The following is a 54,869-nucleotide window of genomic DNA, read 5'->3' on the forward strand; positions in this document are numbered from 1 at the left end:
CGACCCCGTGCACATCGCCGCCGACCTCATCAGCCAGGCCGAGCACGACCCGATGGCCGCCTCGGTCCTCGTCACCGACTCCGAGGAGCTCGCCGAGGCCGTCGAGGCCGAGCTGAAGACCCAGGTCGCCGTCTCCAAGCACGTCGACGACCGGATCGTCCCCGCCCTCTCCGGCAGGCAGTCCGCGATCGTCCTCGTCGACGGCCCGGCCGAAGGCCTCAAGGTCGTCGACGCCTACGGCGCCGAGCACCTGGAGATCCAGACCGCCGACGCCGCCGCCGTCGCCGACCGGGTCCGCAACGCGGGCGCGATCTTCGTCGGCCCCTGGTCGCCGGTCTCGCTCGGCGACTACTGCGCGGGCTCCAACCACGTGCTGCCCACCGGCGGCTGCGCCTGCCACTCCTCCGGCCTGTCCGTGCAGTCCTTCCTGCGCGGTGTCCACATCGTGGACTACACGCGGGACGCGCTCGCCGAGGTCGCCCACCACGTGGTGACCCTCGCCGAGGCGGAGGACCTCCCCGCCCACGGCGCCGCCATCAAGGCCCGGTTCGGTTGGAAGGTGCCTGAAAGCAAGTGACCTCGAACCACTCCATCGGGATCGACGACCTTCCGATCCGTGACGAGCTGAAGGGCAAGTCGCCCTACGGCGCGCCCCAGCTCGACGTGCCCGTCCAGCTGAACACCAACGAGAACCCCTACCCGCTGCCCGAGCCGCTCGTGGCCCGGATCGCGGAGCGGGTCGCCGAGGCGGCCCGCGGGCTCAACCGCTACCCCGACCGGGACGCGGTCGAGCTGCGCACCGAGCTCGCCCGCTACCTCACCCGCACCGGGAAGCACCCGATCTCGGCCGCCAACGTGTGGGCCGCCAACGGCTCCAACGAGGTGCTCCAGCAGCTGCTGCAGACCTTCGGCGGCCCCGGCCGTACCGCGATCGGCTTCGAGCCCTCGTACTCGATGCACGCCCTGATCGCCCGCGGCACCGGCACCGGCTGGATCTCGGGGCCGCGCCGGGACGACTTCCGCATCGACGTCGCGGCGGCCGAGCAGGCCATCGCCGAGAACGCGCCGGACGTCGTCTTCATCACCTCCCCCAACAACCCCACCGGGACGGCGGTCGAGGCCGGCACCGTCCTCGCGCTGTACGAGGCCGCCCAGGCCGCCAAGCCCTCGCTGGTGGTCGTCGACGAGGCGTACGTGGAGTTCAGCCACCGGGACTCGCTGCTGCCCCTCATCGAGGGCCGGCCGAACCTGGTGGTCTCCCGGACCATGTCCAAGGCCTTCGGCGCCGCCGGACTGCGCCTGGGCTACCTGGCCGCCCACCCGGCCGTCGTCGACGCCGTGCAGCTGGTCCGCCTGCCGTACCACCTCTCCGCCGTCACCCAGGCCACCGCGCTCGCCGCCCTGGAGCACACCGACACCCTCCTCGGGTACGTCGAGCAGCTCAAGGCCGAGCGCGACCGCCTGGTCGCCGAGCTGCGCGCGATCGGCTACGAGGTCACCGAGTCCGACGCCAACTTCGTCCAGTTCGGACGCTTCGACGGAGCCCGCGGCTCCCACGAGGCCTGGCAGAAGATCCTCGACCGGGGCGTCCTGGTCCGGGACAACGGCGTACCCGGCTGGCTGCGGGTCACCGCCGGAACCCCCGAAGAGAACGACGCGTTCCTCGACGCGGTTCGTGAGCTGAAGAAGGAGCAGAACGCATGAGCCGCGTAGGCCGCGTTGAGCGCACCACCAAGGAGACCTCCGTCGTCGTCGAGATCGACCTCGACGGCACCGGAAAGGTCGACGTGTCGACCGGGGTCGGCTTCTACGACCACATGCTCGACCAGCTCGGCCGGCACGGTCTGTTCGACCTGACCGTGAAGACCGACGGTGACCTCCACATCGACTCGCACCACACCATCGAGGACACCGCCCTCGCCCTCGGCGCCGCCTTCAAGCAGGCCCTCGGCGACAAGGTCGGCATCTACCGCTTCGGCAACTGCACCGTCCCGCTGGACGAGTCGCTCGCCCAGGTCACCGTCGACCTCTCCGGCCGCCCCTACCTGGTGCACACCGAGCCCGAGAACATGGCGCCGATGATCGGCTCCTACGACACGACGATGACCCGGCACATACTGGAGTCCTTCGTCGCCCAGGCGCAGATCGCCCTGCACGTCCACGTGCCCTACGGGCGCAACGCGCACCACATCGTCGAGTGCCAGTTCAAGGCCCTCGCCCGCGCCCTGCGCTACGCCTCCGAGCGCGACCCGCGCGCCGCCGGCATCCTCCCGTCCACGAAGGGCGCGCTGTAACCGTGAACGGTCTCTCCACCGTCCTGATCGTCGTCGGGCTCTTCCTGCTCGGCGGCATCTACTCCTTCGTCAAGCAGCAGATGCCCAAGGGCCTGATCGTGCTGCTCTCCATCGGTGCCGCGATGTGCCTGTCGGCCGGCGTCCTGCGTCTGGACGTGTGGTCATGAGCGCGGCCGCACCGAAGAAGGTCGTCGTCTTCGACTACGGCTTCGGCAACGTGCGCTCCGCGGAGCGCGCCCTCGCCCGGGTCGGCGCCGACGTCGAGATCACCCGCGACTACGAGAAGGCGATGAACGCCGACGGGCTCCTCGTGCCCGGCGTCGGTGCCTTCTCCGCCTGCATGCAGGGCCTCAAGGACGCCCGCGGCGACTGGATCGTCGGCCGCCGGCTGTCCGGCGGCCGGCCCGTCATGGGCATCTGCGTCGGCATGCAGATCCTCTTCGCCCGGGGCATCGAGCACGGCGTGGAGACCGAGGGCCTCGACGAGTGGCCCGGCACGGTCGAGCCGCTGAAGGCCCCGGTCGTGCCCCACATGGGCTGGAACACGGTCGACGCGCCCGCCGACACCGAGCTGTTCGCGGGCCTCGACGCCGACGCCCGGTTCTACTTCGTGCACTCCTACGGGGTGCGCGAGTGGACGCTCGAGGTCGGCAACAAGAACATGCGCGCCCCCAAGGTCACCTGGGCCACCCACGGCGAGCCGTTCGTCGCCGCGGTCGAGAACGGCGCCCTGTGGGCGACCCAGTTCCACCCGGAGAAGTCCGGTGACGCCGGCGCCCAGCTCCTCACCAACTGGATCGGAACCCTGTGACTGTGTCGTCTAGTAGCGTGCTCGAACTCCTCCCCGCGGTCGACGTCCGCGCCGGCCAGGCGGTCCGTCTCGTGCACGGCGAGTCCGGTACCGAGACGTCCTACGGCTCCCCGCTGGACGCCGCCCTCGCCTGGCAGCGCTCGGGCGCCGAGTGGCTGCACCTGGTCGACCTGGACGCCGCCTTCGGCACCGGCGACAACCGGGAGCTGGTCCGCGAGGTCACCCGCGCCATGGACATCAAGGTCGAGCTGTCCGGCGGCATCCGCGACGACGCCTCGCTGGCCGCCGCCCTGGCCACCGGCTGCACCCGGGTCAACCTGGGCACCGCCGCCCTGGAGACCCCCGAGTGGGTCGCCAAGGTCATCGCCGAGCACGGCGACAAGATCGCCGTCGGCCTGGACGTGCGGGGCACGACGCTGAAGGGCCGCGGCTGGACCCGCGACGGCGGCGACCTCTACGAGACGCTCGCCCGCCTCGACTCCGAGGGCTGCGCGCGCTACGTCGTCACCGACATCGCCAAGGACGGCACGCTGCAGGGCCCGAACCTGGAGCTGCTGAGGAACGTGTGCGCGGCCACCGACAAGCCGGTCGTCGCCTCCGGCGGCGTGTCCTCCCTGGACGACCTGCGGGCCATCGCCGGGCTCGTCCCGCTGGGCGTCGAGGGCGCGATCGTCGGCAAGGCGCTGTACGCGAAGGCGTTCACCCTGGAAGAGGCCCTGGAGGCGGTGGCTTCCGCATGACCGATTCCGTACGCAGGGTGGTGACGGGCGCTCCCTGGGAGGAGCAGTTCGGCTACTCCCGCGCGGTCGAGCTGCCCAACGGGACCGTCCTGGTCTCCGGCTGCACCTCCGTGGTCGGCGGCCAGATCGCCGACGGCGGTCCGTACGAGCAGGCCGTCAACTCGTTCAACGTGGCCTTCGACGCCCTCAAGCAGCTGGGTCTGGGCGCGGAGCACGTCGTCCGCACGCGTATGTACATCACCCACGCGCGCGATGTGGACGAGGTGGGCCGCGCCCACAAGGAGCTGTTCGACGCCGTCCGTCCGGCCGCTTCGATGATCATCGTGTCCGGTTTCGTCGACCCCCGCCTGGTCGTGGAGGTCGAGGTCGAGGCCTACCGCCCCGAGGGCGAAGGAGGTGCCGCGGCATGAGCGTCGCCGTACGTGTGATCCCCTGCCTGGACGTGGACAACGGCCGGGTGGTCAAGGGCGTCAACTTCCAGAACCTGCGGGACGCGGGCGACCCGGTCGAGATGGCCAAGCTGTACGACGCCGAGGGCGCCGACGAGCTGACCTTCCTGGACATCACCGCCTCCTCCGGCAACCGGGAGACCACCTATGACGTGGTGCGCCGCACCGCCGAGCAGGTCTTCATCCCGCTCACCGTGGGCGGCGGCGTGCGGTCGGCGGACGACGTCGACCGGCTGCTGCGGGCCGGGGCCGACAAGGTGGGCGTGAACACGGCCGCCATCGCCCGTCCCGAGCTGATCCAGGAGATCGCCGAGCGCTTCGGCCGCCAGGTGCTGGTCCTGTCGGTGGACGCCCGCCGCACCGCGTCGGGCTCCTTCGAGGTGACGACGCACGGCGGCCGCAAGGGCACCGGCATCGACGCCGTCGAGTGGGCGCACCGGGCCGCCGAGCTGGGTGCGGGGGAGATCCTGCTCAACTCGATGGACGCGGACGGCACCAAGGACGGCTACGACACCGAGATGATCGCGGCCGTGCGCAAGCACGTGACCGTGCCGGTGATCGCCTCCGGCGGTGCGGGCAGGCTGGCCGACTTCCCGCCGGCGATCGAGGCGGGCGCGGACGCCGTGCTCGCGGCCTCGGTCTTCCACTTCGGTGATCTGCGGATCGGCGAGGTCAAGCAGACGCTGCGGGAAGCGGGCCACGAGGTCCGCTGAGGGTGAGGGCCCCCTTCGGGGGCCTTCTCCTCGGCCCGATGTGCAGGATTATTTGTGCAATTTCTGTTGCGCAAGTTTTCTTTCGTATCTACGGTCAGCGGCATGAGCTCGCCATCCCCCGAGAACGAGACCGGCAAGAACGAGACCCGCCGGATCACCGATCTCGGCACCCTCAAGGCCATCTCCCACCCGCTGCGGATGCGTCTCTACCGCGCCCTCTTCGTGGCCCGCACCGCCACCGCCTCCCAGCTCGCCGACCAGGTCGACGAGGCGGTCTCGCTCGTCAGCTACCACCTGCGCAAGCTCGCCGACGGCGGGCTCGTCGAGGAGGCGCCCGCCCAGTCCGCCGACGGCCGCGAGCGCTGGTGGCAGCCCAGCTCGTACGGCTTCAGCATCCACGAGGAGGACATCCGGGACACCCCCGAGCTCGTCGCCGCGAACGCCGCCTTCGGCCGCACCCTCGACGAGCAGCGCACCCAGATGCACCGCCGCTTCCTCGACGAGCGCCTCAGCTGGACCGACGAGTGGCGCTCCGCCGCCGTGAGCTCCGAGTGGCTGCCCCGCCTCACCGCCGCCGAACTCGCCGCCCTCGGCAAGGAGCTGGACGCCGTCGTCAGGAAGTACGACCGGGCCGCCCGCGCCGCCGAGGCCGCCGGCGACACCGAGGGCCGCGAGAACGTCGCCGTCCACCTCCACGGCTTCCCCTACCGCGCATGACCGCCACCCCGCCGACCGACGCGTCGGCTGCCGCCCCGGCCGCCACCGTCCCGCCCACCGGGGCCCCGGCCGCCGGGCGCCCCGCTCACCGCGACCCCGGCGTGCTGCGCTGGGCCGGCGCGTACACGGTCTCCACCCTCGGCGACAGCGTCTACCACCTCGCCCTCGCCTGGGCCGCCGTCAGCGGCGGCAGCCCCGCCCAGGCCGGGCTCGTCATGGCCGTCTCGGCCGTGCCCCGCGCGCTGCTCCTGCTCGGCGGCGGAGTGGTCGCCGACCGCCTCGGCCCGCGCCGGGTCGTCATCGGCTCCGACACCGTCCGCTGCCTCGTCGTCCTCGCCCTCGCCGCGTCCCTCCTCGTCGCCTCACCCGGCCTGTGGGCCCTCGCCGCCGTCGCCCTCGTCTTCGGCGCCGTCGACGCCCTCTTCCTGCCCGCCGTCGGCGCCCTGCCGCCCCGCATCGCGGCGCGCGACCAGCTCGCCCGCGTCCAGGGCATGCGCGGCCTCGCCCAGCGCCTCGGCGCCGTCCTCGGCGCCCCACTGGGCGGCCTCGCGGTCGCCCTCGGCGGCCCCGCCACCGCCTTCGGGCTCGCGGGACTGCTCTTCGCCCTCTCACTGCCGCTGCTGTGCGCGCTCCGGCTGCGCCCGCTGCCCGCCGGGCACCGGACCGGAACCGGCACCGCCCTCGGCGACCTCGCCGCCGGACTGCGCCACCTGCGGCGCCACCGACTCCTCGGCCCCCTGATGGTCATCGTGCTCCTCAGCGACCTCGGCTTCGTCGGGCCGCTCAATGTCGGCCTCGCAGTCCTCGCCGAGCAGCGCGGCTGGGGCGCGTCCGGCATCGGCTGGATCCTCGCCGGCTTCGGCACCGGCGCGGGCGCCGCCTCACTCGTCCTGACCCTCCGCGGCCGCGTCCCGCGCGCCGGCCTGGTCAGCGGCTGGACCATGATCCTCGGCGCCGCCGCGATCGCCGCCCTCGGTCACGCCACACGGCTGCCCGCGGCCGTCGGCCTCGCCCTGGCCATCGGCCTGCTCGCCGGACTGTCCGGAGCGCTGTGCACCGCGCTCCTCCAGACCGCCTGCGACCCCGCGTACCTCGGCCGCGTGACCGCCGTGGCCGGCCTGTGCTCCCTCGGCCTCGCCCCGCTCAGCTTCCCGCTCACGGGCACGGCGATCGGCCTGTGGGGCCTCGGCCCGGTCTACGGGGTGAGCGCGGCCGTCTGCGCCCTCTCCGGTGTGTACGGCCTCGTCGTCACCTCCGTACGCAAGGCCGAACTGCCCGGTTAGGCCGCGCACGAAAGCCCCGGGAGAAGCCCGCTGAGACCCGTCAGATCCCCAGCTGCTTCGCCGTGTGCAGCCGCTCCACCGCGTCCTGCTCGCCGTCGATCTCCACCTTCGCCGCGTCCTGCCGCCCGAAGAGGAACATGGTCAGCTCGCCCGGCTCCCCGGACACCGTCACCACCGGGGTGCCGCGGTGCGCCACCACCGTCTGGCCGTTCGGGCGGCGCAGCACCAGACCCACCGGCGCCTTGCGGCCGAGCAGACGGGCGGACTTCTCCAGACGCGACCACAGGGTGTCGGCGAAGACCGGGTCCAGCTCGCGCGGCGACCAGTCCGACTGGGCCCGGCGCACGTCCTCGGCGTGGACATAGAACTCGACGACGTTCGCCCCCTCGTCCACCTGCTTGATCGTGAACGGGGACAGCCGCGGCGGACCCGTACGGATGAGCTGGATCAACTCCTCGTACGGCTTCCCGGCGAACTCCTCCTGCACCCGGTCGAGCCGCGCCTTCAGCGCCGGCACCGGGACGACGGCACCGGCCGCCGCGTCGGGGCGGCGCTCCCGCACCACCACATGGGCCGCGAGGTCACGGGTCCGCCACCCCTCGCAGAGCGTCGGAGCGTCCGGACCGGCCGCCTCCAACAGATCGGCGAGCAGAAGCCGTTCACGCTTGGCATGGGTCGACATGCTCGCCAGCGTACGGCGATCTCCGCCGGTCCGCCCAGTGGACGCACCGCCGGACATCGCCCCCGCTCACGGCACAATGGCGCCATGAGCAGCACGCCCCGGACCCCCAGCGACCTCGACCCGGCCATCGCCGCCCGCCTCAGGCGCAGCCCCGACGGACTCGTCCCCGCCATCGCCCAGCAGTACGACACCGGCGAGGTGCTCATGCTCGGCTGGATGGACGACGAGGCGCTCCACCGCACCCTCACCACCGGCCGCTGCACCTACTGGTCCCGCAGCCGCCAGGAGTACTGGGTCAAGGGCGACACCTCCGGCCACGTCCAGCACGTCAGGTCGGTCGCCCTCGACTGCGACGCCGACACCGTGCTCGTCAAGGTCGACCAGGTCGGCGCCGCCTGCCACACCGGCGCCCGCACCTGCTTCGACGCCGACGTCCTCCTCGCGGCCGAGTAGGGTCAGGCGCCATGGATCTCGAGACCTTCCGCAAGCTGGCGGCCGACCGCCGCGTCATCCCCGTCAGCCGCAGGCTCCTCGCGGACGGCGACACCCCGGTCGGGCTCTACCGCAAGCTCGCCGCCGAACGCCCCGGCACCTTCCTCCTCGAATCCGCGGAGAACGGCCGCAGCTGGTCCCGCTACTCCTTCATCGGCGTCCGCAGCGACGCCACCCTGACGGTGCGGGACGGCGAGGCGCACTGGCTCGGCACCCCGCCGGTCGGCGTCCCCGTCGACGGCGACCCGCTCGCCGCCCTGCGCGCCACCGTCGAGACCCTGCACACCCCGCGCGACCTGGCGTCCGGCATGCCGCCCTTCACCGGCGGCATGGTCGGCTACCTCGGCTACGACATCGTCCGCCGCCTGGAGAAGATCGGCGAGCACGGCCGGGACGACCTGAAGCTGCCCGAGCTCACCATGCTGCTCACCAGCGACCTCGCCGTGCTCGACCACTGGGACGGCACGGTCCTGCTGATCGCCAACGCGATCAACCACAACGACCTGGACACCGGTGTCGACGAGGCGTACGCGGGAGCCGTCGCCCGCCTCGACGCGATGGAGGCGGACCTGGCCCGCCCGGTCGCGAGCACCCCCGCCGCGCTGCCCGCCTCCGAGCTCCCCGAGTTCTCGGCGCTGTGGGGCGGCCCGGCCTACCAGGACGCGGTCGAGGACATCAAGGAGCGCATCCGGGCCGGCGAGGCCTTCCAGGTCGTGCCCTCGCAGCGGTTCGAGACCCCCTGCACCGCCTCCGCCCTCGACGTCTACCGGGTGCTGCGGGCGACCAACCCCTCCCCGTACATGTACCTCTTCCGCTTCGAGAACGGCTTCGACGTCGTCGGCTCCTCGCCCGAGGCCCTGGTCAAGGTCGAGGACGGGCACGCGATGCTCCACCCGATCGCCGGCACCCGGCACCGCGGCGCGACCCCGCAGGAGGACCACGACCTCGCCGAGGAGCTGCTCGCCGACCCCAAGGAGCGCGCCGAGCACCTGATGCTCGTCGACCTCGGCCGCAACGACCTGGGCCGGGTCTGCGAACCGGGCTCCGTCGAGGTCGTCGACTTCATGTCGATCGAGCGCTATTCGCACGTCATGCACATCGTGTCCACCGTGACCGGCAAGGTCGCCGAGGGCAAGACCGCCTTCGACGTCCTCACCGCCTGCTTCCCGGCCGGCACCCTCTCCGGGGCGCCCAAGCCGCGCGCGATGCAGATCATCGAGGAGCTCGAACCCTCCCGTCGCGGCCTGTACGGCGGCTGCGTCGGCTACCTCGACTTCGCCGGCGACTCCGACACGGCCATCGCGATCCGCACGGCGCTGCTGCGCGACGGCACCGCGTACGTGCAGGCGGGCGCCGGTGTCGTCGCCGACTCGAGCCCGGTCGCCGAGGACAACGAGTGCCGCAACAAGGCGGCGGCCGTCCTGCGGGCCGTCCACACGGCCAACCGGATGACCGCGGCCGGATGACCGCGGCCGGATGACCACGGCCGGATGACCGCCGAGCCGATCACCGGTGATCACCGGTTGACCGCGTCGGGATCCACCGGATGACCGGCTCGTGAGCCGGTAGGGGATAGTGGGGTACGTGAGTGCCGTACCCGTACCCCAGCCCCGAGCCGCCCGACAGGGCGGCGTCGCCCCCTCCGGCGCCCGCCGCAGCCTGGCCGCGGCCCTGCTGCTCGGCGCCCTCGGAGCCACCGTCGTACTGCTCTCCGCCGGCCAGATCTGGGCCGAGGGCACCGCGTCCGTCGGCGGCGGCACCGTCCCGGTGGAAGCCGACGGCGGCGCCGTCACCGGCGTGCCGACCGCGCTCGCGATCGTCGGCCTCGCCGCGCTCGTCGCCGTCTTCGCCGTCCGCCGCGCCGGCCGCACCATGGTCGCCGCCCTGCTCGCCCTGAGCGGCGCGGGAGCGGCCGTCGCCGCGATCCTCGGCGCCTCCGACAGCGCCGCCCTGAACGCCGAGGCCGCCCGCATCAGCGGCAACACCGCCGCCGTGGTCGGCGGCCTCAGCCACACCGCCTGGCCGTACGTCACCGCCGCCGGCGCCGCCCTGATCCTCGCCGCCGGCCTCTTCGCACTCCGCTTCGGCAAGTCCTGGCCGGCCATGGGCGGCCGCTACGAGCGCTCCGGCGCCCCGCGCGCCGCCCGCCGCCCCGCGGCCGTCGACCCCGACCGCCCCGAGGACCTGTGGAAGGCCCTCGACCGCGGCGAGGACCCCACGCACGGGTAGCGTGCTCCCGCACCGGTCGCGACGCGTGACCGTTCGGGCACCCCGATTCATCGCCGCGCCCCCATGTGCGGAAGAATGAGTCGTCACCACCGAGCAACATCAACGAGGAGCAACTCATGGCGGGCAGCGCCCACGGACACACCCCGGCCGCCTGGACCGGTGTCATCATCTCCTTCATCGGCTTCTGCATCGCCGGAGTCTTCATGGTGGCCGCCAACGTGCCCGGCTTCTGGGCCGGTATGGGTGTCATCGTCCTCGGAGGTGTCGTCGGCGGTGCGATGAAGATCGCGGGCCTCGGCATGCCGAAGGAGTCGGCCGCCGTCGCCGCGGCCCGCGAGGCCGCCACCAGCAGCGCGCTCGAGAAGGCCCGCGCCTGACACCCCCGCGTCACCCCGAAGGCGCAGCCCCGCGACACGGGGCTGCGCCTTCGCGCGTCAGGGGCGAGAATCACCGGGTGGACCCGAACCCGACGGCGGGAGCCGTGACCGACCCGAGGGCCTCCGATACGCCCGTGACGCCCGAGGCCCCTGTGGCTCCCGCGGCCCCTCCGATGGCGCCCGCGGCGCCCTGGGGGGCATCCGGCGGCCCGTACGGGGCCCCGCAGCCCCCGCGCCCCCGACCGCTCGCCCGGCGGCTGCTCGCCCCGCTCGGCTCCCTCGCCGGCGTCGCCGCCGCCTTCGCGTACGTCGGGACCGTCGACCCCAACGAGCCCGGGCACTACCCCGTCTGCCCCCTCCTCCGCTTCACCGGCGTCTACTGCCCCGGCTGCGGCGGGCTGCGCAGCGCCCACGCCTTCGTCCACGGCGACCTCGGCGCCGCCCTCGGGTCCAACGCCCTCGCCGTCGTCGGCTACGGCGTCTTCGCGGTCGTCATGGTCCTCTGGCTGGTTCGTGCCGTCCGCGGCCTGCCCATGCGTTTCGTGATCCCCTCGGGCTGGTGGTGGGGAATCGGCGCCGTCCTGGCCCTTTTCACCCTCGTACGGAACCTTCCGTTCGGCTCCGCGCTCGCCCCCTGACCTGCCCTGACCTCTGCGGGAAGTCCCAGCAGATGGGACGCGGCTCCAACCGATGCGGGTTGGGAGCCCACCTGCGGATACCATCGACATGGCTGAACAACACCGTCACAAGACCGTCACCAGTCCCGGAAGGGGGCCTCTCGCGTGAGTGTGCTCGACGAGATCATCGAAGGCGTGCGCGCCGACCTCGCAGAGCGGCAGGCGCGGGTCTCCCTCGACGAGCTCAAGGAGCGCGCCGCCAAGGCCCCGCAGGCCAAGGACGGCGTCGCCGCACTGCGCGGCGACGGCGTCAAGGTGATCTGCGAGGTCAAGCGCTCCAGCCCGTCCAAGGGCGCGCTCGCCGCCATCGCCGACCCGGCCGGCCTCGCCGCCGACTACGAGGCGGGCGGCGCCGCCGTCATCTCCGTCCTCACCGAGCAGCGCCGCTTCGGCGGCTCGCTCGCCGACCTGGAGGCCGTACGGGCCCGGGTCGACATCCCGGTCCTGCGCAAGGACTTCATCGTCACCGCGTACCAGCTCTGGGAGGCGCGGGCGTACGGCGCGGACCTCGCGCTGCTCATCGTCGCCGCCCTGGAGCAGGAGGCCCTGGTCTCCCTCATCGAGCGGGCCGAGTCCATCGGTCTGACCCCGCTGGTCGAGGTCCACGACGAGGAAGAGGTCGAGCGGGCCGTCGAGGCGGGCGCCCGTGTCATCGGCGTCAACGCCCGTAACCTGAAGACCCTCAAGGTGGACCGCTCCACCTTCGAGCGCGTCGCCCCCGAGATCCCGGCCGGCATCGTCAAGATCGCCGAGTCCGGCATCCGCGGCCCGCACGACCTGATCGCCTACGCCAACGCCGGGGCCGACGCGGTCCTGGTCGGCGAGTCGCTGGTCACCGGCCGTGACCCCAAGGCCGCCGTCGCCGACCTCGTCGCCGCCGGTGCCCACCCGGCCCTCCGACACGGCCGGAGCTGACCGCACCATGCCCATCGCCGCCCGCCTCGCCCGTGGCTGCCGCCCCCGCGGCTGCCGCGCGCCGGCGCGCCGGGTGCACGGGCGTCGCGTGCGGTACGTGATCGGCGACGAGCCCGGTCAGGTCAACGGCATGCGATGGCGCCCGCGCCAAGCGCGCGTTTCCTGACGACTCCGTATCCCCCTGAGGTGGGCCTGCGCCCCACGCCCGCGTGGGCCTCCGGCCCGCCCGTGTGGGCCGCGCCCCGCGGGGGCGGTGCCCGTCCGCCGTCGCCACTCCGTTGTGGGCATTCGTTCCTCCCCCAGACTTCGTCCGGGGGTGCCCCCAGGCGGAACGGGTGGGCACAACGGAACGGCGCCCCCTGCCGGGCCTAGGCTCCCTGCGCCTTGACCCGCACCACGAGTGCGGGGCCGTCGTGGTGCGGCTAGGAACAGGTGCGGAACGCGCCCGCAAGGGCGCCGTCCCGTGTGCCCACCCGTCCCTCCCCCTAGGGCTTCGCCCTGGGGGGACCCCCAAGCGGGACGAATGCCCACACGGGCGCGGGGACCTACGGACGTACAGGCGACGCGCGCACGCCGTGAAGACAACCGCACGCGTAACCCGGGGCACCCGCCCCGCGAGGAGCAACCGCATGACGACCAGCGAGTTCTTCATTCCCGACCCGGAGGGTCAGGTCCCGTCGCCCGAGGGCTACTTCGGTGCCTACGGCGGCAAGTTCATCCCCGAGGCCCTCGTCGCCGCCGTCGACGAGGTCGCCGTCGAGTACGACAAGGCCAAGAGCGACCCCGAGTTCGCCCGCGAGCTCAACGACCTGATGGTCAACTACACCGGCCGCCCCAGCGCCCTCACCGAGGTGCCCCGGTTCGCCGAGCACGCCGGCGGCGCCCGCGTCTTCCTCAAGCGGGAGGACCTCAACCACACCGGCTCGCACAAGATCAACAACGTGCTGGGTCAGGCCCTGCTCACCAAGCGCATGGGCAAGACCCGCGTCATCGCCGAGACCGGCGCCGGCCAGCACGGTGTCGCCACCGCCACCGCCTGCGCCCTGTTCGGGCTCGACTGCACCATCTACATGGGCGAGATCGACACCCAGCGGCAGGCCCTCAACGTCGCCCGCATGCGCATGCTCGGCGCCGAGGTCGTCGCCGTGAAGTCCGGCAGCCGCACCCTCAAGGACGCCATCAACGAGGCCTTCCGCGACTGGGTGGCCAACGTCGACCGCACCCACTACCTCTTCGGCACCGTCGCGGGACCGCACCCCTTCCCCGCCATGGTGCGCGACTTCCACCGGGTCATCGGCGTCGAGGCCCGCCGGCAGATCCTGGAGCGCGCCGGCCGCCTCCCCGACGCGGCCGTCGCCTGCGTCGGCGGCGGATCCAACGCCATCGGCCTCTTCCACGCCTTCATCCCGGACGCCTCCGTCCGGCTGATCGGCTGCGAACCGGCCGGCCACGGCGTGGAGACCGGCGAGCACGCCGCCACCCTCACCGCCGGCGAACCCGGCATCCTCCACGGCTCCCGGAGCTACGTCCTCCAGGACGAGGAGGGCCAGATCACCGAGCCGTACTCGATCTCGGCCGGCCTGGACTACCCCGGCATCGGCCCCGAGCACGCCTACCTCAAGGACAGCGGCCGCGGCGAGTACCGGGCCGTCACCGACGACGCCGCCATGCAGGCCCTGCGCCTGCTGTCCCGCACCGAGGGCATCATCCCGGCCATCGAGTCGGCCCACGCCCTCGCCGGGGCCCTGGAGGTCGGCAAGGAGCTCGGCAAGGACGGGCTGATCGTCGTCAACCTCTCCGGGCGCGGCGACAAGGACATGGACACCGCCGCTCGCTATTTCGGGCTGTACGACACGGACGCCACGGTGGCCGCCGACCAGGCCGGCACCGCCGAGATCGAGGGGGACGCCAAGTGACCGGGAACATCCAGCTGCTCGGCGACACCCTCGCCAAGGCGAAGGCCGAGAACCGGGCCGCGCTCATCGCCTACCTCCCGGCCGGCTTCCCGACCGTGGACGGCGGCATCGCCGCCATCAAGGCGGTCTTCGACGGCGGCGCCGACATCGTCGAGGTCGGCCTGCCGCACAGCGACCCGGTCCTCGACGGGCCGGTCATCCAGACCGCCGACGACATCGCCCTGCGCGGCGGCGTCAAGATCGCCGACGTGATGCGCACGGTGAAGGAGGCCCACGAGGCCACCGGCAAGCCGGTCCTCGTCATGACCTACTGGAACCCCATCGACCGCTACGGCGTCGAGCGCTTCACCGAGGAACTCGCCGCGGCCGGCGGCGCCGGCTGCATCCTGCCCGACCTCCCGGTCCAGGAGTCGGCGCTGTGGCGGGAGCACGCCGACAAGCACGGTCTCGCCACCGTGTTCGTCGTCGCCCCCAGCAGCAGGGACGAGCGCCTCGCCACGATCACCGCGGTCGGCTCCGGCTTCGTCTACGCCGCCTCGCTCATGGGCGTCACCGGCACCCGCGAGTCCGTCGGCGAGCAGGCCGCCGACCTCGTCCGCCGCACCCGGGCGACCAGCGAGCTGCCCGTCTGCGTCGGCCTCGGCGTCTCCAACGCCGCCCAGGCCAAGGAGGTGGCCGGCTTCGCCGACGGCGTCATCGTCGGCTCCGCCTTCGTCCAGCGGATCCTGGACGCCGACGGGGACGAGAGCGCCGCGCTCGGCGCCCTAAGGGAACTGGCGGCCGAACTCGCCGAGGGCGTCCGCCGCACCCCGTAACCCATACGGGTGGATTTCGGACCGGGGAGGCGCGTACGTGCCTCCCCGGTTCGTTGCTGTGGGCGTGAGCGAGAAGAACCGTGACGGTAGTAGCAGGAGCGCGCGGGAGCGCCTCCAACAGCAGCGCGAGCGCGAGAAGGCCCGCGAGAAGCAGCGACGCGTCCTCATCGTGTCGGCCGCGGTCGTCGGCGTCCTCGGCCTGGCCGCGGTCGTCGGCGTGATCGCCGCCAACACCGGCGGCAAGGACAGCTCCGACAAGGCCGGCCCCGTCGTGCCCCCGGCGGGCGCCGTCGGCGGCGACAAGCCGGCCATCCAGACCGGCAAGGCGGACGCGCCGTCCACGCTCGCCGTCTGGGAGGACTTCCGCTGCCCGGCCTGCGCCTCCTTCGAGAACGCCTTCCGGGACACCATCCACGAGCTGGAGGCGGCCGGCGCGGTCAAGACCGAGTACCACCTCGCCACCCTCATCGACCGGAACATGGGCGGCAGCGGCTCCCTGCGCGCCGCCAACGCCGCCGCCTGCGCCCAGGACGCCGGGAAGTTCACCGCGTACCACGACGTGCTCTACATCAACCAGCCGCAGGAGACGGACGACGCGTTCGCCAAGAACGACAAGCTCGTCGAGCTGGCCGCGAAGGTCCCCGGGCTGGACACGCCCACCTTCCGCAGCTGCGTCGAGGACGGCACGCACGACAGCTGGGTCGACAAGTCGAACGAGGCGTTCCGCAAGAGCGACTTCCGCGGCACGCCGTCCGTCCTGCTCAACGGCGAATCGATCTTCCCGACGAAGGGGAACGAGCAGATCTCCCCGGAGAACCTGAAGAAGTGGGTCGCCGAGGCCAACAAGGGCAAGAAGCCGGGCACCGCCTCCCCGGCCGCGGGAGCCGGTCCGTCCCGTTAGCCGGTCCCTCCCGTCAGCCGGTCCCTCCCGGTGGCTTCCGCCCGGTCGCTTCCGTCCGGTAGTTACGGAGAAGTTGCCGGGCTGGCTGCCGTAGGGCCCGCCCGGCAAGGTAGCGTCGGTCCTGCCATGGACCTTGCCTACATTCCCAGCCCGTCGACCGGCGTGATCAACCTCGGACCGATCCCGCTGCGCGGCTATGCCTTCTGCATCATCATCGGTGTCTTCGTCGCCGTCTGGCTCGGCAACAAGCGCTGGATCGCCCGGGGCGGCACCGCCGGCACCGTCGCCGACATCGCCGTCTGGGCGGTGCCGTTCGGCCTCGTCGGCGGCCGGCTCTACCACGTGATCACCGACTACCAGCTGTACTTCAGCGAGGGTGAGAACTGGGTCGACGCCTTCAAGATCTGGGAGGGCGGCCTCGGTATCTGGGGCGCCATCGCGCTCGGCGCGGTCGGTGCCTGGATCGGCTGTCGCCGTCGCGGCATCCCGCTCCCGGCCTACGCGGACGCCATCGCGCCCGGCATCGCCCTCGCCCAGGCCATCGGCCGCTGGGGCAACTGGTTCAACCAGGAGCTGTACGGCAAGCCGACCGACCTGCCGTGGGGCCTGAAGATCAGCGCCGGCGCCAACCGCGTGGAGGGCGTCTACCACCCGACCTTCCTCTACGAGTCGCTGTGGTGCGTCGGCGTCGCGCTCCTGGTCATCTGGGCCGACCGCCGCTTCAAGCTGGGCCACGGCCGGGCCTTCGCGCTCTACGTCGCCGCGTACTGCGCCGGCCGCGGCTGGATCGAGTACATGCGGGTCGACGAGGCCCACCACATCCTCGGCCTGCGGCTGAACGTGTGGACCGCGATCATCGTGTTCCTGCTGGCCGTGACGTACATCGTGATCTCGGCGAAGGTGCGTCCGGGCCGCGAGGAGATCGTGGAGCCGAAGAAGGCGAACGGTTCCGACGAGAAGCCCGCGGAGGGCGCGGAGAGCGACGCCGACGGCGAGGCCGTCGAGGACGCGGTCCCCTCCGACAAGGTCTCCGTCGTCAAGGACGAGAAGGACGAGCACGAGGCCGAGGTCGAGGACGCCGCCAAGGCCGAGGCCGGGGCCAAGGACAAGGACGGTGCCGGCAACGGCGCCGGCGCGGGCGGGCGCTGATCCCGTACGAACGACACGCACGGCGGAGGGCCGCCGGGACCACGGGTCCCGGCGGCCCTCCGCCGTTTCTCGTGCTGCCCGTGACCTAGCCTCTGCGGGCGGCGAGGGCCAGGACGCGGCGGGCGCCGGTGACGACCGCCGGGTCCACGAAGCGGCCGTCGGGCAGGGCGAGGGCGCCCTCCCCGGCCTCCGCCGCCTTGACGACCTCCTCGGCCGCGGCGATCTCGTCGGCGGTGGGCAGGTAGGCCCGTTCGATGACCGGCAGCTGACGGGGATGGATCGCGGCCCGGCCCAGGAAGCCCATCGCCCGGCCCCGGGCGCAGCCCTCCGCGAGGGCGTCGAGGTCGTGGACGTCCGGGTGGACGGACTGGGCCGGGGGCGGCAGGCCGGCGGCCCGGGCGGCGACCACGACCCGGCCGCGCGGCCAGTCCAGGCCGCGGTCCTCCCGCACGCCCAGGTCGGCGCGCAGGTCCGCCTCGCCGAGGGCGAGGCCGTGGACGGAGGGGTGAGCGGTGGCGATGGCGTAGGCGTGCTCCACGGCCAGGGCGTTCTCCAGGAGCGGATAGAGCGGGAGACCCCGGGCGAGCTCGGCGATCCGGGCGATGTCAGTGGCGTGTGTCACCTTGGGAACACGGAGAGCGACGAGCCCGGGGAGGGAGGCCAGAGATGGGATGTCGCGCGGTGCGTGGATGCGGACGTGGACCGGCACGGGCTGGGGGTCGGCGAGCAGTTCGGCGGTGGCGGCCAGGGCGTAGGCCCTGCGGTCCGGGGCCACCGCGTCCTCCAGGTCGACGATGACGACGTCGGCTCCGGAGACGAGCGCCTTCTGCACGACGGCGGGGCGGTCACCGGGGGCGTAGAGCCAGGTCAGGGGAGGTGCGGCCGGGTTCATACGGCTCCTTCGGCGCGCAGGGCGTCGACCTCGGCGGCGGTGAGGCCGAGTTCGGCGAGGAGTTCGGCGGTGTCGGCGCCGTGGGGGCGGCCGGCCCAGCGGATGGCGCCCGGGGTGTCGGAGAGCCGGAAGAGCACGTTCTGCATCCGGAGCGGGCCGAGTTCGGGGTCCGGGACCTCGGTGACGGTGCCGAGGGCCTGGAACTGGGGGTCGTCGAGGACGTCCCGGACGTCGTAGACCGGGGCGACGGCGGCCTCCGCCTTCTCGAAGGCGGCCATGACCTCGTCGCGGGTGCGGCGGGCGATCCAGGAGCCGACCGCCTCGTCGAGGACGTCCGCGTGCGCGGCCCGGCCGGTGCCGTCGGCGAACCAGGGTTCGTCGATCAGCTCCGGGCGGCCGACCAGCCGCAGCACGCGTTCGGCGATCGACTGGGCGGAGGTGGAGACGGCGACCCAGGAGCCGTCGGCCGTCCGGTAGGTGTTGCGCGGCGCGTTGTTGCGGGAGCGGTTGCCGGTGCGGGGCTGGACGTAGCCGAGCTGGTCGTACCAGAGGAGGTGGGGGCCGATGACGGAGAGCATCGGTTCGATGATGGCCATGTCGACGACCTGGCCCTGGCCGGTGGTGTGCCTGGCGGTGAGCGCGGTCATCACGGCGTACGCGGTGGCGAGGGCGGCGACAGAGTCGGCGAGGCCGAAGGGCGGCAGGGTCGGCGGGCCGTCCGGTTCCCCGGTGATCGCGGCGAAGCCGCTCATCGCCTCGGCGAGGGTGCCGAAGCCGGGGCGGTGGGAGTACGGGCCGAACTGGCCGAAGCCGGTGACCCGGGCCAGGACCAGGCGCGGGTTGACGGTGGAGAGCTCCTCCCAGCCCAGGCCCCAGCGTTCCAGGGTGCCCGGGCGGAAGTTCTCCACGATCACGTCGGCGTCGGCGGCGAGCCGCAGCAGGGTGTCGCGGCCGCCGGGGGTGGACAGGTCGAGGGTCATGGTCCGCTTGTTGCGGCCCAGGACCTTCCACCACAGGCCGACGCCGTCCTTGGCGGGGCCGTGGCCGCGCGAGGGGTCGGGCTTGCGGGGGTGCTCGATCTTGACGACGTCGGCGCCGAAGTCGCCGAGCATCATCGCCGCGAGGGGGCCCGCGAAGAGGGTGGCGAGGTCGAGGACGCGCAGTCCGTGCAGGGGAGGGGTGGGGGTGCCGGCAGGGGTGTCGGCGGCGGCTCGGGTGGCGGTGCTCATACGCGGTGGCCCTCCAGTTCCGCGGCGGCGGTGTCGATCTCGGTGCGGTACGGCATGGAGGTGGACGCTCCCTCGCGCTGGACCGACAGCGCGGCGGCGGCCGACGCCCAGGCGAGGGCCTCCGGGGCGGGCCGGCCCTCGGTGAGGGCCACGGCGAGGGCGCCCACGAAGGTGTCGCCTGCGGCGGTGGTGTCCACGGCCCGCACGCGAGGCGCCGGCACGGTCACCGGTTCGGCGCCGCGGGTGGCGTAGAGGCAGCCGGCGGCCCCGAGGGTGACGACCACCTCGGGCACGTCGTCGAGCAGCGCGCGGGCGGCGGCGTGCGGGTCAGTGTGGCCGGTGAGGGCGGCGGCCTCGTGCTCGTTGGGCACCAGGAGATCGGTGACGGAGAGGAGTTCGGTCGGCAGGGCGCGCGCGGGGGCCGGGGTGAGGACGGTGCGCACGCCCCGCTCGCGGGCGGCGCGGGCGCCTTCGACGACCACGGAGAGGGGGAGTTCGAGCTGGAGGAGCAGGGCGTCGGCGGTCGCGATCAGGGCCTCGTCGCCATGGGTGAGGGAGGTGACGGTGCCGTTGGCGCCGGGGATGACGACGATCGCGTTGCCGCCCTCGTCGTCGACGACGATGTGGGCGGTGCCGGAGGGGCCTTCGACGGTGCGCAGCAGATCGGTGTCGACGCCGCTGTGTTCGAGGGCGGCGCGGAGCCGCAGGCCGAAGTCGTCGGCGCCGACCGCCCCGATCATCGACACCTCGGCGCCCGCGCGGGCGGCGGCGACGGCCTGGTTGGCGCCCTTCCCGCCGGGCACGGTGCGGAACTCTCGGCCGGTGACGGTCTCTCCGCGCGTGGGGGCCTTGGTCACATAGGCCACGAGGTCCATGTTCGTGCTGCCGAGCACGACGATGCTGGTCATGGGCGTACTGCCTCCGAGTGCGTCAGTGCGGCCAGGGTGTCGAAGCCGATGCCGTCGAAGGACGGCACCGAGGTCGAGAGGCGGTTCTTGAGGGGGGTGGTCCAGCGTGCGGGCAGCCGGTCGGGCCGGCCGGCGAGCAGGCCCGCGACGGAGCCGGCGGTGGCGCCGTTGGAGTCGGTGTCCCAGCCGCCGGAGACGGCCGCGCCGATGGAGCGCGTGAAGTCACCGTCGGCGTGGGTGAGCGCGGCGGCGAGGAGGGCGGCGTTGGGCACGGCATGGACCCAGTGATACCCGCCGAGCCGGGAGTGGAGCCGGTCGACGACGGTGTCGAAGTCGGCGGTCGCGCGGGCGGCGGCGATGCCTTCCCGGACGGCGCGGGCGAGGCGTGACTCCGGGGGCACGACGGACAGTCCGGCGGCCAGGGCGCGGTGGACGTCGGCGGTGCCGCCGGCGGCGGAGGCGACGGTGGCGGCGACGAACATGGCGCCGTACACCCCGTTGCCGGTGTGGGTCAGCACGGCGTCCCGGTGCGCCTGCCGGGCGGCGGCTGCCGGGTCGCCGGGATGGGTCCAGCCGTGGACGTCGGCGCGGATCTGGGCGCCGATCCACTCGCGGAACGGGTTGCGTCGGGAGGCGGTGAGGGGTGGTTCGACGCCGTCGAGGAGATTGCGGTAGGCGATCCGCTCGGCGGTGAAGGTACGGCCCGCGGGCAGCTCGTCGAGCCAGAGCCGGGCGACGTCGGCGGTGGTGAAGCCACGGCCGTGGCGCTGGAGGAGCAGGAGGTTCAGGAGGGGGTAGTTGAGGTCGTCGTCCTCGGGCATCCCGTCGATGTTCTCGGCGAGGGAGGTGGTGGCGGAACGGCGGTTCCAGGGGTGTGCGGCGAGGAGTTCGCGGGGCACGCCGCGGGCCGTGAACCAGTCGGCGAGGGGCCAGTTGCCGGTGGCGCGGGCGAGGGCGCGGATGGCGGGCAGGGGGAGTTTCTCGACGGGCTTGCCGAGGAGGCAGCCGGCGGCGCGGCCGAGCCAGGCGGCGTGCAGGCGGTCCCGCAGGGCGTCGCCTTCCGCCGCGGGGCGGGTCGGTGAGGGCGGTTCGTCCGGCCAGTCGGGGCAGGCGGCGATGAGGGCGGCGAGGTCGGTGGGTTCCCGGGAGGCCAGCGGCGCGGGGAGTGCGGCGAGGGCGTCGAGGATCTCCTCGGCCAGGGGCCGCAGCTCCGGGCGCGGGACGGGGGAGGCGCCGGCGGCCGGGGGCGCGGGGTGCCCGCCGGCCGCGTACCAGCGGGCGGCGAGGGCCCGGGCGTCCCGGCCGTCCTCCTCGGCCTGCCGCAGCTCGTGCCCCACCAGGTCCTCGGGCTGGACCCAGGTGAGCCGCAGGGCACACGCGGCGGCGGGGCTCATCGGGAGGCGCCCGTCAGGACGGCGTAGGCCGATTCGTGGGCGCGGCGGCGGTCGGTGTCACGGGTGAAGATCTCGTGGGCCACCTCGGCGAGGGCGGCCGCCGGGGCGTGGAGGTCGAGGCGGCTGGCCTCGGAGACCTGCTTCGCCCACTCCGCGGGGACGGCGGACTCGCCGTGCAGGGCACCGCTGATCGCGCCCGCCATGGTGGCGATGGAGTCGCAGTCGCGGCCGTAGTTGACCGCGCCGAGGACCGTGCGGCGGTAGTCGCCCTCGCCGACCAGGAGCATGCCGAGGGCGATCGGCAGTTCCTCGATGGCGTGGAGGCGGGAGGGGCGACGGGCGTCGAGGGAGGGGGCGCGGTAGTCGGGACCGACCGAGTCGAAGGGCGCGACGGCCTGCCGCAGCGGGGCGAGTGCCGTCTCGAAGTCGCGGTGGGCGGCGGCGACTTCGGTGACCGCCTCGATCGCCGCGCGGGTACCGTCCTTGGCCAGGGAGAGAGCCGTGTCCACGACCGAGCGCGGGGTCGCGCCCGGCATGCAGGCCGCCGCCACGGCCGCCGCGAAGACGCCCGCGGCCTCCCGCCCGTACGAGGACTGGTGGGCGCCGGCGAGGTCGATCGCCTCGGTGTAGGCGGCGACCGGGTTCGCCGCGTTGACCAGCCCGACCGGGGCCATGTACATGGCGGCGCCGCAGTTCACGATGTTCCCGGTGCCGGCCTCGCGCGGGTCGGCGTGGCCGTAGTGGAGCCGGGTCACGATCCACTTCTCGGCGAGGAAGATCCGCTGGAGGGGGAGGGCCTCGGCCTCCAGTTCGGGGATCCAGACGGTGCGGCCCATGAGTTCGGGGACCAGGTGCTCGGCGACCGCGTACGCGTCGAGGTGGTCGCGGACCTTCTCGTACACCCTGATCAGGGCGTGGGTCATCAGGGTGTCGTCGGTGACGTGTCCGTCGCCCTTGTGGTACGGCGCGATGGGGCGGGCGGTGCGCCAGGCGTCGCCGTTCCAGGGGCCGACGACGCCGGTGACGCGGCCGCCGTGGCGTTCGACGATCTGCTCGGGGGTGTAGCCCTCGACGGGGCCGCCGAGGGCGTCGCCCACGGCGGCCCCGAGGAGACTGCCGGTGAACCGGTCATCCAGAGAGGGGATGTTTTGGTGCGTCATGCCGGAATTGTCCACCCGGAGTGGTGGGTTCCGTGGCTGCGAGGAGTTCGGCGAGTTCGACCAGGTCCGTGCCCGCGAGCCGGGGCAGAGCACAGCCCGCGAGCGTGCGGCACGCCGTGCGCCAGGTCGCCGGGACGGCGCCGCCGCCCTCCAGGGCGCCGGTGAGCGCACCGGCGAGGGCGGGTGCGGAGTCGGCGACCCGGGAGAGACAGGCCGCGGCCGGTACCGCGGCGGCGACCCGGCCGCGGGCGGCGAGCGCCAGGGCGAGGGCGACCGGGACCGTCTCGGCGGCGGCGATGCCGTAGCTGTAGACGTGGTCGACGATCTGGTGCTCCAGGAGCGGTACGAGCTCGAAGGCGGAGCCGGCGGTGTGGGCCAGCCGCACCGCGTACCGGCCGTTGCGGCCGATCTCGGTGGAGGGCGGCAGCTGGTCGAGCGCCGCCCCCACCGCCTCCTCGGGCGAGGCCCCGCCGACGGCGGCGGCGACCGCCGCCGCCATCGCGCGGGCGCCGTGCACGCCGTCGCCGTCCTGGGTGTAGCGGGCGTCGAAGTCGGCGAGTCCGGCGGCGGCGTCCGGATCGCCGGGGTGGGCGAGCGCCAGTACGGCGGCGCGCACACAGGCGGCGTCGTCGAAGTAGTGCGGGTTGTCGTGGCCGGTCGCGGGCGGGCGCAGACCGGTGGCGAGGTTGCCGAGCCCGGCCCGTACCGAGATCCGGGCGCGCAGCGGCAGCACGGCGGCCTCGACCTCGGGCGCGTGCTCGGCCGCGGCGGCGACCTGGCCGGCGAGGGAGTTCCAGGAGAGGTCGACGGCGGCGCGCAGGCGGTGCTCGGGGGCGAGGGTGCGGAACAGGGGGCCGTTCGCGGCGAGCAGCGCCTCGGCGGTGAACACCGCCCACTCGGCGTCGTCGGAGGGGCCGAGGCGCAGGGGCTCGGGCGGCTGGTTGAGGGCGATGGGGACGGGCAGGGTGGTCGTCGCGTTCTGCTCGGCGAAGGTGTCGAGCTCGCGGGTGAGGCGGCGGGTCCACTCGGGCATGCGGGCGGCACGGTGCCTGGCCGCGGGCCACCCCGCGGCGTCGCCTGCGGCGAGGCCGAGCAGCACCCCCTCGACCTTGTCCCGGCTCACCCCGGCCGCCCGCTCCCGCCCGGCACCCGGCCCCGACACCCGGCGCGTGCGGGTCCCCAGGGCGGGGGCGGGGCCTTGGTGGGTGCCCTCCGCGTGCCGGGTGCCCAGGGCCGGGGCGGGGCCCTGGTGGGTGCCCTCCGCGTGCCGGGTGCCCCGCACCGGGGCGGGTCCCTGCGGGCCGCCTTCCAGCCGGCGCGCGCCCCGCACCGGGGCCCGCTCCTCGTGGGCCCCCGCCGACGGACCGTCCCCCACCGTCGTGGGCTGTGCCCACCCGTTCCGCCCAGCGGAACGACTGCCCACAGCGGTGGCGGTGCCGTTGCGCGGCGCGGCGGTGTCGTCGGCGCCGGCGTCGGTGGGCTGCGTCCACCCGGCCTGCCCGGTCGGGCGGAGGTCCGGGGTCGGGGCGTCGGTGCCCGGCGTCGGGGCGGTCTCGGTGGTCTGCCCGGTCGGGCGGGGGTCCGTGGTGGTGGCGTTCGCGTTCGCCGTCGTGGGGGGCGGCCACCCCTTCCGCGCGGCCGGGTGCAGGCCCCGGGGAGTGGCGTCCGGGCCCGCCTCCGCGTCGGTCGGGAGGAGGGCGCCGTCCACCGTCGTCGTGTCCGCGCTCATGCGGTGTCCTCCTCCGGGGTCAGCAGGTCCGCGATGTCCAGGACGTGGTAGCCGCGCATCGAGGGGAGGCAGCTGCCGGTGACGGGGGCGATGGCCGAGGACCATTCCTCCGGGATCGCGGCGGCGCCGCCCAGCGCGCCCGCGAGGGCGCCGGCGACGGCCGCCGTCGTGTCGGCGTCGCGGCCCATGTTGACGGCGGTGAGGACCGAGGTGCGGAAGTCGCCGCGGGCCGCGGCGAAGGCGCCGAAGGCGAGGGCGACGGCCTCGGGGGCCAGATCGGTCCAGGGGTAGCCGCCGATGACGACGGCCGAGCGGACGGTGCGCTCGCGGGTCAGCGGGTCCGGCTGGATCCGCTGCGCCGCCACCACCGCGCGGCGCAGGGAGCGCGCGGTCCAGGAGTCCATCGGGACCACGGAGAGGGCTGCGGCGACGACGGAGGTGACCGAGGCGCCGCCCATCGCGGCCGCGACGCCCGCCGCGACGGCCTGGCCGCCGTAGATGCCCTCGCCCTCGTGGCTGACGGTGCCGTCGATGGCGACCAGCCGGGCCGCCTCGTTCGGCCGGCCGGCGGCGAAGACGCCGAAGGGGGCGGCCCGCATGGCGAGGCCGTCGCTCCAGGCGTGCCGGTGCTGGGCGGAGATCGGCGCGGCCAGGCCCCGGCGGAGGTTCTCCAGGGTGCCGCGCTCGGAGAAGCCCGCGCCGCGGAACGGGCCTTCGTCGAGGTCGGCGATCCAGTGGTGCCAGGCCCGTTCGACATGGGCCACGGTGAGGGCGGAGCCGTGCCGGGCGAGGAGCAGCCCGGAGAAGATGGCGTACTCGGTGTCGTCCGTGCCCGCCGGACGGTCCGTCACGAAGCCCTCGATGCGGCCCCATCGGCGGCGGATCTCCGAGGGGCGCAGGTTCTCGGCGGGCGCGCCGAGCGCGTCGCCGACCGCGAGTCCGAGCAACGCGCCCCGGGCGCGTTCGCGCACGCCCAGGACCGTCGTGCCAGCCACCATCTCTCTCCCCTTTCGCGCTCCTCCCATCTGTGCCACGCGGGGCGCCCGACCCTTCACGGAAACGTTTCTGTCACCCGGGTGACAGCACGTCAGTGAGGTGAGCCATACGAAGGCGGGCCTTACTAAGTACGGCCTGCCTTGCTGGCGCGCCCCTTACATCGGGCGTATTTTCGAGTGCGTCGGAAGGGGGCGGGCACGCCGAACCCGCAGCGAGGACAGGGGAGAAGCATGTCCATCATCGAAGCCGTCGCACCACTGCACGAGGCCCACCGCGACAACCACACCCACCGCGACGTCAACGGCGGCTGGCTGCGCCCCGCGGTCTTCGGCGCGATGGACGGACTCGTCTCCAACCTGGCGCTCATGACCGGTGTCGCCGGCGGCGCGGTCTCCTCGCAGACGATCGTGATCACCGGCCTCGCCGGACTCGCGGCCGGAGCCTTCTCCATGGCGGCCGGCGAATACACCTCGGTCGCCTCGCAGCGCGAGCTCGTCCAGGCGGAACTGGACGTGGAGCGCCGCCAGTTGCGCAAGCACCCCATCGACGAGATGGAGGAGCTCGCCGCGCTCTACGTCTCCCGGGGCGTCGAGCCCGCGCTCGCCCGCGAGGTCGCCATGCAGCTGTCCCGCGACCCGGAGCAGGCCCTGGAGATCCACGCCCGCGAGGAGCTGGGCATCGACCCCGACGACCTCCCGTCGCCGACGGTCGCCGCGGTGTCGTCCTTCGCGTCGTTCGCGCTGGGCGCCCTGCTCCCCGTACTGCCGTATCTGCTCGGGGCGACCGCGCTGTGGCCGGCCGTGCTGCTGGCGCTGGTCGGGCTCTTCGCCTGCGGCGCGCTGGTGGCCCGGGTGACCGCGCGCAGCTGGTGGTTCAGCGGCATGCGCCAGCTCGTTCTCGGTGGCGCCGCGGCGGCCGTCACGTACGGGCTCGGCATGCTCTTCGGCGCGGCGCTCTAGGAGGTGTCCGCTCGCCACGTCGTCGCCCCCCGGCGCCGCGCGAGCGCTCCCGCCGCCCCCGTCACGCGACGTCACGTGGTGCGCCCCGGTGCGGGCGCACCACGCGTCGGTGCGCCGTCACCGGCGGGAAACCCGTGACACCCGGGGCGTATGGCCACCCGAGGGGTGGCAGGTGTGCATCCCCGAAGGGCGGGGATACGAATCGACATGTCGATAGGCAATCCGCGCGAGCCACGCGAGACGGACGGCGTGCCGGGTGGCGGGCTCAAGAAGACGCTGACCACGCCCCTGCTCTTCTTCTTCATCCTCGGGGACGTCCTGGGCGCCGGCGTCTACGTCCTGGTGGGACAGGTCGCCGCCGACGCGGGCGGGGCCGTATGGGTGCCTCTCGTCGTGGCCCTGCTGCTGGCTCTGCTCACCGCCGCCTCCTACGCCGAGCTGGCAACGAAGTACCCCCGGGCGGGAGGGGCGTCCCACTACGCCACGCGGGCCTTCGGCCCGTTCGTCGGCTTCGTCGCGGGGTTCTGCATGCTCACGGCCGGGATCGTCTCGGTCGCCGCACTCGCCCGTGGATTCGGCGGCGAGTACCTGTCCGCGTTCGTGACGCTGCCCGTCGGGCTCGTCGCCGTGCTGTTCCTGGTCGCGCTCGCCCTGGTCAACGCTCGGGGCATCAAGGAGTCCACCCGCGCCAACGTCGTCGCCACCGTCGTCGAGATCGGCGGGTTGCTCGTCGTCGTCGCGCTGGGCGGGTGGTTGCTGCTGCGGGGCGACGCCGACCCGGGGCGGCTCGTCCGGCTCGGTACGCCCGAGAAGGGCGCGGCGGCCGCCGTACTGAGCGGCTCCGTGCTCGCGTACTACTCCTTCGTCGGGTTCGAGACGTCGGTGAACGTCGCGGAGGAGACGCGGGACCCCCGCCGTTCCTACCCGCGCGCCCTGTTCGGCGCGCTCGTCGCGGCGGGTGCCGTATACGCGCTGGTGGGCGTCGCGGCCTCGGCGGCCGTACCCACGGAGAAGCTCGTGGCGTCAAGCGGGCCGCTGCTCGAGGTGGTCAAGGCGGCGGGCGGGGTCCCGCTGTGGCTGTTCAGCGCCATCGCCCTCGTCGCTGTCGCCAACGGCGCCCTGCTCACCGGCATCATGTCGTCCCGCCTCGCCTTCGGCATGGCGCGGGACGGGCTGCTGCCGGCCTCGCTCGCCACCGTCCTGCCGCGCCGCGGCACCCCCTGGGTGGCGATCGCGGTCACCACGGGCGCGGCGACGCTGCTGGCGCTGACCGGCGGTGTCGCCGACCTCGCGGCCACCCTCGTGCTGCTGCTCCTCCTCGTGTTCCTCCTCGTCAACACCGCTGTCCTCGTGCTGCGCCGGGACCCGGGGGACGGGGACCACTTCCGGGCCCCGACCCTCGTTCCGGTGCTCGGCATCGCCTCCTGCGTCCTGCTCGCGACCCAGATCGAGGCCCAGGTGTGGGTCAGGGGTCTGACGGTCCTGGCGGTCGGCCTCGTCCTCGCCGCCGTGGCCGTGGGTCGGGGCCGAGGGTGCGGCGCCGAGGAAGACCCGGACGGCGAGACCGCCCGAACGGCCGAGGACGGCGCCCTGGCCGCCCGGCCGGCACCCCGGCGCCCGGGCGGCTGAACGACACCGGCGTCACCCTGGCGCCCCGGAGGCTGAACAACACTGGCGATCTCGGCGTCCCCGGCACGCGGGGATGCCCCGCCGGCCCCGCCGCCCCGAAGCCCGCCGCCGAACAGCCCCCGCCCCACCGCTGTGACATACATCCCTGAGCGGATCGGCCGTTCCGGTGAGACACTATGCAAGGCGCCACATAACTAGCCGGTTACTGGGCGGTTTCGAATCCCTGACCACCGGGGATGAGGCATAAGCGCCGCGGGCAATGAGGCCCGCTCTGCGACGGGTCACCGGACACCCCGGTCATCACCCCGGAATCCTGGATCCGTCCCCCATGGGAACGCCGTCGTTCCCGTGTCCCACAGCTGAAACAACGCCACCGCCAGTATCGGCGGTGTCCGCATGCTGGAATGAGCTATCCGCTTCCCGAGAAGCCAGCCATCATGTAACCTGCACGAAATTTCGCGGAGGGCCAACGTCGTCCCTCGGCTGCTGCATATGCCACGACGACGACGGGAGAGCCGATGCGTTCCGACGCCTGGTCGCCCATGGACGGTCGCCCCGCTCCGCAGGGGATGTACGACCCCCGTAACGAACACGACGCCTGTGGTGTCGGGTTCGTGGCCACCCTCACCGGTGTTGCCAGCCACACCCTGGTCGAGCAGGCGCTGACCGTACTGCGCAACCTCGAGCACCGCGGCGCCACCGGCTCCGAGCCCGACTCCGGAGACGGCGCGGGCATCCTGTTCCAGGTCCCCGACGCCTTCCTCCGCGAGGTCACCGACTTCCCGCTCCCCGCCGCCGGCTCCTACGCCGTGGGCATCGCCTTCCTCCCTGCCGACGGCTCCGCACAGGCCGTCTCGCAGATCGAGACGATCGCCCGCGAAGAGGGTCTGGACGTCCTCGGCTGGCGCGAGGTCCCCGTCGCCCCCGAGCTGCTCGGCGCCTCCGCCCGCTCCACCATGCCGGTCTTCCGCCAGCTCTTCGTCGCCGACGGCGTCAACAGCGGCATCGCGCTCGACCGCAAGGCCTTCGTCCTGCGCAAGCGCGCCGAGCGCGAGGCCGGGACCTACTTCCCGTCGCTGTCCGCCCGGACCATCGTCTACAAGGGCATGCTGACCACCGGCCAGCTCGAGCCCTTCTTCCCGGACCTGTCGGACCGCCGCTGCGCCTCCGCCGTGGCCCTGGTCCACTCCCGGTTCTCCACCAACACCTTCCCGAGCTGGCCGCTGGCGCACCCGTACCGCTTCGTCGCCCACAACGGTGAGATCAACACCGTCAAGGGCAACCGGAACTGGATGACCGCCCGCGAGGCCCAGCTCGTCTCGGACGTCTTCGGCGAGGGTTCCCTGGAGCGGATCTTCCCGATCTGCACCCCCGACGCCTCCGACTCGGCCTCCTTCGACGAGGTCCTGGAGCTGCTCCACCTCGGCGGCCGCTCGCTGCCGCACGCGGTCCTGATGATGGTCCCCGAGGCGTGGGAGAACCACGACTCCATGGACCCGGCCCGCCGCGCCTTCTACCAGTACCACTCCACGATGATGGAGCCCTGGGACGGCCCCGCCTGCGTCACCTTCACCGACGGCGTCCAGGTCGGCGCGGTCCTCGACCGCAACGGTCTGCGCCCCGGCCGCTACTGGGTCACCGACGAGGGCCTCGTCGTCCTCTCCTCCGAGGTCGGCGTCCTCGACATCGACCCCGCCAAGGTCGTCCGCAAGGGCCGCCTCCAGCCCGGCAAGATGTTCCTCGTCGACACCGCCGAGCACCGCATCATCGAGGACGACGAGATCAAGGCCGGCCTGGCCGCCGAGCAGCCGTACGCCGAATGGCTGGAGACCGGCGAGATCGAGCTCTCGGACCTCCCCGAGCGCGAGCACATCGTGCACACCCACGCCTCGGTCACCCGCCGCCAGCAGACCTTCGGCTACACCGAGGAAGAGCTCCGCGTCATCCTCGCCCCGATGGCCCGCACCGGCGCCGAGCCGATCGGCTCCATGGGCACGGACTCGCCCATCGCCGCCCTGTCCGAGCGCCCCCGGCTGCTCTTCGACTACTTCACCCAGCTCTTCGCGCAGGTCACCAACCCGCCGCTGGACGCCATCCGCGAGGAGCTCGTCACCAGCCTGCGCTCCTCGCTGGGCCCCCAGGGCAACCTGCTCGACCCGACCTCCGCGTCGTGCCGCAGCGTCACCCTGCCCTTCCCGGTGATCGACAACGACGAGCTCGCCAAGCTCATCCACATCAACGCCGACGGCGACATGCCCGGCATGAAGGCCGTGACCCTCTCCGGCCTCTACCGGGTCTCCGGTGGCGGCGACGCCCTCGCCGCCCGCATCGAGGAGATCTGCGCCGAGGCCGACGCGGCGATCGAGGGCGGCGCCCGCCTGATCGTCCTGTCCGACCGGCACTCCGACGCCGAGCACGCGCCGATCCCGTCGCTGCTGCTCACCGCGGCCGTCCACCACCACCTCATCCGCACCAAGCAGCGCACCATGGTCGGCCTGCTGGTCGAGGCCGGCGACGTCCGCGAGGTCCACCACGTCGCCCTGCTCATCGGCTACGGCGCCGCCGCGGTCAACCCGTACCTCGCCATGGAGACCGTCGAGGACCTCGTCCGCGCCGGCACCTTCATCGAGGGCCTGGAGCCCGAGCAGGCCATCCGCAACCTGATCTACGCCCTCGGCAAGGGCGTCCTCAAGGTCATGTCCAAGATGGGCATCTCCACCGTCGCCTCCTACCGCGGCGCCCAGGTCTTCGAGGCCGTCGGCCTCGACACCGCCTTCGTCGAGAAGTACTTCAACGGCACCGCCACCAAGATCGGCGGCGCCGGCCTCGACGTCATCGCCAAGGAGGTCGCCGCCCGGCACGCCAAGGCGTACCCCGTCTCCGGCGTCGCCTCCGCGCACCGCGCCCTCGACATCGGCGGCGAGTACCAGTGGCGCCGCGAGGGCGAGCCGCACCTCTTCGACCCGGAGACCGTCTTCCGCCTCCAGCACGCCACGCGCTCCAAGCGGTACGACATCTTCAAGAAGTACACGCAGCGCGTCGACGAGCAGTCCGAGCGGCTGATGACGCTCCGCGGCCTCTTCGGCTTCAAGAGCGACCGCCCCGCGATCTCCATCGACGAGGTCGAGCCGGTCTCCGAGATCGTCAAGCGCTTCTCCACCGGCGCCATGTCGTACGGCTCCATCTCCCGCGAGGCCCACGAGACCCTCGCCATCGCCATGAACCAGCTGGGCGGCAAGTCCAACACCGGTGAGGGCGGCGAGGACCCGGACCGCCTCTACGACCCGGCGCGCCGCTCCGCGATCAAGCAGGTCGCCTCCGGCCGCTTCGGCGTGACCAGCGAGTACCTGGTCAACGCGGACGACATCCAGATCAAGATGGCCCAGGGCGCCAAGCCCGGCGAGGGCGGCCAGCTGCCCGGCCACAAGGTCTACCCGTGGGTCGCCAAGACGCGTCACTCGACGCCCGGCGTCGGCCTGATCTCCCCGCCGCCGCACCACGACATCTACTCCATCGAGGATCTGGCCCAGCTGATCCACGACCTCAAGAACGCCAACCCGGCTGCCCGCATCCACGTGAAGCTGGTCTCCGAGGTCGGCGTCGGCACGGTCGCGGCCGGTGTGTCCAAGGCCCACGCGGACGTCGTGCTCATCTCCGGCCACGACGGCGGCACCGGCGCCTCCCCGCTGACCTCGCTCAAGCACGCGGGCGGCCCCTGGGAGCTCGGCCTCGCCGAGACCCAGCAGACCCTGCTGCTCAACGGCCTGCGCGACCGGATCGTCGTCCAGACCGACGGCCAGCTCAAGACCGGCCGTGACGTCGTCATCGCCGCGCTGCTCGGCGCCGAGGAGTTCGGCTTCGCCACCGCGCCGCTCGTCGTCTCCGGCTGCGTCATGATGCGCGTCTGCCACCTCGACACCTGCCCGGTCGGCATCGCCACCCAGAACCCGGTGCTGCGCGACCGCTTCTCCGGCAAGGCCGAGTTCGTCGTCAACTTCTTCGAGTTCATCGCCCAGGAGGTCCGCGAGCTCCTCGCCGAGCTGGGCTTCCGCACCCTCGAAGAGGCCGTCGGCCACGCCGAGCTCATCGACACCAGCCGCGCCGTCACCCACTGGAAGGCGCAGGGCCTCGACCTGGAGCCGCTCTTCCACGTCCCGGCGCTGCCCGAGGGCGCGGTCCGCCACGCCCTGATCGAGCAGGACCACGGCCTGGAGAAGGCCCTCGACAACGAGCTGGTCGAGCTCGCCGCCGAGGCCCTGAACGCCGAGTCCGCCGAGACCGCCCAGCCGGTCCGCGCCCAGGTCCCGATCCGCAACATCAACCGGACCGTCGGCACCATGCTCGGCCACCACGTGACGAAGAAGTTCGGCGGCGCGGGCCTGCCCGCCGACACCATCGACATCACCTTCACCGGCTCCGCCGGCCAGTCCTTCGGCGCCTTCCTGCCGGCCGGTGTCACCCTCCGCCTGGAGGGCGACGCCAACGACTACGTCGGCAAGGGCCTCTCCGGCGGCCGCGTGATCGTCCGCCCCGACCGGGGCGCCGACCATCTGGCCGAGTACTCCACCATCGCGGGCAACACCATCGCGTACGGAGCCACCGGCGGCGAGCTGTTCCTGCGCGGCCGCACCGGCGAGCGCTTCTGTGTCCGCAACTCCGGCGCCCTGGTCGTCTCGGAGGGCGTGGGCGACCACGGCTGCGAGTACATGACCGGCGGCACGGCGGTCGTCCTCGGCGAGACGGGCCGCAACTTCGCGGCCGGCATGTCCGGCGGCGTGGCCTACGTCATCGACCTCGACCGGGACAACGTGAACTCCGGCAACCTCGGCGCCGTCGAGGCCCTGTCGGACACCGACGGGGCGTGGCTGCACGACGTCGTGCGCCGCCACCACGAGGAGACCGGCTCGACCGTGGCCGAGAAGCTCCTCGCCGACTGGGACGCGGCGGTGAGCCGCTTCAGCAAGATCATCCCCACCACGTACAAGGCAGTGCTCGCCGCCAAGGACGCCGCTGAGCTCGCCGGTCTCTCCGAGGCCGAGACCACCGAGAAGATGATGGAGGCGGCGACCCATGGCTGATCCGAAGGGCTTTCTCACCACCGGCCGCGAGGTCGCCAAGACCCGTCCCGTGGCCGAGCGCGTCAAGGACTGGAACGAGGTCTACGTCCCCGGCTCCCTGCTGCCGATCATCGGCAAGCAGGCCGGCCGCTGCATGGACTGCGGCATCCCGTTCTGCCACAACGGCTGCCCGCTGGGGAACCTCATCCCCGAGTGGAACGACTACGCCTACCGCGAGGACTGGTCGGCGGCGTCCGAGCGGCTGCACGCCACCAATAACTTCCCGGAGTTCACCGGCCGTCTGTGCCCGGCTCCGTGCGAGGCGGCGTGCGTGCTCGGCATCAACCAGCCGGCCGTCACCATCAAGAACGTCGAGGTCTCCATCATCGACAAGGCCTGGGACAGCGGCACCGTCGCCCCGCAGGCCCCCGAGCGCCTCTCCGGCAAGACCGTCGCCGTGATCGGCTCCGGCCCGGCGGGCCTGGCCGCCGCCCAGCAGCTCACCCGGGCCGGCCACACCGTGGTCGTGTACGAGCGGGCCGACCGCATCGGCGGACTGCTGCGCTACGGCATCCCCGAGTTCAAGATGGAGAAGCGGCACATCAACCGCCGCATCGAGCAGATGCGCGCGGAGGGCACCAAGTTCCGCACCGGCATCGAGATCGGCCGCGACCTGACGGCGACGGACCTGCGCAAGCGGTTCGACGCGGTCGTCGTCGCCGCCGGCGCCACCACCGCCCGCGACCTGCCCGTCCCGGGCCGTGAGCTGGCGGGCATCCACCAGGCGATGGAGTACCTCCCGCTCGCCAACAAGGTCGTCGAGGGCGACTTCGTCTCCTCGCCGATCTCCGCCGAGGGCAAGCACGTCGTCGTCATCGGCGGCGGCGACACCGGCGCCGACTGCGTGGGCACCGCCCACCGCCAGGGCGCTGCCTCGGTCACGCAGCTGGAGATCATGCCGCGCCCGGGCGAGGAGCGGAACCCCGGCCAGCCGTGGCCGACCTTCCCCATGCTGTACAAGGTCACCTCGGCGCACGAGGAGGGCGGCGAGCGGGTCTACTCCGTCTCCACCACCCACTTCGAGGGCGACGAGGACGGCAACGTCCAGTTCCTGCACCTGGTCGAGGTCGAGTTCGTCGACGGCAAGCTGACCCAGAAGCCGGGCACCGAGCGGAAGATCCCCGCCCAGCTGGTCACGCTCGCGATGGGCTTCACCGGCACGGACGTGGAGAACGGCCTGGTCGCGCAGTTTGGTCTGGACCTCGACGAGCGGGGTAACATCGCCCGTGACGCGGACTTCGCCACCAATGTCGATGGTGTCTTCGTCGCCGGTGACGCCGGCCGCGGTCAGTCGTTGATCGTCTGGGCCATCGCGGAGGGCCGCTCGGCCGCCCGCGGCGTGGACCGCTACCTGACGGGCGCCAGCTCCCTGCCGGCCCCGATCCGCCCGACGGACCGTGCCCTGACGGTCTGATCCCGCCGGATCACCCCCTGAACGTCCCGTACAACGACGTACGGAACTGAGCGCGGCGCCCCCCGAATGTCCCCGACCGGACGACTGGGTAGGGCGCCGCGGCGCGTCCGGGACGGGCCGCGCCTACTGCATGCCCATCCGGTGCGGATGGGCCGGGTCGGCCGGGCAGACGAAGGCGCGGGCGCCCTGTCGCCGATCCTGGCCCGCAGTTGGTCCTCCCAGGCCTCGATGCGGCGACCGAGCTGCTCGGGCAGGTGGTCCGTGTACGGGTACTCCACGACCTGCTCCGGGTGGAGGACGCAGTGCTCCGGGACATAGGAGTGCCGGTCGGCGACGGCGGGTTCGGGGAGCACGGCGAGGGGAGCGGTCACGTCGGTGGTTCGTCGCCAGTAGAGGCGGGTGGACGGGCCGTACTCGCTGAACGGGCCGTCGAGCGCGTGCTCGTAGAAGGGGCACCACAGCACCTGGAGCAGGTCGGCCACAGCAGCGGCCCGCCCACCGAGCTGTCGGCGGTAGTCGGCGTGCCCGGGCGCGGGTGGAGGCGGGTCGTGGTGCGGGCCCAGGCCCTCAGCTCGGGGAAGGGGACGGTGATGTCGAGGGGGCGGTACGGGGTGTGGATGCTCACCGGCGGAGCGTAGACAGCCAGGCCGCCGCCCCGTCCAGTGCTTTGTCGGCCTCCGGCAGCACGCCGAGGCCGCCGAGGAAGCCGTGGAAGACGCCGGTGTGCAGCTGGACGTGGGCGGTGACACCGGCGGCGGAGAGGCGGCGGGCGTAGGCGAGCCCCTCGTCGCGCAGCGGGTCGCAGTCGGCGAGGACGAGGAGGGCCGGAGGCAGGCCGGAGAGGTCGGGGGCGAGGCCGGGGGAGGCGGCGACCGGGTCGCCGTGCGCGCCCAGGTACTGCTGCCAGTACCAGCGCATGTGGGCGGTGGTGTGGAAGAAGCCCTCCGCGTAGGCGTGCGCCGAGACCCCGTCGAGCCGGTGGTCGAGGACCGGATAGAGGAGGAGCTGGCCCGCGAGCGGAAGGCCACCGCCCCTCGCCCGCAGGGCGCAGGCCGCGGCCAGGTTGCCGCCGCTGGAGTCGCCGGCCAGGACGAGCGGGCGGCCCGGATACCGCTCGGCGCTCCACTCCAGGGCCGTGAGCACGTCGTCCTCGGCCGCCGGGAAGCGGTGTTCGGGGGCGCGGCGGTAGTCGACGGAGACGATCGTGGCGCCGGCCCGGGCGGCGAGCGCGCGGCACAGCCGGTCGTGGGTGTCCGGATCGCACAGCACCCAGCCGCCGCCGTGCGCGAAGACCACGACCAGGTCGCCGGCACCCTCGTACAGGCGGACGGGCACGCCGTCGGCCGGCACCGACGGGCCGGCCGGGAGCTCGCCGAGGCGGGCGCGGGCCGCCGCCCGCAGCGCCGCCGGGCCCGCCTCGGGCGGAGGGAAGCCCGCCGTCATGGCGTCGCACAGGGCGCGGGCCGCCGGGGTCAGGGGATCCGTCATGCGGTGAGACCTCCGTCCACGGTGAACTCGGCGCCGGTCACATAGGAGGCGGCGTCCGAGAGCAGGAAGGCGACGACGTCCGCGACCTCCCGCGGCCGGCCCATCCGCCCGAGCGGCACGTGCGACCAGTCCCGGTCCGCTACCGCCGCCGTCATCGGGGTGTCGACGGCCCCGGGGTGGACCGAGTTGACGCGGATGCCGTACGGGGCGAGGTCGCGGGCCGCCGAGCGGCTGAGCCCGCGCAGTCCGAACTTGCCCGCCCCGTAGGCGGCGTGGCCGGGGACGCCGACGAGCCCGGCCGTGGACGACACGTTGACGATCGAGCCGCCGCCCGCCTGCCGCAGCGCGGGCAGCACCGCCCGCACGCCGAGGAACGGACCCAGCAGGTTGACCCGGAGCAGGAGCTCGAAGTTCTCGTACGTCTCCTCCGCGAGGGGCGCGGTCCGCCACAGGGCCGCGTTGTTGACCAGTCCGTCCAGCCGCCCGTACGTGTCGAGCGCCGCCTCCGCCACGGCGGCCCAGTCCCCGGCGGAGGTCACGTCATGGCGGACGAACAGCCCCGCCCCGGCGCCCAGTTCCGCCGCGACGGCCCGGCCCTCCTCCTCCCGTACGTCGGTGAGGACCACCCGCGCCCCCGCCTCCGCGAGCAGCCGGGCCTCCGCCGCGCCCTGGCCCCGGGCCGCTCCGGTGACGACGACCACCTTCCCGTCGAGGCCCTTCACTCGGTGGCCTCCAGCGCGCGGAAGTGCGGGATGACCTTCTCGCCCCACTGCCGGATGGTCTCCAGGCAGACGTCCTGCGGCACGGTGCCCATCTGGATCAGGCACATCACCTCGTCGACGCCGATGCCCCGAAGCCGCTCCACGTAGGCGATCGCGGTGTCGGCGTCTCCGTAGGCGTGGTCGGTGTTGTACGTGCCGGTGTCGACCGGCCGGGCGGGGATGTCCGCCTCGTGGAGCCGGGCGATCAGCGCGTCGCGCTCGCGGGCGAGTGCGCCGGTGTGGTCCTCGTCCTCCGCGTAGCCGGTGGGCGCGGGGGCGCCGCCGTACCAGTGGGCGATGGACTCGGCGAAGAAGCGCTGGCCGCGGGTGCCCAGGCGCAGGGCGCGGGCGGGGTCGTCCAGGACGATCGTCGGGCAGAGCGCGGAGAAGTGGTCGTTGGCCTCGGTGGAGACGAACCGTGAGCCGTCCCGTACGGCGATGGCCTCGTCGTAGGCCTTGCGCATGGCGCGGACGTCGTCGGCGCCGGCGAAGCCCATCACCAGGGCGCCGATGCCGAGTTCGGCGGCGCGGGTGAGGGACTCGTGCCGGGAGCAGGCCATGAAGAGCGGCGGGTGCGGGGTCTGGACGGGGCGGGGCAGGACGGCGCCGGGCCCGATGTCGAGGGAGCCGTGCCACTCGAACTCCGGCTCGCGCCAGGCGGCGGCGAAGATCCGCAGGGCCTCCTCCGTCTGCGGCTCGGTGTCCTCGCGGCGCACCCCGAACATCCGCATCTCCTGGGCGGTGGCGCCGCGGCCGGCGCCGACGTCGAGGCGGCCGCCGGAGAGGACGTCGAGCATGGCGGCGCGTTCGGCGACGCGGACCGGGTGCTGGTAGCCGAAGGGCATGGTGACCACGCCGTGGCCGACGCGGAGGGTCGTGGTGCGGGCGGCCACCCAGGTCAGGAAGATCTCGGAGGCGCTCATGTGGGCGTACTGGGTGAGGGAGTGGTGCTCGACCGCCCAGATCCGGTCGAAGCCCATCTCCTCGGCGAGGACGGCCTGTTCGACGCAGTCGTGGATGACCCGGTGTTCGCGGTCGGGGGTGGGGTCGACGAGCTGTGCTTCGAAGATCATCGAGAACTTCACGGGGAGCTCCTCCCGGAACCGATCGGCGTGCACGCGGAGGTATATGCCTAATCGAAATACTTCTAGCAGGCATAGGTGGAGGAGGGAAGGGCCGTAGACTGCCGCCCGTGGCGGACGTGGAGGACGACGAGACCGTGCCGGGGCTTCCCGCGACCAGCTGGGCGGTGCTCGGACTGCTCTCCTTCGGTCGGGAGCTGTCCGGCTACGACCTCAAGAAGTGGTCGGACCGGTCACTGAGCCTCTTCTACTGGAGCCCGTCGTTCAGCCAGATCTACGGCGAGCTCAAACGCCTGGAGAAGGCCGGCTTCGCCACCTCCCGGCTGGTCGCCCCGGAGACCGGCAGCCGCGACAAGCGGGTCTACCGCATCACCGACGAGGGCCTCGCCGCCGTGCGCGCCTGGGCCCGCACCGCCCCCCTCGACCCGCCCGTCCTCAAGCACGGGCCGATGCTGCGGCTCTGGCTCGGCCATCTCCTCGAACCCGAGCGGACCCGCGAGATCCTCGCCGGACACCGGGAGTTCGCCGAGACCATGCGGCGGCGCGCCGAGGCGGACGTGGCCGACGCCGGGGCCGACGAGTCCTGGGCGTACCCCCTGCTCACCCTCAAATGGGCCGAGCGGTACTACGCCGCCGAACGCGACCTGGCGGACGCCATGCTCGCGGACATCGAGGAGCTGGAGAGGAACCACCCGTGGCCCTGAGTCTGCGCAAGGTCGAGGAGACCGCGCCCGCGCTCGTCAGCCTGTACAAGACGGCGGGCGACGCGCTGCGGCGCCACGGTGTCGACGGCGGCCGGGTCGCCGTCTACCTCGTCCTCGACTACTCGGGCTCGATGAAGCCGTACTACGCCGACGGCTCCGTCCAGGCCCTGGCCGACCGGGTGCTCGGCCTCTCGGCACACCTCGACGACGACGGCCGGGTGCCGGTGGTGTTCTTCTCCACCGACGTCGACTGCGAGACCGAGATCGAGCTCGCCGACCACACGGGCCGGATCGACCGGATCGTCGCCGGCCTCGGCCACATGGGCAGGACCAGCTATCACCTCGCCATGGACGCGGTCATCGACCACTACCTCGACAGCGGCACCACCGCGCCCGCGCTCGTCGTCTTCCAGACCGACGGCGGACCGATCAACAAGCTCGCCGCCGAACGGTACGTGTGCAAGGCCGCCAGGCTGCCGCTCTTCTGGCAGTTCGTCGGCTTCGGCGACCCGGGCAGCCGGCAGTTCGAGTTCCTGCGCCGCCTCGACGAGCTCGCGGTGCCGGCCAGGCGGCCGGTCGACAACTCGGGCTTCTTCCACGCCGGACGGGACCCGCGCCGGGTCCCCGACACGGAGCTCTACGACCGGCTGGTCGCCGACTTCCCCGCCTGGCTCACCGCCGCCCGCGCCCAGGGCATCGTCCGCGGCTGACCGTTCAGGAGACCGCCGCGGCGAGCCGGGCGAACTGCCCGTCGCTCAGCCGGACGTCGAGCGCCCCCATGTTCTCCCTCAGGTGGGACTCGGAGGTCGTGCCGGGGATCGGCACGACGTGCGGGCCGCGGTGCAGCAGCCAGGCGAGCGCCGTCTGCGAGGGCGTCGCGCCGACCTCCCGAGCCACCCGGGCGACCGGGCCGTCCGGCCCCGCGTGCCCGCCCATGGCGATCGGGAAGAAGGGCACGAACGCGATGCCGCGCTCCCTGGTGTGGTCGACCACCGGGTCGTGGCCGCGGTCCGCGAGGTTGTACAGGTTCTGCACGGCCGCGACCGGCGCCGTCCGCTCGGCCTCCACCAGCTGCTCGACGGTCACCTCCGACAGGCCGATGTGCCGCACCTTCCCCTCCTCCTGAAGGCCCCTCAGGGCCCCCAGCTGCTCGGCGACCGGATAGTTCTCGTCCAGACGGTGCAGATAGAGCAGATCGATCCGTTCCGTCCCCAGCCGGCGCAGGCTCAGCTCGGTCTGCTGGCGCAGATACGCCGGGTGGCCGAGCGGCACCCACTCGGTGGGCGAGGGCCGCAGGTTGCCGACCTTGGTGGCGACGGCGACCTCGTCGCCGTACGGCCGCAGCGCCTCGGCGAGCAGCTCCTCGCCCGCGCCCAGCGCGTAGGCATCGGCCGTGTCGAAGAGGTTCACGCCGCACTCGACGGCGGTACGCAGCAGGCGCAGCGCGGCCGGCCGGTCGGCGGGCCCGGTCCAGATCCGGGCCTCGGGCCCGGTGGGGTCGCCGGGGCCGTCGGCGAGCCGCATCGCGCCGTAGCCGATGCGGCAGACCGGGAGGTCGCCGCCGATGTGGAATACGTTGGTGCCGTCGAGGAGTTCGGTGCCGCTCGTGGTGTGCGTGTCGTTCGTCATGACGGGAACGCTAGGAGCTCACATCCATGGGAGCTTCAAGGGTGTGTGAGGGGGATCACATGGAGGGTGTGATGAGGATCGGTGCGCTGGCGCGCGAGACCGGGGTGAGCGTCCGGCTCCTGCGCTACTACGAGGAGCAGGGCCTGCTGGTCGCGGAGCGCACCTCCGGGGGGCAGCGGGTCTACGGGGCCGACGCGCCCGCCGTCGTGCGGCGCATCCGGGCGCTGCTCGCGGCCGGGCTGCCGACCCGGATCATCGCGGAGGTGCTGGACTGCGTCTGCGGCAGCGAGGCGGAGATCGAGCCCTGTCTCAGCCCGCTCCTGGTGGCCCGGCTCGACGCCATCGACGAGCAGATCTCCGACCTCCAGGGCGCCCGGTCGTCGCTGGCCGCGCTGGTCGCCGCCACGGAGGGGCGGGGGCTCGCGCCGGCCGGGTGAGGCGCGGAATCAAACGGATGGTCAGGAGCGTTGGGGGCGAGCGATAGTGACCGTATGAGCTCTCTCGTACGACACGTGACCATCGACTGTTCCGACGCCTACGCCCTGGCGAGCTTCTGGGCCCAGGTGCTCGAATCCAAGGTCTCCGGCGACGACCGGCCCGGCGACCCCGAGGCCCTGGTCGACTCGCCGGGGGCCGGCCTGTTGTTCATCCAGGTGCCCGAGAAGAAGTCCGTGAAGAACCGCGTCCACCTCGACCTCCAGCCGCAGGACCGCACCCGCGACGAGGAGGTCGAGCGGCTCCTCGGCCTCGGTGCCACCCTCGTCGACGACCAGCGCCGCCCCGACGGCACCGGGTGGGCGGTCCTGGCCGATCCGGAGGGCAACGAGTTCTGCGTCGAGCGCAGCAAGGGCGAGCGCGAGAAGGCGTAGGCCCTGGTCCGGAGTAATCCGGACAGAGGATGTCGGGGTTCCGGTGTTCCCTGGAGGCATGGGAGACACCGGAACCACCCCGCACACCGCGCTGACCACCGCGCCGACCACCGCTCCGGGCACCGCGCCGACCACCGCTCCGAGCCCCGCGCCGGCCGTCGCCTGGGCCGCCTTCGAGACGGCCGAGCCCGAGCTCGCCGCCACCGTGCGCGAGCGCTTCGGGCAGTACGCCCACCACGCGCTCGCCACCCTCCGCAAGGACGGCTCCCCGCGCCTCAGCGGCATCGAGGCCGACTTCCGCGACGGCGAGCTGTGCCTCGGCATGATGCCGAACTCGCGCAAGGCCCTGGACGTCCGCCGCGACCCCCGGTTCTCGCTGCTCGCCAACCCCGGCGAGGGCACCGGCATGGGAGGCGGGGACGTCCGGCTCTCCGGGCGGGCGGTCGAGATCACCGACCCGGAGGCCCTGGCCCGGTACGCCGCGGACGCCGGCGCGCCCCTGCCCTTCCACCTCTTCCGGGTCGAACTCACCGAGGTCGTCCGCACCTCCGTGGAGGGCGAGGACCTCGTGGTCCGCGCCTGGACCCCGGGACGACCGGTACGCACGGTGCGGCGCGGCACCGACGACAGCCCGCCGCGGGTCGAGCCGGGTGAGGCCCGGTCCTAGCCGCTGACGCGCCGGGACTCGTTCATCACGGCCTTCACGTACTGCTGCGTCTCCGCGTACGGCGGGACCCCGCCGTACCGCTTCACCGCACCGACACCCGCGTTGAACGCGGCCACGATGTGCTCGGGCCGCGAGCCGACCTCCCGCTTGATGCCGGCGAGGTACTTGGCGGCCGAGTTGATCTGCGTCGTGGCGTTGCGCAGGTCGGCGCCGGTGGCCGGCCGCATCTGGAACAGCCCGCGCCCGCCGCTGGTGCTCTGCGCCGACGGGTTGCAGCCCGACTCCACCTTCGCCATGGCGGAGAGCAGCTGCCAGGAGATGCCGTGCGTCCGGCCGGCCGACTTGAAGGTGCCGGCGTACGGCGGGCACCCGCCGGTGGCGGCCGAGGCCGTTCCGGTCTGCGTCGCACCGGCGGCGGCGAGCGCCAGGGCGACCGCGCCCGTACGGACGGCCCATCGGGAGCCGCGCGAGCCGCGCGAGCCGCGGGGGGCGAGCGAGGAGTGGGACATGAAGGCACCCTTCTTCAGAAACTGGTCATGGGGAACGAGGTGTTCAAGTTCTCCATGGTTGCCTGGAGTTGGGCGTCTGTGACCCAGGTCATGGGCGTGTCGGTCCCCCCGCGCCGTCCGCGAGCACCCGCGCCCGGCACCAGGAGGGCGTGCCCCAGGCGTCGCGCAGGGGGCGGGCCTTGCGCAGCCAGAGGGAGAGGTCGAGTTCCTCGGTGTAGCCGACGGCGCCGTGGATCTGGAGGGCGGTGCGGGCGGCGGTGTAGGCGGCCTCGCCGGTGGTCGCCTTGGCCGCGGCGAGGTCCGTCTCCTCGAAGGTGAGCGCCGCGCCGAAGAGCAGCGGCCGGGCGAACTCCAGGGCGAGCAGGGTGTCCGCGAGCCGGTGCTTGACCGCCTGGAAGGAGCCGATCGGCGCCCCGAACTGGGTGCGCTGCCGCGCGTGGGTCACCGTCCGGTCCAGGAGGGCGAGCCCCACGCCGAGCGACTGGGCGGCCGTCGCCAGCAGGGCCCAGCGCCGGGCCAGGGCGGCGGCGGCCGGCACGGCGGGTCCGGCCGCGAGCAGCTCGCCGCCGGGCGCGGGCCGCGCCAGACGCCGTACCGGATCGGCGGAGACCCGTATCTCCCCGTGCCCGGGGGCGATCCACAGCTCGTCACCGTCCACGACGAGCACCGGATCGGCGGCCTCCGGGTCCAGGGCGAGCCCGTCCCGGGCCAGGACCAGGGTCGCCGTCGTGCCGCCCGCGGCGATGCCCGGCAGGAACCGTTTCGCCGGTCCGGCCTCGCCCCGCTCGGCGAGCCCGGTGAGGAGACCGGCCGCCGCCACCGTCTCCACCAGCGGGCCGGGGACCGCGTGGCGCCCCACCTCCACGAAGGCGTGGGCCAGTTCGACGGGCAGCGGGCCCATGCCCTCGTACGCCTCGGGGACCGCGAGCGCGAACACCCCGGCCTCGCCGAGCCGGCGCCACAGCGCGCGCCCGGGACCCCGGTCACCCGCGGCCCAGGCCCGGGCCGCGGCGGGCGTGCCGGCGGCGGTCAGCATCGCGTCCAGGGAGCGCGCGAAGGCGCGCTGCTCGTCGGTCGGCAGGAAGCGCATCAGCGGCGGCCCTTCGGAAGGCCGAGCAGCCGCTCGGCGATGATGTCGCGCTGGATCTCGTCGGTGCCCGCGTAGATCGGCCCGGCGAGCGAGAAGACATGGCCCTCGGCCCACGGGGTGTCCGCCAGCTCGCCCTCGGCGCCGAGCAGATCGAGCGCGGTCTCGTGCAGGGCGATGTCGAGCCGCGACCAGAAGACCTTGTTGAGGCTGGACTCGGCGCCGAGGGCCGCTCCGGCCGCGAAGCGGGAGGCCGCGGCCGCCGTGAACAGGCGGTAGGCGCGGGCCCCGATCACCGCGTCCGCGACCCGGTCGCGCAGCGCCGTGTCCGCCGGGTCGCCCTGCTCATGCCAGAGCCGGACCAGCCGGTCGGCGGCGGCGAGAAAACGGCCGGGGGAGCGGAGGGTGAGCCCGCGCTCGTTCCCGGTGGCGGACATGGCGATCCGCCAACCGTCCCCGGGCTCGCCGATGACGTCCTCGTCCGGCACGAACACCTCGTCCAGGAACAGCTCCGCGAAGGCCGGTCTGCCGTCGAGCCGTCCGATGGGACGCACGGTCAGGCCGGGCGCCCGCAGGTCGAACATCAGATAGGTCAGGCCCCGGTGCGGCCGGCCCCCGGCCGCCGGGCCCGGGTCGGTACGGAAGATCCCGAAGGCCCGGTCGGCGAAGGCCGCCCGCGAGGACCAGGTCTTCTGCCCGGACAGCAGCCAGCCGCCGTCGGTGCGGACCGCCCGCGAGGTGAGCGAGGCGAGGTCCGAGCCGGCCTCCGGCTCGGACCAGGCCTGCGCCCAGACGGTCGCACCGGTCGCCATGGACGGCAGCACACGGTCCCGCTGCTCCTCGGTGCCGTACGCGAAGAGGGTGGGGGCCAGCAGGTGGATGCCGTTCTGCGAGACCCGGCCGGGCGCGCCCGCCGCGTAGTACTCCTCCTCGAAGGCCAGCCAGCCGAAGACGTCCGCGTCCCTGCCGCCGTACCGCTCGGGCCAGGAGACCACCGACCAGCGGGCGGCGGCGAGTTCGGCCTCCCAGGCGCGGTGGGCGGCGAAGCCCTCCTCGGTCTCCAGGGACGGCAGCGGTTCGGCGGGCACATGGGCGCGCAGCCAGGCGCGCGCCTCGGCGCGGAAGTCCTCCTCGTCCGCGGGGGGTGTCAGGTCCATGGGGCGCCGCCTCCTCCATCCTTCCCTAACAAGTGTTTGGTAGGTTAACGTACGCCCATGAGGAGCGCCATGAGCAGCGCCACGAGCGACGTCGAGGAGTTCCGCGCCGAGATACGCGACTGGCTGAAGCACCGGCTCACCGGCGAGTTCGCCGCGCTGAGGGGGCTCGGCGGTCCCGGCCGCGAACACGAGGCCTTCGCCGAACGGCTCGCCTGGGAACGGCACATGGCCGACCACGGCTGGACCTGCGTCGGCTGGCCCAAGGAGCACGGCGGACGCGGCGCGAGCCTCGAGGAGCAGATCGCCTTCCACGAGGAGTACGCCCTCGCCGACGCCCCCGCCCGCGTCAACCACATCGGCGAACAGCTCCTCGGCCCCACCCTCATCGACCACGGCACCGACGAACAGAAGGCCCGCTTCCTGCCCGCCGTCCGCGCCGTCCGCGAACTGTGGTGCCAGGGCTACAGCGAACCCGGCGCCGGCTCCGACCTCGCCGCCGTCCGCACCCGGGCCGTCCGCGACGGCGACGACTGGGTCCTGCACGGCCAGAAGACCTGGACCTCCCTCGCCCACGAGGCCCAGTGGTGCTTCGTGCTGGCCAGGACGGAACCGGGCTCGCGCCGCCACACCGGACTGTCCTACCTCCTCGTCCCGCTCGACCAGCCCGGCGTCGAGATCAGGCCCATCACCCAGCTCACCGGCACCAGCGAGTTCAACGAGGTCTTCTTCGACGGCGCCCGCACCCCCGCCTCGCACGTCGTCGGCGCCCCCGGCGACGGCTGGCGCATCGCCATGGCCACCCTCACCTACGAGCGCGGCGTCTCCACCCTCGGCCAGCAGGTCGGCTTCCGCCGCGAACTCGAAGCGCTCGTCGCCCTCGCCCGCGCCAACGGCGCCGCCGCCGACCCCCTGGTCCGCGACCGGATCATCCGCGCCTGGACCGGACTGCGCGCCCTGCGCGCCCACGCCCTGTGCGGCACCGACCCGTCCGCGGCCAAGCTCGCCTGGTCCCACTGGCACCGGGACCTCGGCGAGCTCGCCATGGACGTCCGCGGCGCCGCCGCCACCCTCGCCTCCGCGCCGCCGTACGAACTCGACGACTGGCAGCGGCTGTTCCTCTTCTCCCGCGCCGACACCATCTACGCCGGATCCAGCGAGATCCAGCGCAACATCCTCGCCGAGCGGGTGCTCGGCCTGCCGAAGGAGCCGCGCGGATGACCACCACCCCGGCCTACGTCCCCGGGCACGGCCTGCTCGCCGGCCGCACCGCCGTCGTCACCGCCGCCGCCGGCGCCGGCATCGGCGGCGCCACCGCCCGCCGCCTCCTGGAGGAAGGCGCCCGCGTCCTCGTCAGCGACGCCCACACCCGCCGCCTGGGGGAGACGGAGGCCGCCCTCGCCGCCGAGTTCGGCGCCGCCAACGTCGCCGCCCTGCCCTGCGACGTCACCGACGAGACCCAGGTCCAAGCCCTGTACGACACCGCCGTACGGCTCCACGGCGGCCTCGACATCCTCGTCCACAACGCGGGCCTCGGCGGCACCGCCGCCGTCGCCGACATGACCGACGAGCAATGGACCCGGGTCCTCGACGTCACCCTCAACGGCACCTTCCGCTGCGTCCGCGCCGCCCTGCGCCACTTCCGCGACAGCGGGAACAAGGGCGTCATCGTCAACAACGCCTCCGTCGTCGGCTGGCGCGCCCAGGCCGGCCAGGCCCACTACGCCGCCGCCAAGGCCGGCGTCATGGCCCTCACCCGCTGCGCCGCCGTCGAGGCCGCCGACTACGGCGTCCGCGTCAACGCCGTCGCGCCCTCCCTCGCCATGCACCCCCACCTCGTCAAGGTCACCTCCGCCGAACTGCTCGCCGAGCTCACCGAGCGCGAGGCCTTCGGGCGGTACGCCGAGCCCTGGGAGGTCGCCAACGTCATCGTCTTCCTGGCCAGCGACTACTCCTCGTACATGACCGGCGAGACGGTCTCGGTCAGCAGCCGGCACCCGTAGCGGGTGCGACGTGGGACGACAATGGACGCGTGCCAACGACCAAGAAGAAGACGCAGGTGACCGCCTCTCCCGAGCGGCGCAGGGAACTCCTCGACACGGCCGCCGAGGTGTTCGCGGCCCAGGGGTACAACGCCACCACCGTCCGCAGGATCGCGGACGAGGCGGGCATGCTCGCCGGCAGCCTCTACTACCACTTCGATTCCAAGGAATCGATGCTCGACGAGATCCTCTCCAGCTTCCTGAACGAGCTGTGGGACGGCTACGACGCCGTCCTCGACGCCGGACTCGGCCCCCGCGAGACCATCGAGGCCCTCGTCACCGAGTCCTTCCGGGAGATCGACCGGCACCGCGCCGCCGTCGCCATCTACCAGAAGGAGGCCCGTCACCTCGCCGACCAGCCCCGCTTCCACTACCTCGCCGACTCCCAGGTCAGGTTCGAGAAGGCCTGGCTCGGCACCCTGGAGCGCGGCGTCACCACCGGCGCCTTCCGCGCCGACCTCGACGTCCGGCTCACCTACCGGTTCGTGCGCGACACCGTCTGGGTCGCCGCGTCCTGGTACCGCCCCGGCGGACAGCACAGCCCCGAGGAGATCGCCCGCCAGTACCTGTCGATGGTGCTCGACGGGATCGCCGTACGCACGCCCTGACCCAAGAGGAGGAACAGCCATGGCCGAGGCCTACATCGTCGACGCGGTCCGCACCCCGGTGGGCCGTCGCGGGGGCGGGCTCGGCGCCGCCCACCCGGCGGACCTCGGCGCCCACGTCCTGAAGGCCCTCGTCGAGCGCACCGGCATCGACCCGGCCGCCGTCGAGGACGTCGTCTTCGGCTGCCTCGACACCGTCGGCCCGCAGGCCGGCGACATCGCCCGCACCTGCTGGCTCGCCGCCGGACTGCCCGAAGAGGTCCCCGGCGTCACCGTCGACCGCCAGTGCGGCTCCTCCCAGCAGGCCGTGCACTTCGCCGCCCAGGGCGTGCTCTCCGGCACCCAGGACCTGGTCGTCGCGGGCGGCACCCAGAACATGACCATGATCCCCATCGCCTTCGCCTCCCGGCAGGCCGCCGAACCGCTCGGCCTCACCCAGGGCCCCTACGCCGGCTCCGAGGGCTGGCGCGCCCGGTACGGGGACGCGCCGGTCAACCAGTTCCACGGCGCCGAACTCATCGCCGCCAAGTGGGGCATCACCCGCCGCGCCCAGGAGGAGTTCGCCCTCCGCTCGCACCGGCGCGCGGTCCGCGCGATCGACGAGGGCCGCTTCACGCGCGAGACCGTCCCCTACGGTGACGTCACCGCCGACGAGGGCCCGCGCCGCGACACCACCCTGGAGAAGATGGCCGGCCTGAAGCCGGTCGTCGAGGGCGGCACCATCACCGCCGCCTGCTCCTCCCAGGTCTCCGACGGCGCCGCCGCGATGCTGATCGCGAGCGAGCGGGCCGTGCGCGAGCACGGACTGACGCCCCGGGCCCGCGTCCACCACCTGTCGGTGCGCGGCGAGGACCCGATCCGGATGCTGTCGGCGCCGATACCGGCGACCGCGCACGCCCTGAAGAAGACCGGCATGACCATGGACGACATCGACCTGGTCGAGATCAACGAGGCCTTCGCGCCGGTCGTCCTCGCCTGGCTCAAGGAGACCGGCGCCGACCCGGACCGCGTCAACGTCAACGGCGGCGCGATCGCCCTCGGCCACCCGCTGGGCGCGACCGGCGTGAAGCTGATGACCACCCTCCTGCACGAACTCGAGCGCACCGGCGGCCGCTACGGGCTGCAGACCATGTGCGAGGGCGGCGGCCAGGCGAACGTGACGATCATCGAGCGGCTGTAGGCGGCTGTAGGCGCCTGCGGTACGAGGCAGGGCGCGGCCCCCGAGGACCGCGCCCGCCCGCTCAGTCGGCGACCAGACGCTGCCGCAGTCCGGCCAGGACCCGCCAGTCCAAGCCCAGACCGGTGGTCGCGTAGCGGTAGAGGCCGCCGTAGCCGGTGCGGACCTCGGCGAGGGCCGCGTCCAGATACTCCCGGCGGACCTCCTGGAGCGGGATGATCAGGTCCGGGTTCCGCATCAGCCCGCCCTGCTTCAGGCCCTCCCGCACCCGGGCGTCGTACGCGGCCCGGAAGGTGTTGGAGGCGAGGTAGTCCTCGGTCGCCGCCTGTTCGGGCACCCCGAGGAGGGTCAGCAGCAGCCAGCTCGTCCAGCCCGTGCGGTCCTTGCCCGAGGTGCAGTGGTACAGCCGCGGTCCCGCGCCCGGCTGGGCGAGCTCGCGCAGGGTCGCGCCGAACCGCTCCCGGTTGGCGGCGCTGGTCACGAAGGTGCGGTAGACCTCGGTCATGAAGGCCGCCGCCCGGCCGCCGCCCAGCATCTCCTCCTGCCGCACCGGGTCGCGCGATCCGATCGCGGCGAGCAGCTGCCCGAAGAGACCGTTGTCGGTGACCGGCCGCGCCACCACGGGGACCCCGGCCGGCAGCCGGTCCGCCCCGTCGTACTGCACCTCCAGCGGGATGCGGAAGTCGGTCACCTGGGCGAGGCCGAGCCCCGCCAGCACCGCCACGTCGGCGTCGGTCAGCCTGCCGAGGTGGTCGCCGCGGTAGACCAGGCCGTGCCTGACCCGGGCCCCGTCGTAGGTGAGGTAGCCGCCGAGGTCGCGGACGTTGACCGCGCCCTGGAGCGGGATGTGGCGGACGGCGCTCGCCGCGCCGCGCGGCCGGGCGGACGTGGGCGGGGCGGCGACCGCCAGGAGAGCGGTGGCGGCGGCGGTGCTCAGCAGGGTGCGTCTCGACAGTGCGCGTCTCGGCAGAGACATGGCTGACCCCTTTACGGAGAGGGAAGGGTACGGAGCACGTGCGCGGCCTCGGACATGATCCGGGCGACGAGTTCCTCGCAACTGGGCAGGTCCTCGATCACCCCCGCGACCTGTCCGGAGGCCATGACGCCGAGGTCGGTGCGGCCCTCGACCATGGAGGCCTTCAGGAGCATCGGGGTGTTCGCGGCGAGCAGGACCTGGCTCCAGGACAGGTCCCTGCCGTGGCGCATCGCCCGTCCGTCGCGGACCATCGCCGCCCAGGACAGTCCGCTCAGCCGGCGGAAGCCGGCCGCGCGCCGCACGGCCCGCGCCAGCGCCCGCAGCCGGCCCGCGCCTTCGAGCGCGGCGACCATCTCGGTGCGCAGCATCCGGTGCGGCAGCCCGTCGACGGCGGTGGTGACCGTGACGTCCTTGACGCTCGCCGCCAGATACCTCGCCTTGACGGCGTCGGGGACGGTCGAGTCGGAGGTGAGCAGGAAGCGGGTGCCCATGGCGATGCCCGCCGCCCCGTAGGAGAGGGCGGCGACGAGCCCGCGCCCGTCGTGGAAGCCGCCGGCCGCGACCACGGGGATGCCGACCGCGTCGACCACCTGCGGCAGCAGCACGCTCGTCGCCACCTCGCCGGTGTGCCCGCCGCCCTCGCCGCCCTGGACGACCACCGCGTCCGCGCCCCAGTCGGCGACCTTCTCGGCGTGCCGGCGCGCCCCGACGGAGGGGATGACGACGACCCCGGCGTCCTTCAGCTCGGCGATCAGCTCGCGGGACGGTGCGAGCGCGAAGGAGGCGACCCGTACGCCCTCCTCGACGATGATCCGGACCCGCTCCCGGGCGTCGCCCGCGTCCGCCCGCAGGTTCACCCCGAAGGGCGCGTCGGTGCGGGACCTCACCTTCCGTACGGCGGCGCGCAGTTCGTCGACGGTCATGGTGGCGGAGGCGAGCACGCCGAGGGCGCCCGCGTTCGCGGCGGCCGACACCAGCCGCGGCCCGGCGACCCAGCCCATGCCGGTCTGCACGATCGGATGGCGGACGCCGACGAGTTCGGTGAGCGCCGTCCTCATCGCGGGGCGACCTCCCGGTCGCGCAGACCGCCCGGGTCGATCACCTCGCGGATCAGCCGCAGCTCCTCGGGAGTCGGTTCGCGGGTGGTCGGCACGTCCCCGTCGACGACCAGCTCGAAGCCGGTGGCGGCCCGTACCTCGTCCACCGTCACGCCCGGGTGCACGGACGCCAGCCGCATCGAGCGGTCGGGCGTCGCGAAGTCGAGGACGGCGAGGTCGGTCACGACCCGGGGGAGACGGTGGTACGGGCCGACGGCACGGTCGTAGCCGACGCCGCTGACCATGTCGACGCGCTCGACGAAGACCCGCGGCGAGTGCTTCGGGATCCAGTAACTGACCGGGTTGTTGAGCGTGTTGACCGGGGCCCCGCGCACCCCGAGGAGCTGCCGGGAAGGGCGTTCCCAGTCGCCGATGCAGGAGATGTTCTGGTTGCCGTGGCGGTCGATCTGGCTCGCGCCCATCATCACGTGCCGCCGGCCGCCGGTGACCATCGTGAGGTGCCTGCGGTACGGCAGCCAGCCCTCGGGCCGCCCGTCGAGGTCCACGAGCAGGGCCTCGCCGTCGGTGAGGAGGAGGTCGGGGGAGAAGGTCCGCCTGGCGAGGCGGGCGCCGAGGGAGGGGATCAGGCCCATGGGGCTGGCGAGCACCTCCCCGTCGTCCCGCCAGGCCTCGGCGCACGCGATCACGCAGTATTCCGCTCGGCTGGTCACGGCTGCCTCCGCTCCTCGCGCTCGGTGTGCCAGGCCCGTACGGCGGCCTGGTAGTCGTCCTCGCTCTTGCCGGACAGGAAGCGCGCGGCGAACTCGGGCCAGGGAGTGCTCGCGTAGAGCTTCTGGAAGGGCTCGTCGCGGTCGTGGTCGGGGACGCAGGAGGTGAAGTGCGCCCCGTGGGGGGCCTCGACGACGCCGGTGACGCTGTGCCGGGAGACCAGGAGGGTCTGCGGCACGGTGTCCGGGCCGAAGGAGTCCACGACCTGCTCGCACGAGAGGTACGCGGTGTCGGCGGCCTCGCAGAACAGGTCGTCGAAGTACGGGTCGGGGCCCAGGTACTGGCCGTTGCCGAGCCGGTCGGCGCGGTTGAGGTGGACCAGGGCGGCGTCCATCCGCAGGGCGGGCACGGCGACGAACTCCTCGCCGTCCTCGTACGGGGAGGTGACCGTCCGAAGACCGGGATTCACCCGCATCACGTCCGAGCCGAGGCCGGCCCGCACCGGAAGGAACGGCAGCCGGTTGGCGGCGGCGTGCAGGCCCCACATGAACATCGCCTCGTCGAGCTCGGTCAGCTCGAAGGCACCGCGCTCACGGGCGGCCCGGAAGTGGGGTTCGAGGGGGATGGAGTCCAGGGTCGCAAAGGGCGCGACGAGCCGGCGGATCCGGCCGGCGGCGGCCAGCAGGCCGACGTCCGGGCCGCCGTACGAGATCACCGTGAGATCGCTGATCTCGGACCGGAGCAGTGCTCTGACCAGGGCCATCGGCTTGCGCCGCGAGCCCCAGCCGCCGATCCCGACCGTCATGCCGGAGCGCAGCCGGGCCACGACGTCCTCGGGGGTCATGGTCTTGTCGGTCACGCGCCCTCCCCGGTGCCGAAGCCGGAGCGGACCCGGTCGGCGACCCCGCCGAGGCCCGCCTCGAAGGTGAAGCCCTGCTCGAAGCGGTAGCTGCGGCGCACGTCGACGGGGTCGATGCCGTTGATGGCGGCCTTGGCGAGCCGGATGAGGGTGCCGTCCTTCGCCGCGATCTCGGCGGCCAGCTCCAGGGCCGCGCCCGGCAGTCCGGGGCGCGGCACCACCTTCCAGACCGAGCCGTGGGCGTGCAGCTCGGCGGCGGTGACGGTGCGCGAGGTGTAGTAGAGGGCGCGCATCAGATGCTGGGGGACGAGCCGGGCCAGATGGGTGGCGGCGCCGAGCGCCCCCCGGTCGAGTTCCGGCAGGCCGAAGACGGCGTCCTCGGCGGCGACGATCGCGTCGGCGTTGCCGACGAGCCCGATGCCGCCGCCCAGGCAGAAGCCGGCGACCTCGGCGACGACCGGCACCGCGCAGTCGTAGACCGCCGCGAAGGCCTCCGCGCAGCCGTGGTTGACGCCGATGAGCGAGCCGTGGCCGGGGTCGCGCTGGAGCTCCTTGATGTCCACGCCCGCGTTGAAGCCGCGGCCCTCGGCGGCCAGGACCACGCAGCGGACCTCCGGGTCGCGCCCGGCGGCGCGGACGGCGTCGGCGAGCTCGTACCAGCCCCGCACCGGCAGGGCGTTGACGGGTGGGAAGTCGACGGTGACGCGGGCGACGCCCTTGTCCGGGCGTGAGGTGGAGACACCCATGAGCGGATCAGCTACCTTTCCACCAAACGTTTGTTAGGTGTACGTGCTGGGAGGAAGGTAGCAGCCGATGGAGCTGGACGGGAGGGTCGCCGTCGTCACCGGCGGAACCCGCGGAGTCGGCGCGGGCATCGCCCGCGCCCTCCTGCGCGCCGGGGCCGAGGTCGTCGTCTGCGCCCGCAGACCCCCGGAGCGACCGGTCGCCGAAGCCGGGCGCGAGGCCGTGTTCGAACCCGCAGACCTGCGCCGCCCCGACGCGGCGACGGACCTCGTCACCCGGGTCCTACGGCGCCACGGGCGCCTCGACGCCCTCGTCAACAACGCCGGCGGCACCCCGTACCGCCTCCTCGACGACGGCGGGCCCGAACGGCACGCCAAGGTCCTGGAGCTGAACCTCACCGTCCCGCTCACCGTCTCCCTCGCCGCCCGCCCGGCGCTCCTCGCCGCCCGCGGCTCGATCGTCATGATCGGCAGCGTCAGCGGCACCCGCCCCTCCCCGGGCAGCGCCGCCTACGGCGCCGCCAAGGCCGGCCTGGAGAACCTCGCCCGCTCCATGGCCGTGGAATGGGCCCCCGAGATCCGGGTCAACACCCTGGTCCTCGGCATGGTCAGGACCGAACTGTCCCACCTGCACTACGGCGACGCCGACGGCATCGCCGCCGTCGGCGCGACCGTCCCGCTGGGCCGGCTCGCCGAACCGTCCGAGATCGGCGAGGCGGCGGCCTTCCTCGCCTCTGACCGGGCGGCCTACGTCTCGGGAGCCTCGCTCCTGGTGCACGGGGGCGGGGAGCGCCCCGCCTTCCTGGACGCCGCGACCGTGAACAGCCGGGTGAAGGAGGACCGAGATGGGTCTGTGTGACGAGCGAGTGGTGATCGTGACGGGCGCGGGCCGGGGCCTCGGCCGGGCCCACGCCCGCGCCTTCGCCGCCGAGGGCGCCAGGATCGTCGTCAACGACCTCGGCGTCGGACTCGACGGCCGCCCCGGCCCCGACGGCCCCGCCGCCCGGGTCGTCGACGAGATCCGCGCCGCCGGCGGCACGGCCGTCGCCCACGGCGGCGACATCGCCACCGAGGAGGGCGCCGCCTCCCTCGTGCGCACCGCCCTCGACACATGGGGGCGGCTCGACACCCTCGTCAACAACGCCGGGTTCCTGCGCGACCGGATGCTCGTCAACCTCGGCGAGGACGACTTCGACGCGGTCATGCGAGTCCATGTGAAGGGCCACTTCCTGCCGCTGCGGCACGCCGCCGCCCACTGGCGCGCGGAGAGCAAGGCGGGCCGCCCCGTGACCGCCCGGGTCGTCAACACCACCTCCGGCGCGGGCCTGCTCGGCAGCGTCGGCCAGGCCAACTACGCGGCCGCCAAGGCCGGCATCGTCGCCCTGACCCTCGTCGCCGCCGCCGAACTGGCCCGCTACGGCGTCCTGGTCAACGCCATCGCCCCCGCCGCCAGAACCCGCATGACCGAACACACCTTCACGGACCTCGCGGCCCTCCCCGAGGACGTCTCCCCCCTCGTCGTCTGGCTGGGCTCCGCCGCCTCGACCGGCGTCACCGGCCGCGTCTTCGAGGCCGAGGCCGGCCGCCTCACCGTCATGGAGGGCTGGCACCCCGGCCCCACCACCGACAAACACGCCCGCTACACCCCCACCGAGGCGGGCGAGACGGCCCTGAAGCTGCTGGCGCTATCGGATCCGCCGCTGCCGGTGTACGGGGCGTAGCGGGCGGGCCGGACTCCGCGCGCCGGGCTCCGCCCGGAGGTGCCCGTGGGGTGCCGCGCCGGCTCGGCCGGGGCCGGGGGCAGGGCTGCTCCGGGGCTTCGCCCCGGGGGCCGGCGGGGAGGGGCCACGCCAGTCCGGCGGGCGGAGCGGAGGGCGGCTTCGTGGCTTCGCCCGGAGGGGTCCGCGAGCGGGCCCGGGCCCGCCGGGCCGCGTCGACCGCCGACGCGCGCCGGGCCTGGCGGGTGGGGTGGGCGCCGCCGGGGCAACGGCCCAGGGTGCCGCGCGCAACACCGCGCGGTGCGGCGGGATAGCCGGCGCCGGGGTCGGCGGGGAGGAGCCACCGGCGCCGGGCGGCTCCGGGCTTTGCCCGGGGGGCGTGCGGGCGTGGCTTTCGGGGCCGGCTCGGCCGGGGCCGGGGGCGGGGCTTCGCCGGGGGCCCTGCG

56 protein-coding genes (1 of these 56 cut by a window edge) are annotated in these 54,869 nt (G+C 73.5%); 36 read left to right on the forward strand and 20 right to left on the reverse strand.

Translation table 11 applies throughout. From position 1 onward, the window contains the following. The 10 genes from hisD to ACFY7C_RS13960 form a co-directional block, all read left to right on the forward strand. A protein-coding gene (gene hisD / locus ACFY7C_RS13915) for a histidinol dehydrogenase (RefSeq protein WP_389648675.1) crosses the window boundary here: on the forward strand, positions 1–577 show its end. It extends 758 nt beyond the left edge of the window; only the last 577 of its 1,335 coding nucleotides appear in the window; its start codon lies beyond the left edge, outside the window; it ends in the stop codon at positions 575–577. Continuing rightward, positions 574–1,704, forward strand: a complete 1,131-nt coding sequence (locus ACFY7C_RS13920) for a histidinol-phosphate transaminase (RefSeq protein WP_389648677.1) — start codon at positions 574–576, stop codon at positions 1,702–1,704. Before hisD ends, ACFY7C_RS13920 begins: the two co-directional genes overlap by 4 nt. Further along, complete coding sequence (hisB, locus tag ACFY7C_RS13925) at positions 1,701–2,294, forward strand: imidazoleglycerol-phosphate dehydratase HisB (RefSeq protein ID WP_030492957.1); 594 nt, start codon at positions 1,701–1,703, stop codon at positions 2,292–2,294. Before ACFY7C_RS13920 ends, hisB begins: the two co-directional genes overlap by 4 nt. A 2-nt stretch (positions 2,295–2,296) precedes the next feature. Next, a complete protein-coding gene (locus ACFY7C_RS13930; protein ID WP_356695166.1) occupies positions 2,297–2,461 on the forward strand; it encodes a hypothetical protein in 165 nt (54 codons plus the stop codon). Beyond that, positions 2,458–3,105, forward strand: a complete 648-nt coding sequence (hisH, locus tag ACFY7C_RS13935; protein WP_389648680.1) for an imidazole glycerol phosphate synthase subunit HisH — start codon at positions 2,458–2,460, stop codon at positions 3,103–3,105. Before ACFY7C_RS13930 ends, hisH begins: the two co-directional genes overlap by 4 nt. Before the next feature lie 2 nt (positions 3,106–3,107). Further along, positions 3,108–3,845, forward strand: a complete 738-nt coding sequence (gene priA / locus ACFY7C_RS13940; protein WP_389648682.1) for a bifunctional 1-(5-phosphoribosyl)-5-((5-phosphoribosylamino)methylideneamino)imidazole-4-carboxamide isomerase/phosphoribosylanthranilate isomerase PriA — start codon at positions 3,108–3,110, stop codon at positions 3,843–3,845. Then, positions 3,842–4,255, forward strand: a complete 414-nt coding sequence (locus tag ACFY7C_RS13945; protein ID WP_389648685.1) for a RidA family protein — start codon at positions 3,842–3,844, stop codon at positions 4,253–4,255. Before priA ends, ACFY7C_RS13945 begins: the two co-directional genes overlap by 4 nt. Further along, complete coding sequence (hisF, locus tag ACFY7C_RS13950) at positions 4,252–5,007, forward strand: imidazole glycerol phosphate synthase subunit HisF (RefSeq protein WP_389648688.1); 756 nt, start codon at positions 4,252–4,254, stop codon at positions 5,005–5,007. Before ACFY7C_RS13945 ends, hisF begins: the two co-directional genes overlap by 4 nt. A gap of 102 nt (positions 5,008–5,109) precedes the next feature. Beyond that, positions 5,110–5,724 (forward strand): helix-turn-helix domain-containing protein, encoded by a 615-nt coding sequence (locus ACFY7C_RS13955; protein ID WP_389648691.1) that lies wholly within the window; start codon positions 5,110–5,112, stop codon positions 5,722–5,724. Then, the gene (locus ACFY7C_RS13960; RefSeq protein WP_389648694.1) at positions 5,721–7,007 is read left to right on the forward strand and encodes an MFS transporter; all 1,287 of its coding nucleotides are present in this window, start codon (positions 5,721–5,723) and stop codon (positions 7,005–7,007) included. The genes ACFY7C_RS13955 and ACFY7C_RS13960 overlap by 4 nt, the downstream gene beginning before the upstream one ends. 40 nt (positions 7,008–7,047) lie before the next feature. On the opposite strand, the gene ACFY7C_RS13965 is transcribed toward ACFY7C_RS13960, so the two are convergent. Further along, complete coding sequence (locus tag ACFY7C_RS13965; protein ID WP_389648696.1) at positions 7,048–7,689, reverse strand: TIGR03085 family metal-binding protein; 642 nt, start codon at positions 7,687–7,689, stop codon at positions 7,048–7,050. An 84-nt stretch (positions 7,690–7,773) separates the two neighbouring features. Here ACFY7C_RS13965 and hisI point away from each other — a divergent pair, with 84 nt between their 5' ends. From hisI to lgt, 11 genes are all read left to right on the forward strand, one after another. Next, positions 7,774–8,142 carry a phosphoribosyl-AMP cyclohydrolase gene (gene hisI, locus ACFY7C_RS13970; RefSeq protein WP_389648699.1) on the forward strand — a complete coding sequence of 123 codons (369 nt, stop codon included), beginning with the start codon at positions 7,774–7,776 and terminating at the stop codon, positions 8,140–8,142. An 11-nt stretch (positions 8,143–8,153) separates the two neighbouring features. Next, on the forward strand, positions 8,154–9,647 hold the full coding sequence (locus ACFY7C_RS13975) for an anthranilate synthase component I (RefSeq protein WP_389648701.1): 1,494 nt from the start codon (positions 8,154–8,156) through the stop codon (positions 9,645–9,647). 109 nt (positions 9,648–9,756) lie between these two features. Further along, entirely contained in the window at positions 9,757–10,410 is a 654-nt protein-coding gene (locus ACFY7C_RS13980) for a TIGR02234 family membrane protein (protein ID WP_389648704.1), read from the forward strand. A gap of 116 nt (positions 10,411–10,526) precedes the next feature. Next, positions 10,527–10,787, forward strand: a complete 261-nt coding sequence (locus tag ACFY7C_RS13985; protein ID WP_389648706.1) for an HGxxPAAW family protein — start codon at positions 10,527–10,529, stop codon at positions 10,785–10,787. Positions 10,788–10,960: 173 nt separating this feature from the next. Continuing rightward, the gene (locus tag ACFY7C_RS13990) at positions 10,961–11,425 is read left to right on the forward strand and encodes a DUF2752 domain-containing protein (RefSeq protein WP_389649524.1); all 465 of its coding nucleotides are present in this window, start codon (positions 10,961–10,963) and stop codon (positions 11,423–11,425) included. Positions 11,426–11,569: 144 nt separating this feature from the next. After that, positions 11,570–12,379: an indole-3-glycerol phosphate synthase TrpC gene (gene trpC / locus ACFY7C_RS13995; RefSeq protein ID WP_389648708.1), complete on the forward strand. Its 810-nt coding sequence runs from the start codon at positions 11,570–11,572 to the stop codon at positions 12,377–12,379. Then, positions 12,345–12,545 carry a tryptophan biosynthesis modulator TrpM gene (gene trpM, locus ACFY7C_RS14000; protein WP_389648711.1) on the forward strand — a complete coding sequence of 67 codons (201 nt, stop codon included), beginning with the start codon at positions 12,345–12,347 and terminating at the stop codon, positions 12,543–12,545. The genes trpC and trpM overlap by 35 nt, the downstream gene beginning before the upstream one ends. A gap of 463 nt (positions 12,546–13,008) precedes the next feature. Next, the gene (gene trpB, locus ACFY7C_RS14005; protein WP_389648714.1) at positions 13,009–14,295 is read left to right on the forward strand and encodes a tryptophan synthase subunit beta; all 1,287 of its coding nucleotides are present in this window, start codon (positions 13,009–13,011) and stop codon (positions 14,293–14,295) included. Next, complete coding sequence (trpA, locus tag ACFY7C_RS14010) at positions 14,292–15,110, forward strand: tryptophan synthase subunit alpha (protein ID WP_389648717.1); 819 nt, start codon at positions 14,292–14,294, stop codon at positions 15,108–15,110. Before trpB ends, trpA begins: the two co-directional genes overlap by 4 nt. 64 nt (positions 15,111–15,174) lie before the next feature. Continuing rightward, entirely contained in the window at positions 15,175–16,011 is an 837-nt protein-coding gene (locus ACFY7C_RS14015) for a thioredoxin domain-containing protein (RefSeq protein WP_389648720.1), read from the forward strand. Positions 16,012–16,137: 126 nt separating this feature from the next. Then, positions 16,138–17,160, forward strand: coding sequence for a prolipoprotein diacylglyceryl transferase (gene lgt / locus ACFY7C_RS14020; protein WP_389648723.1), 1,023 nt, complete (start codon positions 16,138–16,140; stop codon positions 17,158–17,160). An 85-nt stretch (positions 17,161–17,245) separates the two neighbouring features. Here the strand turns inward: lgt and ACFY7C_RS14025 are convergent, their stop codons facing one another. The 7 genes from ACFY7C_RS14025 to ACFY7C_RS14055 are packed head-to-tail and all read right to left on the reverse strand — an operon-like array spanning position 17,246 to position 25,470. After that, positions 17,246–18,052, reverse strand: a complete 807-nt coding sequence (locus ACFY7C_RS14025) for an HpcH/HpaI aldolase/citrate lyase family protein (RefSeq protein WP_389648726.1) — start codon at positions 18,050–18,052, stop codon at positions 17,246–17,248. Then, complete coding sequence (locus ACFY7C_RS14030; RefSeq protein WP_389648729.1) at positions 18,049–19,281, reverse strand: CaiB/BaiF CoA transferase family protein; 1,233 nt, start codon at positions 19,279–19,281, stop codon at positions 18,049–18,051. Before ACFY7C_RS14030 ends, ACFY7C_RS14025 begins: the two co-directional genes overlap by 4 nt. Then, positions 19,278–20,189 carry a ribokinase gene (rbsK, locus tag ACFY7C_RS14035; protein WP_389648732.1) on the reverse strand — a complete coding sequence of 304 codons (912 nt, stop codon included), beginning with the start codon at positions 20,187–20,189 and terminating at the stop codon, positions 19,278–19,280. Before rbsK ends, ACFY7C_RS14030 begins: the two co-directional genes overlap by 4 nt. Next, positions 20,186–21,583 (reverse strand): ADP-ribosylglycohydrolase family protein, encoded by a 1,398-nt coding sequence (locus ACFY7C_RS14040; RefSeq protein ID WP_389648735.1) that lies wholly within the window; start codon positions 21,581–21,583, stop codon positions 20,186–20,188. Before ACFY7C_RS14040 ends, rbsK begins: the two co-directional genes overlap by 4 nt. Beyond that, positions 21,580–22,743, reverse strand: a complete 1,164-nt coding sequence (locus tag ACFY7C_RS14045) for an ADP-ribosylglycohydrolase family protein (RefSeq protein WP_389648737.1) — start codon at positions 22,741–22,743, stop codon at positions 21,580–21,582. The genes ACFY7C_RS14040 and ACFY7C_RS14045 overlap by 4 nt, the downstream gene beginning before the upstream one ends. Beyond that, entirely contained in the window at positions 22,712–24,472 is a 1,761-nt protein-coding gene (locus ACFY7C_RS14050) for an ADP-ribosylglycohydrolase family protein (RefSeq protein WP_389648740.1), read from the reverse strand. The genes ACFY7C_RS14045 and ACFY7C_RS14050 overlap by 32 nt, the downstream gene beginning before the upstream one ends. Next, the gene (locus ACFY7C_RS14055; RefSeq protein ID WP_389648743.1) at positions 24,469–25,470 is read right to left on the reverse strand and encodes an ADP-ribosylglycohydrolase family protein; all 1,002 of its coding nucleotides are present in this window, start codon (positions 25,468–25,470) and stop codon (positions 24,469–24,471) included. Before ACFY7C_RS14055 ends, ACFY7C_RS14050 begins: the two co-directional genes overlap by 4 nt. Before the next feature lie 228 nt (positions 25,471–25,698). On the opposite strand from ACFY7C_RS14055, the gene ACFY7C_RS14060 reads away from it, so the two are divergent. The 4 genes from ACFY7C_RS14060 (at position 25,699) to ACFY7C_RS14075 (ending at position 34,587) form a co-directional block, all read left to right on the forward strand. After that, positions 25,699–26,427 (forward strand): VIT1/CCC1 transporter family protein, encoded by a 729-nt coding sequence (locus ACFY7C_RS14060; RefSeq protein WP_389648745.1) that lies wholly within the window; start codon positions 25,699–25,701, stop codon positions 26,425–26,427. Positions 26,428–26,634: 207 nt separating this feature from the next. Next, a complete protein-coding gene (locus tag ACFY7C_RS14065; RefSeq protein ID WP_389648748.1) occupies positions 26,635–28,056 on the forward strand; it encodes an APC family permease in 1,422 nt (473 codons plus the stop codon). Positions 28,057–28,574: 518 nt separating this feature from the next. Then, positions 28,575–33,134 (forward strand): glutamate synthase large subunit, encoded by a 4,560-nt coding sequence (gene gltB, locus ACFY7C_RS14070; protein WP_389648751.1) that lies wholly within the window; start codon positions 28,575–28,577, stop codon positions 33,132–33,134. Continuing rightward, on the forward strand, positions 33,127–34,587 hold the full coding sequence (locus tag ACFY7C_RS14075) for a glutamate synthase subunit beta (protein WP_389648754.1): 1,461 nt from the start codon (positions 33,127–33,129) through the stop codon (positions 34,585–34,587). Before gltB ends, ACFY7C_RS14075 begins: the two co-directional genes overlap by 8 nt. Positions 34,588–35,208: 621 nt before the next feature. Here the strand turns inward: ACFY7C_RS14075 and ACFY7C_RS14080 are convergent. Genes ACFY7C_RS14080 through ACFY7C_RS14090 form a run of 3 tightly spaced genes read right to left on the reverse strand, consistent with a single transcriptional unit; the run spans position 35,209 to position 37,921 of the window. After that, a complete protein-coding gene (locus ACFY7C_RS14080; protein ID WP_389648756.1) occupies positions 35,209–36,075 on the reverse strand; it encodes an alpha/beta hydrolase in 867 nt (288 codons plus the stop codon). Then, positions 36,072–36,797 carry an SDR family NAD(P)-dependent oxidoreductase gene (locus ACFY7C_RS14085; protein ID WP_389648759.1) on the reverse strand — a complete coding sequence of 242 codons (726 nt, stop codon included), beginning with the start codon at positions 36,795–36,797 and terminating at the stop codon, positions 36,072–36,074. Before ACFY7C_RS14085 ends, ACFY7C_RS14080 begins: the two co-directional genes overlap by 4 nt. After that, complete coding sequence (locus ACFY7C_RS14090; RefSeq protein WP_389648761.1) at positions 36,794–37,921, reverse strand: LLM class flavin-dependent oxidoreductase; 1,128 nt, start codon at positions 37,919–37,921, stop codon at positions 36,794–36,796. The genes ACFY7C_RS14085 and ACFY7C_RS14090 overlap by 4 nt, the downstream gene beginning before the upstream one ends. Before the next feature lie 116 nt (positions 37,922–38,037). Between ACFY7C_RS14090 and ACFY7C_RS14095 the strand changes: the two genes are divergently transcribed. Together ACFY7C_RS14095 and ACFY7C_RS14100 are read left to right on the forward strand one after the other, a co-directional pair. Then, positions 38,038–38,622, forward strand: coding sequence for a helix-turn-helix transcriptional regulator (locus tag ACFY7C_RS14095; RefSeq protein WP_389649526.1), 585 nt, complete (start codon positions 38,038–38,040; stop codon positions 38,620–38,622). Next, positions 38,613–39,332 (forward strand): VWA domain-containing protein, encoded by a 720-nt coding sequence (locus ACFY7C_RS14100; protein ID WP_389648764.1) that lies wholly within the window; start codon positions 38,613–38,615, stop codon positions 39,330–39,332. The genes ACFY7C_RS14095 and ACFY7C_RS14100 overlap by 10 nt, the downstream gene beginning before the upstream one ends. Positions 39,333–39,336: 4 nt before the next feature. Here ACFY7C_RS14100 and ACFY7C_RS14105 read toward each other — a convergent pair whose 3' ends face one another. After that, positions 39,337–40,251: an aldo/keto reductase gene (locus ACFY7C_RS14105; RefSeq protein ID WP_389648766.1), complete on the reverse strand. Its 915-nt coding sequence runs from the start codon at positions 40,249–40,251 to the stop codon at positions 39,337–39,339. Positions 40,252–40,322: 71 nt separating this feature from the next. Here ACFY7C_RS14105 and ACFY7C_RS14110 point away from each other — a divergent pair, with 71 nt between their 5' ends. From ACFY7C_RS14110 to ACFY7C_RS14120, 3 genes are read left to right on the forward strand one after another with little or no spacing between them, the layout of a single operon-like run. Further along, positions 40,323–40,688, forward strand: a complete 366-nt coding sequence (locus ACFY7C_RS14110; RefSeq protein WP_389648769.1) for a MerR family transcriptional regulator — start codon at positions 40,323–40,325, stop codon at positions 40,686–40,688. 54 nt (positions 40,689–40,742) lie between these two features. Beyond that, positions 40,743–41,120 (forward strand): VOC family protein, encoded by a 378-nt coding sequence (locus ACFY7C_RS14115; RefSeq protein ID WP_389648771.1) that lies wholly within the window; start codon positions 40,743–40,745, stop codon positions 41,118–41,120. Between the two features lie 58 nt (positions 41,121–41,178). Then, positions 41,179–41,787, forward strand: coding sequence for a pyridoxamine 5'-phosphate oxidase family protein (locus ACFY7C_RS14120; protein WP_389648774.1), 609 nt, complete (start codon positions 41,179–41,181; stop codon positions 41,785–41,787). Here ACFY7C_RS14120 and ACFY7C_RS14125 read toward each other — a convergent pair. From ACFY7C_RS14125 to ACFY7C_RS14135, 3 genes are all read right to left on the reverse strand, one after another. Then, positions 41,784–42,296, reverse strand: coding sequence for a lytic transglycosylase domain-containing protein (locus ACFY7C_RS14125; RefSeq protein ID WP_389648776.1), 513 nt, complete (start codon positions 42,294–42,296; stop codon positions 41,784–41,786). The genes ACFY7C_RS14120 and ACFY7C_RS14125 overlap by 4 nt on opposite strands. Before the next feature lie 88 nt (positions 42,297–42,384). Beyond that, positions 42,385–43,386, reverse strand: coding sequence for an acyl-CoA dehydrogenase family protein (locus ACFY7C_RS14130; RefSeq protein ID WP_389648778.1), 1,002 nt, complete (start codon positions 43,384–43,386; stop codon positions 42,385–42,387). Further along, positions 43,386–44,540, reverse strand: coding sequence for an acyl-CoA dehydrogenase family protein (locus ACFY7C_RS14135; RefSeq protein ID WP_389648782.1), 1,155 nt, complete (start codon positions 44,538–44,540; stop codon positions 43,386–43,388). Before ACFY7C_RS14135 ends, ACFY7C_RS14130 begins: the two co-directional genes overlap by 1 nt. 69 nt (positions 44,541–44,609) lie before the next feature. Between ACFY7C_RS14135 and ACFY7C_RS14140 the strand changes: the two genes are divergently transcribed. The 4 genes from ACFY7C_RS14140 to ACFY7C_RS14155 are packed head-to-tail and all read left to right on the forward strand — an operon-like array spanning position 44,610 to position 48,364. After that, positions 44,610–45,758 (forward strand): acyl-CoA dehydrogenase family protein, encoded by a 1,149-nt coding sequence (locus ACFY7C_RS14140; protein ID WP_389648785.1) that lies wholly within the window; start codon positions 44,610–44,612, stop codon positions 45,756–45,758. Next, a complete protein-coding gene (locus tag ACFY7C_RS14145; protein WP_389648788.1) occupies positions 45,755–46,540 on the forward strand; it encodes an SDR family oxidoreductase in 786 nt (261 codons plus the stop codon). The genes ACFY7C_RS14140 and ACFY7C_RS14145 overlap by 4 nt, the downstream gene beginning before the upstream one ends. Positions 46,541–46,569: 29 nt before the next feature. Continuing rightward, positions 46,570–47,187: a TetR/AcrR family transcriptional regulator gene (locus ACFY7C_RS14150; protein WP_389648791.1), complete on the forward strand. Its 618-nt coding sequence runs from the start codon at positions 46,570–46,572 to the stop codon at positions 47,185–47,187. A 19-nt stretch (positions 47,188–47,206) separates the two neighbouring features. Continuing rightward, on the forward strand, positions 47,207–48,364 hold the full coding sequence (locus tag ACFY7C_RS14155) for an acetyl-CoA C-acetyltransferase (RefSeq protein ID WP_389648794.1): 1,158 nt from the start codon (positions 47,207–47,209) through the stop codon (positions 48,362–48,364). A 61-nt stretch (positions 48,365–48,425) separates the two neighbouring features. Here the strand turns inward: ACFY7C_RS14155 and ACFY7C_RS14160 are convergent, their stop codons facing one another. The 5 genes from ACFY7C_RS14160 to ACFY7C_RS14180 are packed head-to-tail and all read right to left on the reverse strand — an operon-like array spanning position 48,426 to position 52,708. Beyond that, the gene (locus ACFY7C_RS14160; RefSeq protein ID WP_389648796.1) at positions 48,426–49,337 is read right to left on the reverse strand and encodes a tyrosine-protein phosphatase; all 912 of its coding nucleotides are present in this window, start codon (positions 49,335–49,337) and stop codon (positions 48,426–48,428) included. An 11-nt stretch (positions 49,338–49,348) separates the two neighbouring features. Then, positions 49,349–50,395, reverse strand: coding sequence for an NAD(P)H-dependent flavin oxidoreductase (locus tag ACFY7C_RS14165; protein ID WP_389648799.1), 1,047 nt, complete (start codon positions 50,393–50,395; stop codon positions 49,349–49,351). Then, the gene (locus ACFY7C_RS14170) at positions 50,392–51,105 is read right to left on the reverse strand and encodes a CoA-transferase subunit beta (RefSeq protein ID WP_389648802.1); all 714 of its coding nucleotides are present in this window, start codon (positions 51,103–51,105) and stop codon (positions 50,392–50,394) included. Before ACFY7C_RS14170 ends, ACFY7C_RS14165 begins: the two co-directional genes overlap by 4 nt. Then, positions 51,102–51,962 (reverse strand): CoA transferase subunit A, encoded by an 861-nt coding sequence (locus tag ACFY7C_RS14175; protein ID WP_389648805.1) that lies wholly within the window; start codon positions 51,960–51,962, stop codon positions 51,102–51,104. Before ACFY7C_RS14175 ends, ACFY7C_RS14170 begins: the two co-directional genes overlap by 4 nt. Continuing rightward, on the reverse strand, positions 51,959–52,708 hold the full coding sequence (locus ACFY7C_RS14180; protein WP_389648808.1) for an enoyl-CoA hydratase family protein: 750 nt from the start codon (positions 52,706–52,708) through the stop codon (positions 51,959–51,961). The genes ACFY7C_RS14175 and ACFY7C_RS14180 overlap by 4 nt, the downstream gene beginning before the upstream one ends. Positions 52,709–52,775: 67 nt before the next feature. On the opposite strand from ACFY7C_RS14180, the gene ACFY7C_RS14185 reads away from it, so the two are divergent. Next, the gene (locus ACFY7C_RS14185; RefSeq protein WP_389648811.1) at positions 52,776–53,564 is read left to right on the forward strand and encodes an SDR family oxidoreductase; all 789 of its coding nucleotides are present in this window, start codon (positions 52,776–52,778) and stop codon (positions 53,562–53,564) included. Further along, a complete protein-coding gene (locus ACFY7C_RS14190; RefSeq protein ID WP_389648814.1) occupies positions 53,551–54,426 on the forward strand; it encodes an SDR family oxidoreductase in 876 nt (291 codons plus the stop codon). The genes ACFY7C_RS14185 and ACFY7C_RS14190 overlap by 14 nt, the downstream gene beginning before the upstream one ends. Positions 54,427–54,869 lie beyond the last annotated feature (443 nt).

Source organism: Streptomyces sp. NPDC012769 (assembly GCF_042901205.1).
Lineage (GTDB): Bacteria > Actinomycetota > Actinomycetes > Streptomycetales > Streptomycetaceae > Streptomyces.

Excerpts from the sequence above, each read along its gene's own strand:
- hisB (WP_030492957.1), top strand. The coding sequence starts at position 1,701 with ATGAGCCGCGTAGGCCGCGTTGAGCGCACCACCAAGGAGACCTCCGTC.
- hisH (WP_389648680.1), top strand. The coding sequence starts at position 2,458 with ATGAGCGCGGCCGCACCGAAGAAGGTCGTCGTCTTCGACTACGGCTTC.
- ACFY7C_RS13945 (WP_389648685.1), top strand. The coding sequence starts at position 3,842 with ATGACCGATTCCGTACGCAGGGTGGTGACGGGCGCTCCCTGGGAGGAG.
- hisF (WP_389648688.1), top strand. The coding sequence starts at position 4,252 with ATGAGCGTCGCCGTACGTGTGATCCCCTGCCTGGACGTGGACAACGGC.
- ACFY7C_RS13955 (WP_389648691.1), top strand. The coding sequence starts at position 5,110 with ATGAGCTCGCCATCCCCCGAGAACGAGACCGGCAAGAACGAGACCCGC.
- ACFY7C_RS13960 (WP_389648694.1), top strand. The coding sequence starts at position 5,721 with ATGACCGCCACCCCGCCGACCGACGCGTCGGCTGCCGCCCCGGCCGCC.
- ACFY7C_RS13965 (WP_389648696.1), bottom strand. The coding sequence starts at position 7,689 with ATGTCGACCCATGCCAAGCGTGAACGGCTTCTGCTCGCCGATCTGTTG.
- hisI (WP_389648699.1), top strand. The coding sequence starts at position 7,774 with ATGAGCAGCACGCCCCGGACCCCCAGCGACCTCGACCCGGCCATCGCC.
- ACFY7C_RS13975 (WP_389648701.1), top strand. The coding sequence starts at position 8,154 with ATGGATCTCGAGACCTTCCGCAAGCTGGCGGCCGACCGCCGCGTCATC.
- ACFY7C_RS13985 (WP_389648706.1), top strand. The coding sequence starts at position 10,527 with ATGGCGGGCAGCGCCCACGGACACACCCCGGCCGCCTGGACCGGTGTC.
- ACFY7C_RS13990 (WP_389649524.1), top strand. The coding sequence starts at position 10,961 with ATGGCGCCCGCGGCGCCCTGGGGGGCATCCGGCGGCCCGTACGGGGCC.
- trpB (WP_389648714.1), top strand. The coding sequence starts at position 13,009 with ATGACGACCAGCGAGTTCTTCATTCCCGACCCGGAGGGTCAGGTCCCG.
- lgt (WP_389648723.1), top strand. The coding sequence starts at position 16,138 with ATGGACCTTGCCTACATTCCCAGCCCGTCGACCGGCGTGATCAACCTC.
- ACFY7C_RS14025 (WP_389648726.1), bottom strand. The coding sequence starts at position 18,052 with ATGAACCCGGCCGCACCTCCCCTGACCTGGCTCTACGCCCCCGGTGAC.
- ACFY7C_RS14030 (WP_389648729.1), bottom strand. The coding sequence starts at position 19,281 with ATGAGCACCGCCACCCGAGCCGCCGCCGACACCCCTGCCGGCACCCCC.
- rbsK (WP_389648732.1), bottom strand. The coding sequence starts at position 20,189 with ATGACCAGCATCGTCGTGCTCGGCAGCACGAACATGGACCTCGTGGCC.
- ACFY7C_RS14040 (WP_389648735.1), bottom strand. The coding sequence starts at position 21,583 with ATGAGCCCCGCCGCCGCGTGTGCCCTGCGGCTCACCTGGGTCCAGCCC.
- ACFY7C_RS14045 (WP_389648737.1), bottom strand. The coding sequence starts at position 22,743 with ATGACGCACCAAAACATCCCCTCTCTGGATGACCGGTTCACCGGCAGT.
- ACFY7C_RS14050 (WP_389648740.1), bottom strand. The coding sequence starts at position 24,472 with ATGAGCGCGGACACGACGACGGTGGACGGCGCCCTCCTCCCGACCGAC.
- ACFY7C_RS14055 (WP_389648743.1), bottom strand. The coding sequence starts at position 25,470 with ATGGTGGCTGGCACGACGGTCCTGGGCGTGCGCGAACGCGCCCGGGGC.
- ACFY7C_RS14060 (WP_389648745.1), top strand. The coding sequence starts at position 25,699 with ATGTCCATCATCGAAGCCGTCGCACCACTGCACGAGGCCCACCGCGAC.
- ACFY7C_RS14065 (WP_389648748.1), top strand. The coding sequence starts at position 26,635 with ATGTCGATAGGCAATCCGCGCGAGCCACGCGAGACGGACGGCGTGCCG.
- gltB (WP_389648751.1), top strand. The coding sequence starts at position 28,575 with ATGCGTTCCGACGCCTGGTCGCCCATGGACGGTCGCCCCGCTCCGCAG.
- ACFY7C_RS14075 (WP_389648754.1), top strand. The coding sequence starts at position 33,127 with ATGGCTGATCCGAAGGGCTTTCTCACCACCGGCCGCGAGGTCGCCAAG.
- ACFY7C_RS14080 (WP_389648756.1), bottom strand. The coding sequence starts at position 36,075 with ATGACGGATCCCCTGACCCCGGCGGCCCGCGCCCTGTGCGACGCCATG.
- ACFY7C_RS14105 (WP_389648766.1), bottom strand. The coding sequence starts at position 40,251 with ATGACGAACGACACGCACACCACGAGCGGCACCGAACTCCTCGACGGC.
- ACFY7C_RS14110 (WP_389648769.1), top strand. The coding sequence starts at position 40,323 with ATGAGGATCGGTGCGCTGGCGCGCGAGACCGGGGTGAGCGTCCGGCTC.
- ACFY7C_RS14115 (WP_389648771.1), top strand. The coding sequence starts at position 40,743 with ATGAGCTCTCTCGTACGACACGTGACCATCGACTGTTCCGACGCCTAC.
- ACFY7C_RS14120 (WP_389648774.1), top strand. The coding sequence starts at position 41,179 with ATGGGAGACACCGGAACCACCCCGCACACCGCGCTGACCACCGCGCCG.
- ACFY7C_RS14125 (WP_389648776.1), bottom strand. The coding sequence starts at position 42,296 with ATGTCCCACTCCTCGCTCGCCCCCCGCGGCTCGCGCGGCTCGCGCGGC.
- ACFY7C_RS14130 (WP_389648778.1), bottom strand. The coding sequence starts at position 43,386 with ATGCGCTTCCTGCCGACCGACGAGCAGCGCGCCTTCGCGCGCTCCCTG.
- ACFY7C_RS14135 (WP_389648782.1), bottom strand. The coding sequence starts at position 44,540 with ATGGACCTGACACCCCCCGCGGACGAGGAGGACTTCCGCGCCGAGGCG.
- ACFY7C_RS14140 (WP_389648785.1), top strand. The coding sequence starts at position 44,610 with ATGAGCAGCGCCACGAGCGACGTCGAGGAGTTCCGCGCCGAGATACGC.
- ACFY7C_RS14145 (WP_389648788.1), top strand. The coding sequence starts at position 45,755 with ATGACCACCACCCCGGCCTACGTCCCCGGGCACGGCCTGCTCGCCGGC.
- ACFY7C_RS14155 (WP_389648794.1), top strand. The coding sequence starts at position 47,207 with ATGGCCGAGGCCTACATCGTCGACGCGGTCCGCACCCCGGTGGGCCGT.
- ACFY7C_RS14160 (WP_389648796.1), bottom strand. The coding sequence starts at position 49,337 with ATGTCTCTGCCGAGACGCGCACTGTCGAGACGCACCCTGCTGAGCACC.
- ACFY7C_RS14165 (WP_389648799.1), bottom strand. The coding sequence starts at position 50,395 with ATGAGGACGGCGCTCACCGAACTCGTCGGCGTCCGCCATCCGATCGTG.
- ACFY7C_RS14180 (WP_389648808.1), bottom strand. The coding sequence starts at position 52,708 with ATGGGTGTCTCCACCTCACGCCCGGACAAGGGCGTCGCCCGCGTCACC.
- ACFY7C_RS14185 (WP_389648811.1), top strand. The coding sequence starts at position 52,776 with ATGGAGCTGGACGGGAGGGTCGCCGTCGTCACCGGCGGAACCCGCGGA.
- ACFY7C_RS14190 (WP_389648814.1), top strand. The coding sequence starts at position 53,551 with ATGGGTCTGTGTGACGAGCGAGTGGTGATCGTGACGGGCGCGGGCCGG.